The organism is Rickettsiales bacterium (assembly GCA_029252805.1).
GTDB lineage: Bacteria > Pseudomonadota > Alphaproteobacteria > Rickettsiales > JALZUV01 > JALZUV01.
Genome location: JAQXAR010000006.1, coordinates 1 through 47,124 on the forward strand (window position 1 = coordinate 1; position 47,124 = coordinate 47,124).

General features: G+C 44.6%; 51 protein-coding genes. 19 read left to right on the top strand and 32 right to left on the bottom strand.

Annotated elements, in window-relative coordinates; all coding sequences use genetic code 11:
• From P8P30_01290 to P8P30_01300, 3 genes are all read right to left on the bottom strand, one after another.
• The coding region (locus P8P30_01290; GenBank protein ID MDG1286179.1) for a ParB/RepB/Spo0J family partition protein at positions 1-206 on the bottom strand (206 nt) is incomplete at its 3' end.
• Complete coding sequence (locus P8P30_01295; protein MDG1286180.1) at positions 203-1,087, bottom strand: plasmid partitioning protein RepB C-terminal domain-containing protein; 885 nt, start codon at positions 1,085-1,087, stop codon at positions 203-205. The genes P8P30_01295 and P8P30_01290, both read right to left, overlap by 4 nt.
• On the bottom strand, positions 1,084-2,649 hold the full coding sequence (locus P8P30_01300) for a recombinase family protein (GenBank protein ID MDG1286181.1): 1,566 nt from the start codon (positions 2,647-2,649) through the stop codon (positions 1,084-1,086). Before P8P30_01300 ends, P8P30_01295 begins: the two co-directional genes overlap by 4 nt.
• Positions 2,650-2,742: 93 nt before the next feature.
• Between P8P30_01300 and P8P30_01305 the strand changes: the two genes are divergently transcribed.
• From P8P30_01305 to P8P30_01325, 5 genes are all read left to right on the top strand, one after another.
• Positions 2,743-3,333 carry a hypothetical protein gene (locus P8P30_01305; protein MDG1286182.1) on the top strand — a complete coding sequence of 197 codons (591 nt, stop codon included), beginning with the start codon at positions 2,743-2,745 and terminating at the stop codon, positions 3,331-3,333.
• Between the two features lie 361 nt (positions 3,334-3,694).
• Positions 3,695-3,865, top strand: coding sequence for an Arm DNA-binding domain-containing protein (locus P8P30_01310; GenBank protein ID MDG1286183.1), 171 nt, complete (start codon positions 3,695-3,697; stop codon positions 3,863-3,865).
• Positions 3,866-4,061: 196 nt separating this feature from the next.
• The gene (locus tag P8P30_01315; protein MDG1286184.1) at positions 4,062-4,205 is read left to right on the top strand and encodes a hypothetical protein; all 144 of its coding nucleotides are present in this window, start codon (positions 4,062-4,064) and stop codon (positions 4,203-4,205) included.
• A 182-nt stretch (positions 4,206-4,387) separates the two neighbouring features.
• On the top strand, positions 4,388-4,849 hold the full coding sequence (locus tag P8P30_01320; protein ID MDG1286185.1) for a hypothetical protein: 462 nt from the start codon (positions 4,388-4,390) through the stop codon (positions 4,847-4,849).
• Between the two features lie 14 nt (positions 4,850-4,863).
• Entirely contained in the window at positions 4,864-5,376 is a 513-nt protein-coding gene (locus tag P8P30_01325; protein ID MDG1286186.1) for a response regulator, read from the top strand.
• Between the two features lie 447 nt (positions 5,377-5,823).
• On the opposite strand, the gene P8P30_01330 is transcribed toward P8P30_01325, so the two are convergent.
• Positions 5,824-7,104 (bottom strand): glycosyltransferase, encoded by a 1,281-nt coding sequence (locus P8P30_01330; protein ID MDG1286187.1) that lies wholly within the window; start codon positions 7,102-7,104, stop codon positions 5,824-5,826.
• A 43-nt stretch (positions 7,105-7,147) separates the two neighbouring features.
• Here P8P30_01330 and P8P30_01335 point away from each other — a divergent pair, with 43 nt between their 5' ends.
• A complete protein-coding gene (locus tag P8P30_01335; protein MDG1286188.1) occupies positions 7,148-8,674 on the top strand; it encodes a SpoIIE family protein phosphatase in 1,527 nt (508 codons plus the stop codon).
• Here P8P30_01335 and P8P30_01340 read toward each other — a convergent pair.
• The 21 genes from P8P30_01340 to P8P30_01440 form a co-directional block, all read right to left on the bottom strand.
• A complete protein-coding gene (locus P8P30_01340; protein MDG1286189.1) occupies positions 8,661-9,530 on the bottom strand; it encodes an endonuclease/exonuclease/phosphatase family protein in 870 nt (289 codons plus the stop codon). The genes P8P30_01335 and P8P30_01340 overlap by 14 nt on opposite strands.
• Before the next feature lie 140 nt (positions 9,531-9,670).
• Positions 9,671-10,423, bottom strand: coding sequence for a CpsD/CapB family tyrosine-protein kinase (locus P8P30_01345; protein ID MDG1286190.1), 753 nt, complete (start codon positions 10,421-10,423; stop codon positions 9,671-9,673).
• A gap of 1 nt (position 10,424) precedes the next feature.
• On the bottom strand, positions 10,425-12,704 hold the full coding sequence (locus P8P30_01350; protein MDG1286191.1) for an SLBB domain-containing protein: 2,280 nt from the start codon (positions 12,702-12,704) through the stop codon (positions 10,425-10,427).
• Positions 12,692-13,135: a hypothetical protein gene (locus P8P30_01355; protein ID MDG1286192.1), complete on the bottom strand. Its 444-nt coding sequence runs from the start codon at positions 13,133-13,135 to the stop codon at positions 12,692-12,694. Before P8P30_01355 ends, P8P30_01350 begins: the two co-directional genes overlap by 13 nt.
• Complete coding sequence (locus P8P30_01360) at positions 13,132-13,455, bottom strand: STAS domain-containing protein (GenBank protein MDG1286193.1); 324 nt, start codon at positions 13,453-13,455, stop codon at positions 13,132-13,134. The genes P8P30_01355 and P8P30_01360 overlap by 4 nt, the downstream gene beginning before the upstream one ends.
• 70 nt (positions 13,456-13,525) lie before the next feature.
• On the bottom strand, positions 13,526-14,170 hold the full coding sequence (locus P8P30_01365; protein ID MDG1286194.1) for a sugar transferase: 645 nt from the start codon (positions 14,168-14,170) through the stop codon (positions 13,526-13,528).
• Positions 14,167-15,336 (bottom strand): glycosyltransferase family 2 protein, encoded by a 1,170-nt coding sequence (locus P8P30_01370; GenBank protein ID MDG1286195.1) that lies wholly within the window; start codon positions 15,334-15,336, stop codon positions 14,167-14,169. The genes P8P30_01365 and P8P30_01370 overlap by 4 nt, the downstream gene beginning before the upstream one ends.
• Positions 15,333-16,442 carry a glycosyltransferase gene (locus tag P8P30_01375; protein MDG1286196.1) on the bottom strand — a complete coding sequence of 370 codons (1,110 nt, stop codon included), beginning with the start codon at positions 16,440-16,442 and terminating at the stop codon, positions 15,333-15,335. Before P8P30_01375 ends, P8P30_01370 begins: the two co-directional genes overlap by 4 nt.
• On the bottom strand, positions 16,415-18,046 hold the full coding sequence (locus tag P8P30_01380; protein MDG1286197.1) for a hypothetical protein: 1,632 nt from the start codon (positions 18,044-18,046) through the stop codon (positions 16,415-16,417). Before P8P30_01380 ends, P8P30_01375 begins: the two co-directional genes overlap by 28 nt.
• Positions 18,043-18,369, bottom strand: a complete 327-nt coding sequence (locus P8P30_01385; GenBank protein MDG1286198.1) for a hypothetical protein — start codon at positions 18,367-18,369, stop codon at positions 18,043-18,045. The genes P8P30_01380 and P8P30_01385 overlap by 4 nt, the downstream gene beginning before the upstream one ends.
• A complete protein-coding gene (locus tag P8P30_01390) occupies positions 18,366-19,487 on the bottom strand; it encodes a glycosyltransferase (GenBank protein ID MDG1286199.1) in 1,122 nt (373 codons plus the stop codon). The genes P8P30_01385 and P8P30_01390 overlap by 4 nt, the downstream gene beginning before the upstream one ends.
• Positions 19,480-20,175: an acyltransferase gene (locus P8P30_01395; GenBank protein MDG1286200.1), complete on the bottom strand. Its 696-nt coding sequence runs from the start codon at positions 20,173-20,175 to the stop codon at positions 19,480-19,482. Before P8P30_01395 ends, P8P30_01390 begins: the two co-directional genes overlap by 8 nt.
• Before the next feature lie 4 nt (positions 20,176-20,179).
• Positions 20,180-21,952 (bottom strand): glutamine--fructose-6-phosphate transaminase (isomerizing), encoded by a 1,773-nt coding sequence (glmS, locus tag P8P30_01400; GenBank protein MDG1286201.1) that lies wholly within the window; start codon positions 21,950-21,952, stop codon positions 20,180-20,182.
• Positions 21,953-22,354: 402 nt separating this feature from the next.
• Complete coding sequence (locus tag P8P30_01405) at positions 22,355-23,239, bottom strand: DUF1194 domain-containing protein (GenBank protein MDG1286202.1); 885 nt, start codon at positions 23,237-23,239, stop codon at positions 22,355-22,357.
• A gap of 9 nt (positions 23,240-23,248) precedes the next feature.
• Positions 23,249-24,703, bottom strand: coding sequence for an O-antigen ligase family protein (locus tag P8P30_01410; protein MDG1286203.1), 1,455 nt, complete (start codon positions 24,701-24,703; stop codon positions 23,249-23,251).
• Positions 24,690-25,994 carry a lipopolysaccharide biosynthesis protein gene (locus P8P30_01415; GenBank protein MDG1286204.1) on the bottom strand — a complete coding sequence of 435 codons (1,305 nt, stop codon included), beginning with the start codon at positions 25,992-25,994 and terminating at the stop codon, positions 24,690-24,692. The genes P8P30_01410 and P8P30_01415 overlap by 14 nt, the downstream gene beginning before the upstream one ends.
• An 82-nt stretch (positions 25,995-26,076) precedes the next feature.
• Complete coding sequence (locus P8P30_01420) at positions 26,077-27,249, bottom strand: glycosyltransferase (protein ID MDG1286205.1); 1,173 nt, start codon at positions 27,247-27,249, stop codon at positions 26,077-26,079.
• Positions 27,224-28,261: a glycosyltransferase family 4 protein gene (locus tag P8P30_01425; GenBank protein ID MDG1286206.1), complete on the bottom strand. Its 1,038-nt coding sequence runs from the start codon at positions 28,259-28,261 to the stop codon at positions 27,224-27,226. The genes P8P30_01420 and P8P30_01425 overlap by 26 nt, the downstream gene beginning before the upstream one ends.
• Positions 28,258-28,743, bottom strand: a complete 486-nt coding sequence (locus P8P30_01430) for a hypothetical protein (protein MDG1286207.1) — start codon at positions 28,741-28,743, stop codon at positions 28,258-28,260. Before P8P30_01430 ends, P8P30_01425 begins: the two co-directional genes overlap by 4 nt.
• Positions 28,685-29,536: a hypothetical protein gene (locus P8P30_01435; protein MDG1286208.1), complete on the bottom strand. Its 852-nt coding sequence runs from the start codon at positions 29,534-29,536 to the stop codon at positions 28,685-28,687. Before P8P30_01435 ends, P8P30_01430 begins: the two co-directional genes overlap by 59 nt.
• A complete protein-coding gene (locus tag P8P30_01440) occupies positions 29,517-29,936 on the bottom strand; it encodes a response regulator (protein MDG1286209.1) in 420 nt (139 codons plus the stop codon). The genes P8P30_01435 and P8P30_01440 overlap by 20 nt, the downstream gene beginning before the upstream one ends.
• A 308-nt stretch (positions 29,937-30,244) precedes the next feature.
• Here P8P30_01440 and P8P30_01445 point away from each other — a divergent pair, with 308 nt between their 5' ends.
• A complete protein-coding gene (locus tag P8P30_01445) occupies positions 30,245-31,684 on the top strand; it encodes a UDP-glucose/GDP-mannose dehydrogenase family protein (protein ID MDG1286210.1) in 1,440 nt (479 codons plus the stop codon).
• A 14-nt stretch (positions 31,685-31,698) separates the two neighbouring features.
• Positions 31,699-32,556: a response regulator gene (locus tag P8P30_01450; protein ID MDG1286211.1), complete on the top strand. Its 858-nt coding sequence runs from the start codon at positions 31,699-31,701 to the stop codon at positions 32,554-32,556.
• 15 nt (positions 32,557-32,571) lie between these two features.
• On the opposite strand, the gene P8P30_01455 is transcribed toward P8P30_01450, so the two are convergent.
• Complete coding sequence (locus tag P8P30_01455; GenBank protein MDG1286212.1) at positions 32,572-34,011, bottom strand: sigma-54 dependent transcriptional regulator; 1,440 nt, start codon at positions 34,009-34,011, stop codon at positions 32,572-32,574.
• Between the two features lie 132 nt (positions 34,012-34,143).
• A complete protein-coding gene (locus P8P30_01460; GenBank protein ID MDG1286213.1) occupies positions 34,144-35,151 on the bottom strand; it encodes a response regulator in 1,008 nt (335 codons plus the stop codon).
• Between the two features lie 218 nt (positions 35,152-35,369).
• On the opposite strand from P8P30_01460, the gene P8P30_01465 reads away from it, so the two are divergent.
• The 3 genes from P8P30_01465 (at position 35,370) to P8P30_01475 (ending at position 37,817) form a co-directional block, all read left to right on the top strand.
• Positions 35,370-35,720, top strand: a complete 351-nt coding sequence (locus P8P30_01465) for an Hpt domain-containing protein (GenBank protein MDG1286214.1) — start codon at positions 35,370-35,372, stop codon at positions 35,718-35,720.
• 318 nt (positions 35,721-36,038) lie between these two features.
• Positions 36,039-36,902 carry a response regulator gene (locus tag P8P30_01470; protein MDG1286215.1) on the top strand — a complete coding sequence of 288 codons (864 nt, stop codon included), beginning with the start codon at positions 36,039-36,041 and terminating at the stop codon, positions 36,900-36,902.
• Between the two features lie 24 nt (positions 36,903-36,926).
• A complete protein-coding gene (locus tag P8P30_01475; GenBank protein ID MDG1286216.1) occupies positions 36,927-37,817 on the top strand; it encodes a response regulator in 891 nt (296 codons plus the stop codon).
• Positions 37,818-37,884: 67 nt separating this feature from the next.
• Here the strand turns inward: P8P30_01475 and P8P30_01480 are convergent, their stop codons facing one another.
• From P8P30_01480 to P8P30_01495, 4 genes are all read right to left on the bottom strand, one after another.
• Positions 37,885-39,630 carry an ATP-binding protein gene (locus P8P30_01480; protein ID MDG1286217.1) on the bottom strand — a complete coding sequence of 582 codons (1,746 nt, stop codon included), beginning with the start codon at positions 39,628-39,630 and terminating at the stop codon, positions 37,885-37,887.
• A 56-nt stretch (positions 39,631-39,686) separates the two neighbouring features.
• The gene (locus P8P30_01485) at positions 39,687-40,055 is read right to left on the bottom strand and encodes a group 1 truncated hemoglobin (protein MDG1286218.1); all 369 of its coding nucleotides are present in this window, start codon (positions 40,053-40,055) and stop codon (positions 39,687-39,689) included.
• A 335-nt stretch (positions 40,056-40,390) separates the two neighbouring features.
• The gene (locus tag P8P30_01490) at positions 40,391-40,804 is read right to left on the bottom strand and encodes a recombinase family protein (GenBank protein MDG1286219.1); all 414 of its coding nucleotides are present in this window, start codon (positions 40,802-40,804) and stop codon (positions 40,391-40,393) included.
• A gap of 113 nt (positions 40,805-40,917) precedes the next feature.
• Positions 40,918-41,472, bottom strand: coding sequence for a hypothetical protein (locus P8P30_01495; protein MDG1286220.1), 555 nt, complete (start codon positions 41,470-41,472; stop codon positions 40,918-40,920).
• Positions 41,473-41,700: 228 nt separating this feature from the next.
• On the opposite strand from P8P30_01495, the gene P8P30_01500 reads away from it, so the two are divergent.
• On the top strand, positions 41,701-41,979 hold the full coding sequence (locus tag P8P30_01500) for a hypothetical protein (protein MDG1286221.1): 279 nt from the start codon (positions 41,701-41,703) through the stop codon (positions 41,977-41,979).
• On the opposite strand, the gene P8P30_01505 is transcribed toward P8P30_01500, so the two are convergent.
• Positions 41,971-42,429: a transcriptional repressor gene (locus tag P8P30_01505; GenBank protein MDG1286222.1), complete on the bottom strand. Its 459-nt coding sequence runs from the start codon at positions 42,427-42,429 to the stop codon at positions 41,971-41,973. The genes P8P30_01500 and P8P30_01505 overlap by 9 nt on opposite strands.
• 77 nt (positions 42,430-42,506) lie before the next feature.
• On the opposite strand from P8P30_01505, the gene P8P30_01510 reads away from it, so the two are divergent.
• From P8P30_01510 to P8P30_01540, 7 genes are all read left to right on the top strand, one after another.
• Positions 42,507-43,151 (top strand): ATP-binding cassette domain-containing protein, encoded by a 645-nt coding sequence (locus P8P30_01510; GenBank protein MDG1286223.1) that lies wholly within the window; start codon positions 42,507-42,509, stop codon positions 43,149-43,151.
• Positions 43,148-44,404: an ABC transporter permease gene (locus P8P30_01515; GenBank protein MDG1286224.1), complete on the top strand. Its 1,257-nt coding sequence runs from the start codon at positions 43,148-43,150 to the stop codon at positions 44,402-44,404. Before P8P30_01510 ends, P8P30_01515 begins: the two co-directional genes overlap by 4 nt.
• Before the next feature lie 6 nt (positions 44,405-44,410).
• A complete protein-coding gene (locus P8P30_01520) occupies positions 44,411-44,896 on the top strand; it encodes a hypothetical protein (GenBank protein ID MDG1286225.1) in 486 nt (161 codons plus the stop codon).
• Positions 44,889-45,410, top strand: a complete 522-nt coding sequence (locus tag P8P30_01525) for a DUF3299 domain-containing protein (protein MDG1286226.1) — start codon at positions 44,889-44,891, stop codon at positions 45,408-45,410. Before P8P30_01520 ends, P8P30_01525 begins: the two co-directional genes overlap by 8 nt.
• A 104-nt stretch (positions 45,411-45,514) precedes the next feature.
• On the top strand, positions 45,515-45,781 hold the full coding sequence (locus tag P8P30_01530) for a hypothetical protein (protein ID MDG1286227.1): 267 nt from the start codon (positions 45,515-45,517) through the stop codon (positions 45,779-45,781).
• 8 nt (positions 45,782-45,789) lie between these two features.
• Positions 45,790-46,404, top strand: a complete 615-nt coding sequence (locus P8P30_01535) for a hypothetical protein (protein MDG1286228.1) — start codon at positions 45,790-45,792, stop codon at positions 46,402-46,404.
• Between the two features lie 49 nt (positions 46,405-46,453).
• Complete coding sequence (locus tag P8P30_01540) at positions 46,454-46,999, top strand: DUF924 domain-containing protein (protein MDG1286229.1); 546 nt, start codon at positions 46,454-46,456, stop codon at positions 46,997-46,999.
• Positions 47,000-47,124 lie beyond the last annotated feature (125 nt).

A 47,124-nucleotide genomic window follows, 5' to 3' on the forward strand; every position in this document is an offset into this window, starting at 1 on the left:
TTATCTTCTGTGACGACCAGCGGCTCGATCACTCCAATCTCCTTGATAGATGACACAATCTGTTTGTATTTGGAGCTGGCATAAACGGCATTGGTGATGACCTTTGTTGGAACGATTGAATCCAATGGCAACTCAACCATTGTGTTCTCAAAGCTCACAGCAATTTTGCGACCGGAGAGGTTAAGCTTCTTTTGTCGCTTACTCACACGTTTTCTCCGAGTAATTCGGCGATAGGTTTGGGGAGTGTCTCGATCCCCTCTGCTTTCAATAATGTCGCAAAATGTTCTTCGGCGTAAATACGCCGTAACGACTGGGTGATAAAAAGTAGCCGGTGGCTAACGAGAGTGGCTTTGCGCGTAAGCAGTGTTTTTCGATCCACTTCGCGTTGATAAACATCCATCACATCTTGCGATGTTACTTTGCCTGAACCTGCGCCTGACTGGTTGTTACGCTTTTCAGAGGATGAGCCCATGCCTTTGCCCAAGCGCTGACGTTTTTCAATGAGGTTCTTAGCAAGTAGGAGTTTTTTGCCGCGTAATAGTTTCTTTTCATAAGCATCTTGTAATGCTGCCTGTCCACTCCCTGATGAAGTCGCAATAGACATCGCTACCGTCAGCGGGATATGTCCTGCTTCTACCGCAATTAACAAACGCTGCTCACCGCGTTTTAGTAAGTCGAGCACTGCATAAATATAGGAATCACTCAAACCGGTTTTTATTGCAATTTCAGCCGCGCTATAACCCTTCTGCTGTAACGCCTCAATTCCCTGCAGCAAATCCAACGAGCGATGCTGTCGTCTAGCAAGGTTCTCAACCAGACTCATAATCAGTGCGTCATTCTCAGATGCTTCAATAATAATAGCTGGAATATGAGTTTGATCGTGAGATTGAAATGCCTCAATGCGTCCCTGACCGCAAACAAGGTCGTAAGATTTCTCTCCCGTCTTTGACTTAGTCACCGTGATGGGCCGCTTGAGACCAACTTTTATGATGTTCTCTGTAATCGTTTGAAAGACGCGCTGGTTTCGCACGCGCGGATTGAGGATATTGATATCATCAATCGTGATCATTTCGATCTGGTTGCTCATGCTGGCTCCTTAATCGCTTCACGCTCAGTCATGACAAAGAATGCTTCCAAATCATCGAAACGGTAAGCATCGAGTGCGAGGCCATTATGTTCGCTTAAGCGCAATTTAGGGTTCTCAATATCAATGGCTGGCAGCAGGTAGTAATCGAGAGGTTGCTGATTCTGTGCATCCATACGAATGGCAATGGTGATATCGGGCTCTAATCCAGAATCTAACCGCATCTTCCAGCGATAGGAACCGGCGTTAGTCTGCAAACAGCGGCAAATAATCATCGAAACGCTAATTTCATCGTTGAGCAGTAGGAGGTCAGAACCGACTTGCCGTTTCACGGTTGCACCTAACGCCTCGATTTTGCTAATCGTGTTCTCAAAGAGCTCTGCATGTAGTTTTCGTAAATAGCGGTTTATCTCAATATAGCGATAGTCGTGATCTGGTGTGTAGCCAATCAACTTATAGGCTCGAATCAAACTGCCAAATCGGCTTTGATAGGAACCACTTGAAGGCATATCCTCCTGCTCATCAATCACGACGCCAGATAGCCAGCCATTACGTTCCTGCAAGCGTTGGAGCTTCTCAAGCATTTCTTCATTACTGTATCGACGATTGCGCTCTCTTAGGATTCCTTGAACCGTATAGAAGTCACTTGTGTTGACGATCGCTTCAAATACTCCTTCAGCCCTCACCCACATTTCGGGATCATTCTCGACATGGCGTTTTTTGAGTTTATTGGAGGTACGGTTGAAGACATTATTACCGATATATTTCTCGTTCGTAAGAATCTGGTGCACGGTGCCACGTGTCCATTCACGCCCGAAATCTGTTTTGATAGCACGTCGGTTTAATTCAGTCGCAATCTGGCTTTCTTTCATTCCTTCATCAATAAAGGCACTATACATCCAGCGGACATTCTCAATTTCTTCATCGGGCCCTGGCACGAGAATAACACGATCCGTTTGAAAGCTTTTATGCTGGCCAGATTTTAGGATTCCTTTGGTCAATCCATCTTCATCAATTAGCATCCGCCGCAAGCCATAACCAGCAGGGCCGCCTTGGCGATAGCCTTTCTCAATCAAGCGACATTGGCCGGCAAAAACTTTACCTGATAACTCACGACTATATTCGCCAGCCATCGCCCGCTTTACGCCCTTAACAATGGTCGCAACTGGGCTTCCATCATTTTCAAATTGCTCGGCAACATATTTAACGTCGATTCCCGCACGACGGCAGATATATTCGTAATAAGCGCTTTCATCTGCATCTTGGAATCGCCCCCAACGTGTGACATCCAATACTAGAATTGCTCCATAAGCTGCGCGTTTATTTTCTACATCATCAATAAGGCACTTGAGGGCATCGCGTCCTTCAATCTTTAGACCGCTTTTCCCGTGATCAGCATAAACCTTGATAATTTCGAGATTCTTCTTATCCGCGTATTCTCGAATGGCATCTTCTTGGTTTTCGGTGGAGTATTTTTGATGATCGGTCGACATACGCACGTAAATGGAAGCCTTGGTTGGGTCAGGTTTTACCACCTCATTTTTTGCATCAAAAATCTCGCTCACGAACTCTCCTTTATTTTCATTAATCAATACTCGCTATCAATCTAAACCCAGGCATCACTGCCCCTCATTTACTGTAACAAAGAGAGGGCAATCATGTCGCTAACGAAAAATACCCAACTATTGCATGCTGAAATTACCGAGCGAAATATTGCAACTTTGATCGCCAATGCATTGCGCAGTATTCATCCTGATGAGAGTTCCGCAGTGAAACGCATTAGTCGTAAAACGGGCATAGAGATGCGCACGATTGAGAAGTGGTTTCAGGCACGCAACATACCCAATACAAAGCACTTATTGCTGCTCATGCACCATTACGCAGAAGTGCGAAATGCTATCGATAAGTTTGCAAGTCTTGGTAGCGAGGAGCAGCAAAATGTAAGTACAAAAACTGACACTCGTTTTGATGAACAATCATCTCGAAATTTTGACCCATTTGAAGTTTATAGGGTCATATATGACCCTATAAACCATGTTGTTGATTCACGAAATCTTTCAGATATTACCATTCGCCAGCTATGGTTCTTGAATGAATTACGTGTTAGTTCGAATCCTCATTCGGGATTCATACAAACTAGATGGTCGGTTAGTAAGGAGACTGCTAAACGCGATATTGCGAAGCTACGGAAGCTTAAATTGGTACGCTTCGTGGGAGCAAAAAGGAATGGTCGGTATGAACTGGCTTAAGTGCAGATTTTCCTGATAATTCCCTGTTATGAATTTTAGGGAATTTACTGAAAAAATGAGAGTAATCATACGTGTTGGAGCCTCGATATCGCCCGCAAATGCCCAATTCCCTGCAAAAATTGGAAATTACCCTGTATTTAGGCTGTTATCAGGGAATCTCATTCAGAGAACTTTGCTGCAAGAACTTGCAGCACCGCCACTCCCCCTTCCGGTAACATCCAATAAACACCAAAAAACCTTATATATTATAGGGTTTTGGCCTCCCTTGCTCCGATAGCTTCCTGTTGCATCTATTGCAATCCGATAAAAATGCGGGTAGATTTGCGGGTAGATAATGGAAAGTACCCAAGCGAGGTAATTCATGGGCAAGCTGACGGATGTGACGATACGTAACGCGAAAGCGGAAGCAAAAGCTTATAAAATGACGGATGGTGACGGCCTAATCTTAGAGGTTAGCCCCAAAGGTAGTAAATTGTGGCGCTACCGTTATCGATTTCAAGGTCGTGAACAGATGCTTGCCTTGGGGAAATAAGCACAAACACCATATCATATTGCAGCGTCTTTAGCATATATACCGTGAAGAATGGCGCGGCCAAATTCACCGCAAAATTCCAGGTGAATAGAAACCATATTAGCCTACGAAAATTCACATGTTTTAGCGGTTTATAGAGGTAAGAGAACCTAACGCCTCGCTCATAGTCCTTAGCCTCAGGTGCTGACATTTCAGGATGTGGAATAGTACGAAGCATCAAGCTGCTTATCATCGCCGCGACATACGGTTCTATGGTGAGGAGATTCATTCTATTTCTGAAGATCACTCTATTATCATGGTGAGTTTTGTGGCTGCTAGCGGCGAAAAGCATCACTTCTAAACGACTTTTTGAACGCAGAGAGTGGGTTCGTAGCCTTATCTAATATATTGTGGAAAATAGTTTGCGCCACATCACATTATTTAAAAATCAATATATGATCTCAAGGATAATGAGGATTATACTATAATTGCTAATATAGCCGTGTAGAAAATAAAGTTGGAAAATATAAGAGAGGCCTAACAATGGCTAGATTCATTCAACCTAAGAATAAGCTAAAAGAAAAATTAGGTGATGGTGGTATTAGAAAAGTAAATATTGCAAGAGCAGAAAAAGGCATTGAAGAGTTTGAAGTGGATTTTACTCCCATTGCGGCAAAGTACCTTGTGGAAATCAGAGGCTCTCTTTCCAAGAAAGATCAAATTGATCGAAGCAAAATGCTAGACTGTCTAGTTCAACTAAGAGCGCAAGGGGCTTTTTTTCAATTCAAATCCATCACTGCCATCACGGATATTCTTGTCGATTTACTTGACTCTCTCAATGATATTGACGATACAATTCTGCAAATTGTTAATTCATACGAACAGGCAACCCAAGTTCTTATAAAAATGAACATTAAAGATGATCAGAATGAGACCTGTAATGCTTTAGTGGTTGAGTTGAATACGGTGTGTCAAAAGTACAAGAGCCAGCATAATATAATATAAGAGAAAGTTTGCGAATGGCTTACGATTTTGATTACATCCAAGTGTTGGTCGTCGAATCAACTCCCGAAATGTTTGAACTGGTTAAGATGATGCTTACCATGCTAGGCGTTCGGAGTCATAAAATCCATGCGGCCTATTCATATGAGGAAGGATTCCAACGCTTCAAAGTAATAAACCATGACTTAGTTATTACCGATTGGCTGGAGAGTCCTGATCAAGGGCTCGCGCTTACCAGAAAAATCCGAACAAGCGGCGAGTCTCCCGATATCTTTGTACCTATAATCGTCACCGCTGGTTCGAGTCATCATAGCCGAGTTATTCGTTCGCGAGACGCCGGAGTAAACGAGTATTTAGTTAAGCCTTTTACAGCTCAAGACCTAGCTCTCAGGATTGAACGTATAACTGAAAGCTCTAGGCCTTTTGTAATAGACAAAACGTATGTTGGACCTGATCGTCGTTTGAAGGTTGAGCCTTTTGAAGGGGCGGAAAAGCGATGTGACACTTCTGAGGTTGAGACCCTTCAATAATCCACTAACATCCAAGCTATGTACGGGTATAAAAGCGGGTATATTTTTACTGTGAAAATAAAATATATAAATTTAGGGGCTGACACCTAACATTTAAATTGTTAGGAGTTATTGATGTATATAAAGCATTGTAAGTTATCGAGAAATAAGCAGTTAGAGTATTACATTCGTTATCCGTTAAGTTTACGGCAAAGGGCTATATTGTTGCTTTGGATGATGAAGATTTACAAAAACTTGCTGATGATGTTAAAGATTCAATTCTACAAGATTATGAATTCAGCCTTCTAAAAGAGCGTTTTCAACAATTAGTGTTCTAATTTCTCTTATTCTCAAATTTTCCATAATCAAGGTTATGAAATTGGGTCTTCCTAACTTTCTATAATGGAAGTTATGGAGATTTGGATTAAGATTGATGATCCTTTTATTTAAATGACGAGCTATTGATAGTCAGGATGTGAGTGTTTTAAGGATCGTATCTGTAAATTGTTGCGTGAGCTGTTCTCCGCTAAATGTCGTCAAGAATGAATCATTGGGTTTGCGTTGCAAGTTCCCGCTCATTTTTGCTGTATAGAGTGTTTTTAATTGCTTGATCAGTGCTTGTGTATCCTCTGCTGGGGCGACGAAGTGCTGATTGCAATAACGTTCGAGCATGTCCTTACTATCGCCTTCGGGTAATTGACTTAAGATAGGTTTTCCTGTTGCCAGATAATCATAGATTTTTGCTGCAACATGCGTGTCTCTTCCCCCTTGCTGCGGTGCCCCTTTTATCACAAATAACGCATCCGATTTGGCAATCCATGGAGGCAGGTCCTCCTTTGGAAGATTGTCGACCAACTGAACGGAATTTGCAACATTCAGCTGCTCAGCATAACGTGTAACGATCTCATTGGTGCTGCCGATTGAGATCAGTTTCCAAGGAATATTAGCCGCCTTTAGCGCTTGTAACAACCCTTCAGGTGAGCGCCCGAAGACCCCCCATGCACCGAGATAAAGTAACTGCAACTGGCTGTCTTCTTCTTTTTCCTGTAGGCTTCCTTCATCCGCAGAAAGGGCAAAAGGTGCATCATAACCATTATAGATCAATGAGACTTTGTCTTCGCCCAATACTGACCGATACGCTTTTAAATCACTCTCGGAGGTAACGATGAGATGGTTTGCTTCTTCCAATAACCGCCGTTCAATGGTTGCATCTTTGCGTGCCACCTCGTGCAAATAGGGAGAAGAAGCCACCCAACCATCTCGGAAATCCAGAATGAGCGGCAAGTTTGTGCGTCGTTTAAGTTTAACGCCGATATGCGCGGAGCTAAAAGGAGGACAACTGACGACAATCGCGTTTGGTTGCTCGGTCTCTACCAGTTTCAATGCTTTGTGATAAGCGGGCTGAATCCATCCCCATTCCATATCAATATGCCAGAAACGTGATGCCAGCGCATGTTCTTCGATCTTTATGGAAAGTAGCTTCGCGGCAGCCTTTATTAGCCGCGCCGGCCATTGCCAAAGCCAGCGCACAGGCCACTCCTTTACCCGGTGAACGGGTATGTTCTGATAGTGACCTTCTGCGGGCATTTCTCCAATAAAAGGATGGAACTTCTTATCCGGATTTCTGACAGTTAATAAGGTGCTAGCCAATCCGCATTGACTCATATGTTGCGCGAAGCGTTTGAGACGAAAACCTCCGACGCTTGTTTGTGGTGGAAAATAATAGGAAATCAGTAGAATTTTTTTCATAGACTGGTAGCTATAACACCATAGCTCCTATGATTGAAAAAAAATGCCCCCATCATCTTCTGTAATATCTATTTTTACACATCAATGTGCTCCAGACCTTTCGGCAATTCGTTCTTTGCGCGAAATATTATCTGTAGAATTAAGTGATCATTTGGCTGAAAAGCAGATTGAAGCAATTCAGCTCGTCGTTTCAGAGTGGCTGACAAATTTGGCAGAGCATGCCTCACCGATGGCCGATAAAATTAGCATTGCCGCAAAGCGAGATCTAAAAGCAAACTCTATCACTATTACCGTAGCGGATGATGGGGAGTATTTTGCTGATTTTCACGAGAGGTTACAGCAATTACCCGATATGTTGAACGTTGAAACACTAGATATGGGCGGAATGGGCTTGTATCTAATGCGACAGCATTTTCCAGCGGTGCGCTATGAGCATGAAGAGAAGCAGAATTGTTTGTCATTCACAGTCCTGCTACCCGTCTCGGAAATTTCCGCTATTGCTACTATTTTAGTGGTAGAAGATACCTCTCCCATGGCGTTGTTAATTCGTAAAATGCTTGGTGCAGAATATGAAGTGATACTGGCCTATACCGGCCAACAGGCTAAAGATATCTTGCGGGCACAAAAAATTGATTTGATGCTATGCGATATCGGATTACCTGATATTGATGGTATCACTTTGCGCAAGCAAATGGAGCAGGATGTTAATTTGCGCGGGATTCCATTTGTGTTCCTGACCGCGAATGAAAAAAATGCGATTGAACAGCAGGCCTATGATCTTGGGGTGGATGACTATCTTCCCAAACCTGTGAAGCAAGATAAATTACTCAATACGGTACGGCGTATTTTGCAACGTAATCAGCAGCTAACCCATTCCATTGGTGAGAAATTGGACGCTGAAGCCACCGATCGTATGATACCTCGTTGCCCTGTGGAGGTAGGTGCTTACAGTACTGAATTACTCTTTAAAGAGGCCAGTGCTGGCGGAGGAGACATGGTGCTGCATTTTACCCGCCCACAAGATGAGGTGATTATTATTGCCGATGTGACAGGGCACGGTAGCAAGGCAAAATATTTTGCTCACCTTTATGGCGGTTATTTATACGGATTGCTCAAGCATTTCAACTCCAATGAGTCACCAGAAATATTGATGGCACAGTTGAGCGACATGATTGATGCTGATTCCCATCTGGTTGGTAATTTCATCACGTGTCAGATCATCTCTATACAGCAAGGCAGGCTTTCGATTTGTAGTGCGGGGCATCCACCTCCCTTATTGCTTGATAAAACAGGTGCAAAACCTTTGCCTATAGAAGGAACGATGCCAGGGCTGTTGGCTGGAACAGCCTATGAACCGCATCTTCTTACCTTGCATAAAGACGAAGCTCTCCTGCTCTATAGTGATGGGTTGGTAGAAGGAAGTCGTGACTTGCAGGCGCAAGAACAGTTCGGTACATGGTTGAAAGAGCAATCGGCATCATTGTGCATGGATAGGCTGTGGGATGGCTATCTTCATCACTTTGGCGACTTGCTATATGATGATGTCACTGCTCTGATTATTCGCCCTTAACCGTCTCGTCAGAGAATTGTAAGCGTGTGATAATAGGCAAGTGGTCTGAGCCATAATCTGGACCGATCGTTTGTGCCAACACATTGATAGAGGGGGTGGTAAGCAGATGATCAATCCGTAAGCCTGCCCAGAATGAGCGCTTGGTAAGGGGCGACCAACTAGGATTTAGCAGTTGCTCGGTTCCGTTATTTTCTAACCCGGAAATTGCCAATAATTTATTAAACCAGCGTGAATAAATGGTCACATTCATATCGCCAACCAATATTTTATGTTGCATGGGTGCATTGGCTATCTTTTTTGCGGCACCTATCAATAACTGATTTCGGTTCTGCCATGCTTGCTCATTTCTAGGGGCTTCGTTATGAACTGCAAATAGGTGGAATGGCATTTGTCCCTGAGAGGTTTGACCCACGAGTTCAATAAAAGCCCCTTTTTTTGCATGTCCTGCTTTTTCCAGCGGCAAACGACTGAACAAGCTGATATCCTTGTGATGGTAAACGAACGGGTAGGCGAAACTAAGCGGTGCAAGTGCTTCCTGATGCGTACTTGTGGCTTCTTGGAATACCAATATGTCATGCTCTAGATCTTCAAGCAGCCAGTTGACTAACTGCGGCACTCTGGGATTGCTAAAGAGCAAGTTATACTGAAACAGGCTGATTTCTTCGCCGCTGCATTGGGTGCAAGCTGCCTCTATATCAAAAGGCAATAATTGCGGCAATTGTCGGTGAATATGGTAACTCTGCAAGATCACAAATATCAATGCCATTGAGGCAAGCTTGCGCTGAGCCGTCAATAGGCTGAAGAGAAAAAATCCAACAAAAAACAACAGCAAATGGAGTGCAAAATTATGCAACATGTCTGATATCCAGAATAAATCGCCAAAAATGGAGACAACATATAAGACTGCGCTGACAGCTAAACTGCCCCATAAGACCAGTTGTACGAGGTACATTCCCTGCTTAATGAGATTTGAAATATATATATTCAGCGCTGTCATTATAACATTGCCTCGATATGTTGCAGCTTGGTGATAAGTCGTGTCCATAATGCCTCCATAAATGCGGGGTTTCGAGAAGAGTTTGTGGCTTGTTCGATTTCCACCGAAAGGCCAGGGTAATATTGGCGATTGAGTACACAGCCGAGTAAAGCCGCCTGCGCGCTATTGAGATGTGCCATAGCTTGTATCAGTTGCTCCTGTGGCGTGTGTGCCGCTTGCACCACGAGCGCGCAGCCATCACAGCCAGCAGCTAATGCATCGGCTGGAATGCCTTGATAGCCAGGCACGCCCAGCGGCTCACAATCGAAGATAACGATCTCAAATTGCTCGAGTAATTGTTGAACCCATGCTTTGATGCCGTTGGGGTCGCGTAAATGCACCGGAGCAATGGGGTGATTCAAGCCATTCAAAATAGATAGGTTAATCTTTTCAAAATGGTGGATGGCATCATCGAGTGTGGATAATTCTCCATTCCACGGGGTTTCTATCACACCCAACCGCTCTCCAACACAAGGGTGACGTAGATTCGCATCTACCAGCAGAGTTCGTTTTCCGGCTGCTGCACTGCGCTTAGCCATAGAATAAGCAACAGTAGAAACTCCTTCACCGGCTGCGCTGGCGCTAATGCATAAGCTGCGTACTCCACGAGCAATACTGGCATTAAAGAGGGGATCAGTCCCTACATAATGCACCGGTACGGCGATATCATCAGATGAGTGAGCCTGCTCCAAAGTTGGGGTAAGTTCTATCATTTTATAATCCTCCCAGTAATGCGGGGATGGAGAGTAGTTGCACAATGTCACCCACTCCGCCCATAAATTGTTTCCACTCGCTTTGCGCGATATTGGGTACATAAACAGTGTCACCTGCTTTCACGAGCGGTAGCGCGCTGAAGTCGCCGCTTTTGGCAAAAGAAACTAAATCGAACATACGCGCCTGATCTTTCGAGTCGGAGAAATTTACCACGATTATTTTCTCTTGATAGGCCGCTCCGGTGGGGCCTCCTGCTTCGGCAAGTAAGTCCAAAATGGTCATGCCATCTTCAAAGCGGTAGCGCCCAGGCTTGCGGATTTCACCCATCACGCGGATGCTATCTTCTTTAGATAGGTCCAACCAATTGGGATTACGTTCCGGCACGTAGATAACATCTTCAGTATGTAAATCGGGTAGCAGGCTTTCATCGCCTTTCTCAAAATAAAGCGTTAAATTCACATGGCGAATCTTGTTTTTGCCGTCGCGTTTGCGTTGGTTCACTCTGATGTTACGCATATCTGCACCCGCAGTGGGGCCGTTAGCGGCAGAAATAATATCCAAAAAGCTGAAATCAGGGTTGAAAGCATAGCGTCCTGGAGAGTTAACCTGACCAAAGATATAAATCGATGATTCTGGTGCCTGACGAATCCACTGTGATTTATTATCAGATGGATCATTTGGAAGCTCTGGTACCATGACCACTGTCCCGCCTACAATCTGTGGCAACTGCTCGGCTTGATAACCATTCTTGATAGCACTTTCCACATCGAAACGTTGAGACTTTGATGAGCCATCATCTTGTGGAATCACAATTTCCAAATGTGCCATATCGGCCTGTAACTTAGGACCGCCAGCATGGCCGATCAAATCGAACAAGGTCATTTCATTGGACCATTCATAGCGTCCAGGCTTGTTAACAGCACCCAAAATTTGTACCGCTTTCTGCGGGGGTGTATTGAGCCAACTATTCTCATTCGAGCGAGTCTTATGGGGAATCAAAATAGCGTCGCCAGCAGTGACAGTAGGCACTGTGATACTTTTAGGGTCTTGTGTGAAAGCGAATAGGTCAAAGCTTTCTACCACGCCAGCAGGTCTGATGATTTGCAATTTCCGCGTATCGGCAAAGCGAGTAGGCCCACCCGCATTGGAAAGGATATGGAAAAACCCGATATCGCCCTGAATTTCAAATGCACCAGGTTTATGTACCTCGCCCATCACATAGACAGTGCGATTGCCTGTTTTGATGCCTTTTTCCTTTTGGGGTACAAAGATGATGTCTCCCGGTGCAATATCGGGCATAAATTTACGATCTGCCGTGTCCATGAATCGTTTCAGGTTGAAAGGATGTGGCACACCTTGATGAATGATCCGAATCTGCTCGGCGCCAGCATAGCGGGTAACACCACCGGCACGCATCAGCATATCAAACGCACTCGCGTCTTCTTTATAGGCAAAGGTGCCCGGGTTGTGGACTTCACCCATAATTTGAATGGCTTCGGTTTCTTCTGAGGCATCTCCCTGTTCCATCAGAGTGCGAGCGTCAAATTCAATCTGTACATTACCCAATAACGGAGAAACGGGCACAAAAATCACATCGCGTGAGACTAATGTTTCCAACAGACTGCTATCACCTGAATCAAGATAGGCTTTGTAATTAATTTTGATGGTTTTTCCATCGCGCTGCAGTTGCACACGATCAAGCTGTGCGCCGGGCTTAAGCCCACCTGCCTTGGCAATAGCCGTTTGCAGGTTAGCTTCGAGTGGAAGAGTGACGGTACCTGGTTTTTTCACATAACCTAATACCGTAACGATTAGGCCGCGTTTTTTCAATTGGAGGGTAAGTTGTTCTAGATCACGGAACATTTCACCTAATTTTTCGCGTAAAGATACCGTTGCATCGGCCATGGTTTGCCCTTCCAATGATATCTCGCCGATCTCCGGTAGCAGGATATGCCCAGCGCGGTTGACCTGAAATTCAGCATTGAAACCTTCTTCCCCCGGTAGTGCAATATAGAGAATATCGCCGGCCTGAATGATAAGTTCAGGAATCATCGCTTTTTCTGGTTCCGGAGGATCCTGTAATATTGCTGCTTCTATGATTTCTTTTGGTTCTACATCAACATTCTCTGGTATGATAATTGGATCGGTTTCGGCAGATTTCTGCTGCGTATGTTCGGCACTGACTGTTAAGGCATCACCATCTGTGCCTACAGCCGATGCAGAATGTGCTGGCGCTGTTGCCAATAAAAGAGAGAGAATGATGAGGCCTAAATATTGCATTGGATTTTCTCCTGATGCTGGTTAAGGTCTAGTTCAATTTTTTCTTGTTTGATGAGGCGGGCTTGCAGTTTTTCCATCATACGATAGAGCTTTTGCACTTCACGTTCGCCGTCCCAACCTAAACCCCCAGCGAATAGACGCAGCGTGCGGTTGCGTTGTTGTTCAATTAACCAAAGTTGGGCGGGATAATGCTCATTGATTCCCTGCTGACGCAACTCTGCCAAACGATGGTCAATGCAGTTGATGGATTGTAGATTATCGCGCTGCCAACGTTGTTGACGAGAGTTGCTGGAATAATGGTGAAAGCTGCTCGGATAGGCATTTGTATGCGTATAGCGTTGATGCTCCGCAAATCCGCCAGTACCGTGTGGTGGGAACTCCTGACAGGCCGCCAGCAAACTCAATAATGGAATAAAGAAAAACATTCTCATGCGGCTTCCCCTTTTGTACTTTCCATGGAGATCGCTTTATCGATACGCAGCATTTTCATCAAATCTTCTGGCTGCCCCTGTACATCACGCAGTGCCATCTGGCGGTTTTCACTGCGCAGACGCTTAAAGGCATAAACGAGCAGGCCAATGCCAGAGGAGTCGAGAAAGCTGATTTGTGCCATATCCACTGTCAAATCTTTGGATTCTGTTTCGATAAATTGATCAATGACAGATTTAAGAGTTAAGGCTTCCTCCGAGTCTAGACTTCCAGAAAGCGTTAAGATTGTTTGCTGGTCGTGTTGAATAAAGCAATGTGGCATAGTGAAGCTCCTTTTGTTAATAAATATTAATCTCATCCCTATAGGAGCAACGGCCATGCCAGTTTTGGTATTATTGGCCGCGACCATGCACCACGACGCTAATTGTCATCCATAAAATCGTGATATCGGCGCAAAATGCAGCCCATGTACTGTGTAGCATTAGAGCATAGGCGTGGTCGTATCCAACCTTGTTTCGGACATCCTCAATTGTCTCGTCATACCCTTGTAAAACCTGCGCATATCCTGTAACTCCGGGCTTTATTCCATAGGTGCGATCAGCATAAAGTGGGATGGCTTTTTCTAGCTTCTGATAGAAGCCTGGACGCTCTGGACGAGGACCAACCAAAGACATCTCGCCTTTGAGTACATTGAGCAGTTGTGGCACTTCATCAAGCCGTGTTTTACGCAGAAAATTTCCCACTTTGGTAATACGAGGATCATTTTGGGAAGCCCAGCGAGCTCCTTCTCTCTCTGCATCGACAACCATCGTGCGAAACTTAATTACCATGAATAACTTTGTATGATCATGGCAACGCTCGCCAATGCGTAATTGACGGAAAAAGACGGGGCCGGGTGAGTCCAATTTAACCATCAAAGCAATGATAGGCACTAAAGGAAGCAGCAATATACTCCCTAGCAGAGAGCAAACGATATCCATTACACGTTTCATACAAAGAGTGGAAAAAGCAAGGTAAGCGTAATGTGAATGGTTCATGTTGAAGTCTCCTGCCAGTGAAGTTGTTGCGGGGTAAAGAAATAGCGCCAGGTGCCGATCAGCCCGGCGAGGTGGCCAAGCACCAGATAGCGCAGGCTTGCCAGTTTTCCCTGTGTGGTGTTCAGCATGGTACTGAGTGCTGTCAGGGCATAAAGCAGCACCTGTGGTATAAAGAGTAGTAAGCTCCAGGAAGTGTTTAATGCAGCAATACCGCTGCCTATAAATGCGAAAATCATCAAATAAGGCATGATCGCTCGCAGAAACTTACCTGAAAAGAAAGACAGAGCCGTCATACCGTAGCGAGGGTGAAGCAGGTCTACCAGCAAACTACATTGCTGGATGTTACCGGCGCTCAGACGAATACGGCGGTGAAAATCGAAAGACTCCGGTGCTTGCTCCATTTCCACGGCGACAACCTCTTCGTCGTAGATCGCGCGATAGCCCTGCTTTACAATCTGCATCGGTAAAACGAAATCATCATTGATCGTTTGTGGGGGTAGGGGAGTATAGAGCTTGCGGCGAAATGCATAACAGGCCCCATGTGCACCGAGCACGTTTTCCAATTTGCTTTCGGCACGTTTAATGTGTTTTTGATAGCGCCAGTAAGCCTTTTCTCCGAGTGAACCAGGCTGCAAGAGACGATAGGTAGCGCAAACGACCCCAACACGCTCATCTTGGAACTGAGTGGCAATGCGCTTCAGACTATCAATAGAGAGCAAAGCGGAACAATCAGATAATACAATGATCGACTCTGTTGTGCCCTTTATAGCCTCTTCAACCACTCGCTGTTTACCTCTATTCTTCTTATGAATTTCCAGAAAGATGGGTAATCGGTCAAAGAGTGGATTTTTCAGAATATCACGTGCGATAGTCGTTGTGCCATCGCTACAACCATCACAAATCAGCTGGATACGCAGCTTCTGCGCAGGATAGTCCAGCATCGCGCAATTCCAGAGTTTTTCAGCGATAAACTCTGCTTCATTATAGATTGGAATGATGATGCATATCTCCGGTAGATTTGATATCTCCAACACAGAATTTGGGGAAGGGGTATCCGCTTTTTTGCGGGCAAGCAGCACTATCAGTATGGGCCAGATAAGGTGGTGATAGACAATCAACACAGCAGAAATCACTGCAATTACCCCACATATAATACTCATCATCATGATACGACTTCTTTTGCCTTTGGCGCACAAAGTGATTGGTAATGGGAAACCATTCGTTCCAGACTGAAATGATTCAGAATGAACGGTCGCGTTGATGTTGATGAGGTATGGTTTAAGCGCCGCTTAAAGGCATCCAGTAGTCCAGGTAAATCATTCGAAGTGAATAGTGTGCCAGCTTCGGGGGCAATAGCTTCTCGACAACTTCCCACGTTACTGGCAATCACCGGAACTCCCGTAGCCTGTGCTTCCAGCAGCGATAGCGGTAGCCCTTCCTGTAGCGAAGGAAGGCAAAACAGGTCCAATGCTTGATAGAAAGAAACCATATCACTGACATGCCCAAGGAAATGCACTTGGTCGGCAACATCTAGCACCGTGGCTTGATGCTTGAGTGATTCTTCTATACTACCACTTCCTGCGAGGGCAAGGTGGCATTCTTTAGGAAGTTGGCGCAGTGCTTGTAGCAGAAGTACGTGATTTTTGACTGGCTCTAACCGAGCGGCACAGCCAATTAACGTCGCTTTTCTAGGCAAGCGAAACATCTTGCGTGCCTTCTGTTTATCACCGGGAATAAAACGTGCCGTATCAATACCATTCATAATGATTTGGCTGTTGAGGAAGGGATAAAATACGTGCAGTTCATCCGCCACATGCTTACTATCGGCTACGACCTTCGGACGTAGCAATCGTAACAGTAGCTTCTGAAGACGGCGCGTGGGTGCATGGTGCAAGTGCCAACTATCATGCTCGGTGTGGATCAGCGTTTTAATACCCGCTAGCCGAGCAGCAAAACCGCCATAGAGCAGAGGGCCTATATGATGCGTATGCACGTTACTTACTTTCCGTCGACCTAGGAACCGGGCCAGCTTGAGAGTGGTCAGTAGGTGTATTCCTGGTGGTTTCTCCAGAAAGGTGAGCTGATCTGCATATTCGCGTAATTGTGGCCAATGCTGAAATGCTTCTTCGGCACTTCCTTCCAGACTGACCAGATGCATGAGATGTGTGCCATTCTGACTGCGTAAGAGCTCTAACGCTAGCATTTCGATGCCGCCGAGACGCAGATGTTGAACAATTTGTACGGTTAGCGGTAACGGTGAGTTCTGATCCATGAGAATGTTCCTTTCACGTAATGGTTTAGCTTGTGAGTTGGAATACGAGTTGCACTCTTTATCCAGTCTCTTACATTTCCGGACTGACTTCTTAAGGAGATGAAACATCTTTTGAAACGCCCCGGAGTGGCTGCAGTCTTTTCCAAATCAAATAGATGGATGGCTGGCTGAGGAGCCAAATTCATTAATACTGGTGCCCCTGCCAATTCTGCTAACTGATAGGGATAGCGAATCGTTGTATCGGCGGCATTTACCATGGCAGCCAGTGCACACCCCATCATTAATCCACCTAATGTGCCAATGATGGCAAATACGAATAATGGGGGCGTAATACGCTTGGGTGGCTGGAATGGTCGGTCGATAATTTTGACCCGTGTGGGTACCTCGAATTTGCTCAAATCTCCCGTGACACGAGCCATTTCGCTGCGGCGCATCATGTTCGTGTGCAATTCACGATGCACGGAGGCTTTGCGTTCCAGCCCCAATAGTTGGCGTTCTACTCCTCCAAAATTATGGACTTTCTCCTGTAATTCTTTTTCTGCCTGCTCCAGCACGATGATTTCTTCACGCAGGCTGGTAATGCGAGTGTGAGCCAGATCCATTTGCTCCATTTGCGATACGAGTAACGGTTGAGATTTATCGTTATCAACCGTGATATTCCAGACATGGTTGGTGCTAGCGACTTGTACTGCTTGATCCAATTGTGTCACATCCATTTCCAGCATACGATTACGTTCTTCCTGCAAGCGTTTTAAGGTGCGTTGCACTGCTTTTACCTTGCTATGCGCGCGGGTATAGCGTGCGCGCAATAGGGCCAGTTCACTGCTATAATGGATGATCTGTTCTTCCAGTTTTCCAATGATCGGGTTCGTCTGTACTAACCTTCCTTCCAGTGACTCTGCCGCACCTTCCGCTCCTGATAGCAAGCTGCGTTTTTCAGCTAGATCGGTTTGAATTTTTGCCAATCTTCCCACATTAGAGGCATGCAGCACGGGTAATTCCTGTGAATGTTCAGATTTAAACTCTGCAAGTGCATTTTCTGCTTCTGTTAGGGTTTTTTGACTTTTTTTCATTTCTTCCTTCAGGAATTTTTCGGAGTTGCTGAGTGATGTCCAGGCCGGAGTCAGCACTTTTTCGATAAAACGGCGAGCAACGGCATCTAATGTAATATTCATCGTTTCTGGATCCGTGTGGCGCACGCTGATTGTCACCAAATCATCTCCATCTAACGTTGCTTTCAATGTGGAGGAAACACGCTCCACTTCTCTGGCAATATCTTGTGGATCAGCATCTTCAGTAATAATACCTAAATCGGTCAGCACATTCACAAGCATATGGCGGCTATGCAGCAGAGCGTTGAGTGATTCCATTCGTTCCTTTAATCCGGTGCTGATAGAAATATCATCCATGAATGGGTTAATGCGAGAAGGCTCCTGAAATAGGATAGTTGTTTGCATTTCGTAGGTTTTGGGTAATATAAGCCCTACAATCAGAGCTAGTATTGGCATAATCAGCATGGGCCGGATAATCAGTTTCCGGCACCGCCAAGCGACTTCCAAAATGCGGTAGATAACACGTTCTACAATGATGGTATGATGTGTCATGGTGTACTTCCTTCCTGACTATCAGCGTATTTTAATGTTTGCTGCAACATGGATGAGACGGAAATTGCTCTCGATTCTTTTGGGATGTTAGATTGTGTCGGTAATGGCGGTGACCATACATTGACTGGTGCCTTCATAGCAGGTGCTGGTGCGGTGGGAATTGCAAGATCAGGCTTCAATAGGAAGCCACCTTCCGGTTTCACGTAGGACTCAACCTGCAACAGGGTTAATTGATGCTGTGGAATAAGATCATGAAGGGTTTGCGGCGAACAGCCTCCTAAAAAGAAGAGAAGTGCGACAAAGGTAATTTGTTGAGTTTTCATAACCATTTCTCCAGTTTTTCTGCACGTTGATTCCAGTCTTCCCATTGTACTGCCTGCTGTCTTTGGTGCTGACCTGCATCGCCTTCCTTCAGAGCTTCCTGCAGACAGGTAACGAAACCTTCCGGCGAGTCTGCGATATGCAGCAAGGATTGATAGGGCTCGATGGCAGGAAATTGCGTTGTCACAATCGGTTTGCCGAGTGCCAGATATTCGTAAAGTTTGAGTGGGTTGCAGTGGCGAATCTGCTCATTATCTGCAAAAGGCATCAATAATATGTCGCAATGACTGGCATAGGCCACCAATTCATCATGTGGCTTGGGTCCGGTGAAAATGATGTTATCCTGTTTTTTGAGCACCTGAACATCGGCCTTAATGTTACCAATAAGGATAAAATCCCATTCGGGTAGTTGTTGTGCGGCGAAAGCAATCCAATCTAGGCGTACCCATGAGGCGATAGAACCGTAGAAACAGGCACGTTTACGCGTTTTCTGTAACTCTAGAGGACAAGGTGAGGGACGGATAAATAACTCAATATCAACCCCATGCGGCAGATAAAGTCGTTTCTCGTGCGGCATCCGAGAATGCAGTGACTCGCTTGCTGAAATAACGAGATCAGCCTGTTGAATTAATTCTTGCTCCATGACTGCGATGGCCTGATGGTCGACCCCCTCGAGGGCAGAGAAATCATCGCCGCAATAATAGAGGGTACGTATCATTTCTGGGCAAATGGCATCGACGGCCGAAGGCAAAGAGGTCCATAAGACAGGTTGCTGTAGAGCGTAATAACCGATTAGTTTACGTAACTGACGTGTTAGCAGGAATCGATTAATGGTGCGTACTGACTGTGAATTCGGGAAAGGTAGAGCGAAAGGTTGCAGTACCGGGAATGGCGTGACATCGCCAGATGTGGATGGGGGAGAAGACTTAAGGCGCGCCGTCAGCATTGTCATGGCTTTGCGGGCTATTCTTATAATATCCGATAATTTCAGATGCGGGGCACGTAATCCGATAGAGTTCAACCAGATGATGCGATGGTTTTCGGCTAACCGGTTCATCAGATGCTGTGTCGAGCTGGGATGCACGCCGTAATCTTCGCCAAATACGATAATATCAGTCATTTTCGACCTCCTTAACGATACGAGCGGGAACACCGGCAGCAACCACGCCAGCTGGAATATCTTTTGTCACGACGCTTCCAGCACCGATAATACTGCCTTTGCCAATACGAACACCGGCCAGAACCGTTACCCCCGTTGCGAGCCAGACACCTTCTTCCAGCACGATATCGCCGATTTGTTCTTCTGTGCAGGGCAGACCAGCAGCACGATCTTCATCATCCAGTGGATGTCCGGGGTAACCGGCCAGAAATACATTGCCACTGAGGCGCACATGATCTTGCAATTCTACTTTGGTACCGACGGCAATCGTGGTTTGCCAACCAATATCGCAATTATCACCAACGACCAGAATTGGGTTCTTGCTGGCTGGCCTTCCAGAAAGTGTACTTCTGCCGGAGATGCGGCATCCGTTTCCGAGCTTAATTTGTAATGACCCCATGATAAAAGGTAAGCCGCTATAAAGGTAGAGCTGTTGACAAGGCCTTGCCAACCGTGCCTGAAACAAAGGCGTGTAGTAGAAAATGCGGACCAATTCTGTCCATAGGGTGCGTGTTCCTACATGCAGGTGATAGAGCATAATTTGCAGGGGTCTGATCGAAGGTATGCCACTGCGAGCGAGGCGATATATCAGGGCTGCGATTGGATCATTCCCTGTGCGAACCCATTGTTTTAATAAATAAATACTCATGATTCTACTCCACCGTTACCGATTTTGCGAGATTGCGTGGGGAATCCACATCCAATCCTTTTTCGATGGCCATATGCACAGCGAGTAACTGACCCAGAACGACAAACAGCAAAGCCGTGATCGACTCCGATGCATCGGGTACCGTAATCCATGTTGCTTTATCCATTTGCTGTGGGGCAGATACATTACTGACAATGACCAATTCGGCACCGCGGGCAGATACTTCCTCTGCATTTGAAAGAATTTTCTCATATTGTGCGGAGGCGTAGGGTGCACAAATCCATACGGGAGTTCCTGATTCGATCAGAGCGATCGGGCCATGCTTTAACTCGCCAGCAGCATATGCTTCGGCTTGGAGATAACTGAGTTCTTTAACTTTTAATGCTGCTTCTAGCGCGGCGGCATAGCCATTTCCTCGTCCAAGAAAAAGTATATTGTTTTTCTCATATATTCCAGATACATAGCGCTTAATAAGAGGTTCTAGCAATAAAGTTTGCTGAATCAATTCCGGTAGCTGCTTTAAAAGGCGACGTTCCTCACGAGTATCGTGTCCAACGATTTCAGCTTGAATGACTGCGGCCTTTAGCAGCGTTACCACTTGGCCCGTAAAGCTTTTCGTGGCAGCCACACCGACTTCTTTACCCACATGGGTGAACCAGACTTCATCAGCCTTACGGGCAATCTGAGAATGCGCAGTATTGGTTAGACCAATGGTTGGTATTTTTTGCGATTGCAAATAATGTAAGGCTGAAATCGTATCGGCCGTCTCTCCGGATTGAGAGACACAAATTGCTACACTCTCCGGTATAAAAGAGGGCGGGTAATAACGAAATTCAGAGGCAATATGCAAACTGACCGGTAGATGAAGCATTTGCTCAAATGCGTATTTGGCGAGTGAGGCTGCATAGTAAGATGATCCGCAAGCCACGATATGTAATTGGGAAGCTTGTGCTAGTAGTGAGGTATCCAATGGTGTTTCGAGCGTTTCTCGAATCACATCTGGCTGTTGGAAAATCTCCTTTTGCGTATAGGTAGAGTAACCACTGCGTAGAATATCTTGAACGCAGTGTCCTGCTTTACCCCACGGGATTGTTTTTTCGGTAAGATTTCGATCGTAAAGCTCGACCTCTCCGGCACGTAATACGGCAATCTCATTCTGCTCTAAGTGATAGATATCGCCGGCATAATTTGCCATGGCTGCCTGATCAGAGCTAAGATAGGCGCCCACATCGCTGCGCCCGATGACCAGTGGGCTATGATGACTGGTGGCAAACATCGTATCGGGCAATGTTTCAAAAACGATGGCCAGTGCAAAGCTGCCTCTTAGTTGCTTGACCACCCGTGCAATTGCTTCTTTTGGAGTATCACCTGCATTGCAAGCATCCGAAATCAAATGGGGAATAACTTCACTATCGGCCTCCGATTGAAATTGATGCCCCTTGGCCGATAATCTTTCCTTGAGAAACTGATAATTCTCAATAATTCCATTATGGGCGATCGCCACTCCTAGGTGATGGTGCGGTTGGGCATTGGCTTCATTAGGCTCACCATGAGTTGCCCAGCGCGTATGCCCAATACCGACATGACCCGGAAGTAGTGTATCAGCCAGCATTTCTTCCAATGCGGCGATTTTACCTTTTTGCTTTGCAACTTTTAAATCTGTGTCAACGACTGCAATACCAGAAGAATCATAACCCCGATATTCTAGCCGTTTGAGCATGGTGATGAGATGTGGTTGAACATCTGTACCATTGGCAACTCCGACGATTCCGCACATAACTAACTCCTTTTTTTGTGAATGGTTCTAATAAAGTAGGAGCAATGCTCGTGCCATAGTTAATATATTGTTATTGCTTAATAAAATATGATTATTAAGAAGGGATATAAGCAAAATGGGAAGGCCTTTTCCCAGAATGGGAGTCGGCGCAGTGTGGATTGCTGTCTGAAGTTATCTGCTCGGGTAGGAGAAAAATCTGCAGAGCTTCTGAAGTACATGATTGTGCTTGGTTAATTTGTTTTATTCGTAGAGAGGATTGTCATTGGCGAGCCATAATGAGATAGAATTATTTAGCAGGAAGTTATCAAACAATTCTCGAAACACTGTTACGTCGCCCGTGGCAACGTTCAAACAATCTTGCGAGCATGTGACTGCTGTGCAAAGAGTGAGGCAGAAGAGTCTTTAACATAATCTTCTCCAGTAGAGTGATTTTTGCTGATTCAACCAGACAAACAACAACATAATCAGTCCCGCTAATCCGCCACCCGCTATGGGCACAGGGGCAGTATCAATCGGGTTGGATGGAGTCGCTTCTATCGGAATATATCCGCCCTCAATTTCGGCGCTCAATTTAGTGACCAACGCATTCTCAAAATCTTCAAATCCATCTGCGGCAATGACAAAGGCATTTTCTCCTCCGGTAACGTTGGTGGAGTACCATTCTGTTAAAGTCTGGCCTCCAGATAGACCATAGGTTCCTTCCAACGTAATACCGTTGATGGTGGTAATGCCCCCTGCCAGCGCGACATCACGCTGTGTGGCAGTATCCAATCCACTGAAAAATGAATAATCTCCGTAAAGATAATCATATCCATAACCATCACCGGAAATATCAATCACATTGCGTGTGCCGTTAAAACCGTTTGTCGCAAACAGGTTGCTGCCGAAATCAATGCCTTCGGCAACATAGGTTGCATTGCTATAAGCGCGGTTCATATTTTCCAATGTTGATGCATAGCTGAAAATGCTGTCGACACTATCCAGCAATGTCCAGTCGGTCATTGACTTCTGTTGGTTTTGTCCAGACCACATCACCGTCTGCACGGCAATATTGCCATAAGTGTCGCCAGAATTATCCAGAATAATATCCATAACAGATTGATTGCGAAAGGCATCCGCATAACCGCCCATCATCAAGTTATATTCACTACTGCTTACGCTACCGGAAACATCGACTAATAGCTGCAACTCCACATCAACATCTTGCGCATAGGTAGTTGTGGTATGCAGTATCATTATTGTAGCAATCGATGCAGGGGTAATGAAGTTTTTGGGTATGTTCGTCATAAATTCCTCCTATTGGGTTAATGGTGTGAAAGTAGGGGTAATGGGTTGCCTTTCTGAAAGAGGGTGTGCATTTACCACAGACTGTTTCAGCGTGTGTTGATGAATTCGTACGGCAGCAACCGTCAGTGCGAGTAAAATATAAACGGGCCAGGTGAAGCCTTGCGTTAGAAAAGTGCCAGAGACGATGAAGGATAAAATACCGGCCAATAACGCTTCCGATGTGATGGAAAGGCTGAGCGCCTGAGCATCTTCTCCTTTAGCATGGAGAGTATCCATGTGCAATTTGCGTGCGGCACGCAATAATTGCCAAATCATCGCAACAAAAAGACCAAACCCTATAAATCCGGTTTCGGCCATTACGCCAAACCAAGTGGAGTGTACGGCATGGTTTTTATTGTCCCAAAAATCGGAATAGAAAAAGAAATTAGCATAAAAATTATCCAAACCAACGCCGGTTAACGGATTATAGAGTGCCATTTTGAAGGCAGCGAACCAGGCATATAGACGAATATTGGCTGACTCATCTAAGCCCGCTTCTTGGGCGCCACCGGAGATACGATCTGTAATTCCAGCCATGGTAAATAATGCTAATAAGGCGATGATTCCTCCGGTTATGAGTAGTGTTTTAGACCTGACTCGGAACCATGCTAGGACAAACATCACGGTCGCCACTCCCAGCAGTCCACCTCGACTTTGCGTATAGAGGATAGCGAGTAAAATAATGCCAGTGCCAAAGAGCCCAACAAAGCGATCGACCCAGCGTACTCCCCAGCGCATCGCCAGTGTGATAGCAAAACTGAAAGGAAATAATAAGGTAAGTGCGAGGTCATTTGGGTCGCCCAGAATGCTGCCCAATTCACGGCTGATCGTCACTCGTGTACCTTCGACCAATCCAATTCCCTGTAGCTTATTTGCGATAGTCACTAATGCCACTGCTATACCTGCCAATACAATCAACCGGCTAACCCAGCGCAATTGGCGCGGTGTTTGTGTCAGGTAGGTGATAATCAGAACCATGATGGCGATTTTTACATAGATACCGCTCCAATAGGCAAAGGCGAGCCCACGGTTTTCGGCTAAAAGGGTCCCCATTGTGCAATAGAGGAAAAATAAGGAAAAGCAGGTCAGTTCCGGAGTCCAGAACAGCTTGATGCGCTTTTGTAGCAGTAATAGTCCAAAGCTGGAAATGGCTCCCAGTGAGAGTAATTTCGGGATATGAAATGGCATCAGGAGTGGAAAAGCCTCATGCAGCCGGAAGAAAGAGAATAGCACGAATCCCATCGCAAGGAGGAAGGGCAGTTGTAGCCCCATAATCATACTTAGCGGTAAAAGGAGTAATACCATCAGATAGAGAGGTTCACCCGTGGCATAAAGCACTCCCAATGAGGCTAGGCACCAGAGCCACATTAATCCAGAGAGAATCGTCGAACTACCCCCAGAGATTACCGTATTAGGAGAGGTCATGACAGTACCTCCTGAACATTAAGGGGTTCCCACACAGTGATGCAATGCCTCGAAGATAGGGAATAGGAATGCGGCGTTGACTGAGAGAGAGAAACAATATGAAGCGTATTGCGAAAGCGAGATAGGTCGCACCCACTGCGCCTGAAACACCATAAGAAGGTATAAGTAACAGGTAGCCAGCGAGTGCTATCACGGCACTGGCGATGTTAATGGCGCTAGGCATCCACCCTGTTTTCCCGGCATAAACACCGATATTCATAAGATTGGTAATAGCATGCAGCGCCGCGATACCGCATAACAGAGGCACCCAGTCACCGGCGTCGTGATAAGATGCAGGGGTTAGCCAGATAATCAACCAAGGTGCGGTGAGTGATACGATCATTGCCGCAGCGGTAATATATCCCACCCCCAGCATGACGCTGCGTGCACTACGCAAAGCACCGTCTGTTTCTTTCAACATTTTGAATCGACGCGGGAACCACCACATATTGAAAGGTTCAGCCATCAGTGCGACCATCAGTGCAAATTTTCCGGCTAGTGCATAATGCGCGAGCGCTTCCTGACCCACGGCAGGTGCGAGTAGAAAGCGATCAAAACTTCCCAATAGGCAGCAAGCGAGAGCGCCTAATATCAAGGGTAAGTTATAGGGTAAAATTTGCTTTAATTCTGGCCAATATAGGCGGATAGACGTATCACGATATTGCAATAGACACAGGATGACGCATAGCAGCAAATCCGCCGCCAACCCTGCCATTAAAATTCCCATCACGCCGTAGCCTTTGTGTAGGGCCGCCCAGATTAATCCGGCTTGCAGAAGTGCTTTTCCTCCAAATAACAAACAATATCGAGTGATGTGATTCTGCATTCGTAGCCACGCCAGAGGCACTTGAATGGTAGCGGTAAGCGAGAGGGTAACTAGCAGAATTCGTAACTCTATTTCTATGATTGATTCTGGCAATAAAGACAGCAATAACGGTACAGTAAGCTGCCCAATAAGGAGACCGGAGATTGCCAAACACAGACATAATCCAAAAATGGAAGCCGCTTTTGCTTGTGATTCCTTCTCAGAATCAGCGCTTCCGGCAAAACGAAATAGCGCATCCACCAGACTAAATCCCAATAATATGCCTCCCATATCGGCAATAGCCACCATCAGCTCTAATCGACCATATTCCATGACGGGTAGAGCATGGGTAATCACCGGTAGCATTAAAAGCGAAATGCCCTTACCCAATGCAATGACCAGCGCATAACAGGCGGCATGGTTGATATGGCGATAGAATCTACGCATCGTGCCCCCTCCCTATAGCGGTTGTTCTTTTTTCTTATGGAGATGCGGATCTATTATCGCATTCCCTAACTTCTATTAGTAATTAACGCACAAGCTGTGCCAGAAAGCTGAAAACGATACTAAGTTCATGTATTTGCTTCTGTATATGGAATTCTTGTAAACAGCGCTCACGTCCGTTTTCTCCCATTTTGAATAATTCGGCTTCTGGTTTATCCCAAATCTGGAAGAGTGCCTGACCTAGCGCCTTTCGGTTTCCGGGCGGTACGAGGATACCATTTTCGGGCGCTACCATATTCGGAATGCCCATAAATTCGGTACTAACGATTGGCAATCCCATCGCCATGGCTTCCTTAATAATGACTGGGCCTGTGTCTTGTGCACCATCCCTACCTCGTCGGAATGCAGATACTAATGCTCGGTAATAAGGGGCATGCTGTTGTAGCCAATCAGAAGGTTTGGCGCCTAAAAATGATACAATTTCATTCAATTGCAAATCGGTACAGAGTTCTTCTAATTCGGTGCGTAATGGCCCATCGCCCACAATATCCAACGGCAACCTCTGTTTGGGTGATAGATCAGCAATGGCGTGTAGCAAGTCATCGACTCCCTTACAGTCGATGAGTCGCCCAACAAACAATAACCGCCCGTTTGATTTTTTGATTGCGGGAGGCTGAAAATACTCTGTATCCACCCCGCAAGGAATCATATGGATCGGGGTATTGGTTTGGGCAGAAAGCGTTTTTTTCATTGCATCGCATACCGCGATCACACCGTCACAATAATCCAGTTTAGCTTCCAAATCTTCTGGCGTAGCATAGATGTCGGAACCATGGCACGTCATGGTGATGGGCACGCCTAATAGCTTTGCCGCCACGATTGCATAGGCCGAATGTCCCCAGGCGAAATGGGTGTGTATCTGAGTCCATCCCTGTTTTCGTCCCTTTATAGCAAGCCGGATGCCCTGATAGAGTAATGAAAGCAGGGACAGTTTTCGTTGTTTTAAAAGAAACGCAAAGGCGGAAAGCATGTTCGGGATAAAACCCAACAGCTCTCGCCATGAGGGAACAGGAAGATGCGGTAAATAATAGGCTGTGTGCGCCAGTTCCTGATCGCGCTTAGAGAGCGTCGATGCATCCTCCGGCACCATCGCGACAATATCGGTGGGAATGCCAACCTCGCGCAGTGCGCGGGTTTCATTGCGGATAAAGCTTTCTGATAATACCGGAAAGCTACCTAATATAATGCCGATATGCATAAGCCTCCTCATAATGTTTGATAATCATGGGTAATATTATCTCCGGTGAATAGCGTTCCCGAATAGTTTTGCGCGCGCTATCACGCATCACCCTACGCGCCGCCTCACTCATCAACGACCAGTCCGTTACGGCCTCGGCCAACTGTTTCGGGTTGCCGGATTCTATCAAAAAACCATTCTGTTGCGTCTGGATAAGAGAGGGAAGTCCTCCCACTGCATAAGCCGCAACCGGAATACCATGCGCCATCGCCTCTAATGCTGCCATTGGCAACCCTTCGCGACGAGAAGGCATGATAAGCAAATCAATGTCCTTCCAATGTGGTTCCATCGAATCCACCTGACCGGCAAAACTCAAATTGTCAGGAACCTCGAGCAACTGACGCATAGGACCGTCACCATAGATGGTAAATTGTTGTTCTGGGCATGATTTGGCTAAATCAGTAAAATGATCCGGCCCCTTTTCATGCGAGAGGCGCCCGACAAAGGCGATTTTCTTGCCAGTTCTGGAGATGATCTTTGGAACAGGAACAAAATTGGGAATGACACAGGTATCATCTTGCAAACGTTCGGCGACCGTCGCACTCACTGCCAATATTGCTTGAGCTAGTGGCGCTGTTTGTTCATCCAGCCAACGATAGCATTGCACTCGAAAACTATTTGCATCACCACTGTGATAGGTGGAAATACAAGTCACTGTGTACCAACGCGCGGCAATTCGACCTAAAATTCCTGCTTTATAACCATGCGTATGAATTAAGGCCGGGCGATGTCGTAGGATTGCTTCTTTCCAGCCTCGACAAGGATGTGCGAGTGTCATGATTGAAATATCGGCCTTCTGTAATGCTTCGCGTAATGGATGTTTGCCGTAATCTCGCAAAAACACCACACGTGGCTGATAGCCGAACTGTAGCAATCCTGTTGCCAACTGATAGATATGACTTTCAATACCGCCGAAATGCTGCGAGTCCACAGCCAGCCAGATTTCAGTGCCTTCTTTTCGTAAATGCTTCATCGCCAAAACCCTTCAAATGTCACAGATGCTTCACTCACGCAATTTGATGGATCATGCAGAGCCAGTACGGTGGGGAACGGTATTTTCTCTATCCCTGCCATGCGCCATAAGGGTGCAATCCCTTCACGCCACAGATAATACCCACTGGGAAAACTACCCCCCTGATAATCTCGATAGAAAAAGACAGGTTTATGGTGATTTTTCTTTTGCACCATACTCACCGCTTCCGCACTCTTGAACAGGGGAATGATCGTCAGTGACTCTCCGCAGCGTGGATGAGTAAAGTGATATGCAGAAAATACCCCACCAGAAGTAAGAACCTGTTGCGCGGCAAGGGAGAAGTCATGCAGCTCCATTGCTGCAAGCAACCGTTTTTGCACTTGCCGTTCCATGTCGGCTGGCGGTTCGTAATAGCGTTCCGCCTTACCCCACAGCGCGATGCTGGCGAGTAGGATTACAATAATCCAATATCTCTTTTGCATACATCCTCCGAATAATAATGAACATGAGTAGAATAAGCGTCAGTTCGTACGCCGCTTTACCTGCTTCACCATGAAGCCAGTGATAGACTTCTTGTGATAAGGTTAGCATCGCCAGTCGCAGCCAATTGAGCGCTAACACCATTACCGTGAGTGTCAGCAGCACGGTAGCATCGCGCTGCTGCCAGCGATGAGACAGGCTTCGTGCCGCTACTAGCCAGCCCAACCAGATAATGGAAAGATTACTAACAGAAGAACAAGGTGCCAGGATCAAAATCGAGCGACCTGCTTGCGTGGTGATGAGGTTATCACTGCGCTCGGAAACAAACCCAGCCAAATTGGCAAGCGTTTGCGCCAACAACGCGTCCAGACTCAAGACTGAAGAGGCAAAGGTTTTTAGTAATATCATGACCACCGGTTCACGTGCAGAAACGGCAAACAGAACCAGGAAACCGGCATAAATTTGTGAATGGCGACGATAGTGCCAGCCATACCAAAGTGCAAAGGCAGCTAAAACGATCCAACTCACCATCGCACTGGGAACACAGAATGCCATAAGACAGAGAAGTATGATGGCCTTATCGGTCATTGTAAGGGAATGGTTACCTGTTGCCCCTATTATGAACCGCAATGCAACAATGATGGCGATCACCACAAATAAGTTTAGATTAAAGCCATGTAACAATGCATCAAATGCATTCTGTTCTGATAAGGACAGCAATATCGGACGGCTGAGTCCATTAAGACAGCCAATCAACGCAATCAATGCGAGCAGCCTATGACGAGATAACGGCATGATTCTCCAGCTCTTGTAATGTGATGTCTAATAGAGACTGACCGATGGGTTTTGACAAAAAAGCTGTCACGCTATTTTTGGGAAAACGATGGGCGAAATTTTGCATGACATGGGCAGAGGTGACTATGACGGGTATATTCTTTAATGCAGGCAAAGATTGCAGTTTTTCTATCACGGAAAATCCATCCATTTTCGGCAGCATAATATCCAAGAAAACAGCATGATAACGATTCTGTTGTAAGGTAGCTAATGCCTCTTCTCCGCTATTGACTACCTTTACGTGATGACCACGTTCACGCAGTAATGAAGAAAGATGTATAAAATGTGTCATATCATCTTCAACGATGAGTAACTTCAACTTTGAGCGGGATGTGCTGCGTGTTGTTTCGAACAGTTCCATAATGTGTCTTTCGTTGATTTAAATAGAGATAAGCAGTTCTTATACCAACTGTGTTTAAGTCTAGTTATGTTGAAAATATTTTACGAATATCTACATTAAAAACAGATAGTTATATGTATTTTATCTCCTTTTTTCTTTGTGAATTTATGTGAATAATGCAGTGCAAAAACTCCCAATTCTGGAAGGTTTTTATTCATATTGGGAAAGGTTTCTGAGGTGAATAGTAATAAAGATATATAATACAATGGTTTAATATATGGCATCTCATTTGCTTCTTTAGAGGTAACTGCAACTAAAGGAGTCACGTTATGAATTCAGCTTCACTCAAAATTACGGTTATCGGAACTGGCTATGTTGGCTTGGTTACCGGCTGTTGCTTGGCAGAAATTGGACATCAAGTCACCTGCATCGATACGGATAAAGAAAAAATTGCACAATTGCAGCAAGGCGTTCCCACCATTTATGAGGATGGTATGGAAGCCCTGCTAAAGCGCAATATTGAGCGTGATACCCTTCGCTTTTCTTCCCATATGAAAAATTCTATACCCAATGCAGAAGTTGTATTTTTGTGTGTAGGAACTCCACCCCGCAAAGATGGAGGAGCGGATTTATCCTATATTATCAATGCAGCAGAGGAGGTTGCTAAACATCTAAGCGGTTATACTGTGATTGTGAATAAATCTACAGTTCCACCACGTACCGCTCTTTTGCTGGAGCGTAAGATCTATGCTGCCAAAGGTGACATAGACGTAGATGTTGTTTCTAACCCGGAGTTTTTGCGAGAAGGCTCTGCCATCAAGGATTTCATGCGAGCAGAGCGCATTGTGGTGGGCAGTGATAGTCAACAAGCCATGCAAACCATGAAGTGGGTCTATGAGAGCTTGATCGGCAATCATGTTCCCTTTGTAGAAACCGATACCGTGAGCGCTGAATTAATTAAATATGCTGCCAATGGGCTACTTGCTACAAAAATTTGTTTTGCGAATGAGCTTGCAGACTTATCGGAGAAACTTGGTGGTAACATGGACGATATTAAACAAGGAATCGGTTTAGATAGCCGTATCGGTCAGCAATTCCTTAATCCTGGGCCAGGGTTTGGGGGGGCTTGCTTCCCCAAAGATGCGAAGGCACTGGTTCATATTGGTAATCATTTTTGTGCCCCGATGACGGTGATGCAGAGTGTGCTGGTCAGTAATGAAGCTCGTCACGAGCGAATCATGCGTCGTATCCGCAAACTGACTGGAGGTCTTGCGGGGCAACATATTGCAGTGCTTGGCTTGGCATTTAAGGCGGGCACCGATGATATGCGTGAAAGCCCTGCTGCAGAACTTGTAAGAGCACTTCATCAGGAAAAGGTCAATGTTATTGTGTATGACCCACAAGCCATGGACGGAGAAAAAGCCCAATTGCCTGATTCTGTCCATTGTGCGGAAAGTGCCTATAGTGCGGTGGAAGGCGCTGATATGGTGATTATTGCCACAGAATGGTCAGAGTTTATCGAGTTGGATTTAGATAAAATAGAAATAGCGATGCGCCAGCCGCTCATGTTGGATTTGCGCAATATTTATGATCTTCAGAAAATGAAAGAATCCAATATTATCTATCATTCACTGGGTCGACCATCGGTGAATGAAGACAGGCAAGCTGAGGTTATCTCTTTTGTCAATAAGGCACCCATACAGGGCGCCGCTGGGACTTTTTTGGCAATGCTGCTCGTTATTCTGGCAAGTGAATGGTTCTATATTTAATCGGGAGAGAAACAATGCATAATACCATAAAAGAGAATGACTATCGCTTTTTCAAAAATAAATTAGCAGATATATCCTATGATCGTGATGCTAAGTGGCATGTGGTTTTGGTGGGTGTGGAATCGCTAGGTGTATCCAGAGAACGGCATCGTAGCATTAGCGAAATTAGTCTGCCGCAAATGCTGGCGACGATAGAACAAAATGTGAATATTCAATCGCATTGCTTTATTGAAGAAACTCGCACTATTATTCTGTTATGTAGTGAGAATATTCAAGATGTAGAAGCGGCTATTACGGAAATTTCTGATTTCTACGAATATTCTGATGAACCCGGTCATTTTTTTTTGAAAGACAAAACGGGCATCCATTCTGGAAGCTTTCAACAAGCGTTGCCTTACTTAGAACCAATGATGGAAACAGAGGTTACTGAACCGTTGCCTGCAAAAGTTCTTTTGCCGCCGGTAGAGGGGCCCTTAAGGGAAAATTATTACACAGACAAACATTCAAAAAATTCTCAAAAACCGACGGTTCTTTCAGTGGATGATGAACCTCATATTCATAGTCTACTGCGTAAAACTCTCGGTCAAGAATACCATTTCATACGCGCTTTTAATGCAGAGTCTGCGATTCAGCAATTTTTGGATCAACAACCGGATGTGAGCATTCTTGATATGGGTCTGCCTAGTATCTCCGGCTATGATATTGCTAAATGGTTTAAAGAAGTGGATCCTGAAACAGCGATTATTATGTTAAGCAGTAGTCAGCGAAGAGAAGATAGGCATGCTTGTGAAATGCTTGGTGTTAATCACTACCTAAGCAAGCCATTCCAGACTACAGCCTTAAAGCAAGCGATTGAGACTTGTGTGCATTAGAAGAGTAGGCGCGTGCTATGCTCCAGTGCCCTCAATAGGTTCTTCTACAGGAGTATCTATCCCTTTTTCTTCATCAATACGACGATAGAGAGTTGATTTGCCAATGCCGAGTGCTTTCGAAGCTGTCACAACATTGCCCTGATATGCATTCAGCACCTCTTCCATGACTTCCCACTCCATTGCTTTTAGGCTTTTGAACTGTCCTTGCTGATTGCGTAGGCCGATATAACCGTTTGCCTCGCCGGTGATATCAAGCTCTGGATGTCCCAAATAACTGGTGTTTGATAAAAAGTGAGTAAAGGCACGTACGCTGATTGTGCCGTCAGTATCGAGTACAACAGCTCGATGAATCGCTGTCTCTAATTCGCGTACATTGCCGGGCCATTCATATTGCAGCAAATACTCCATCGCTTCATCTGTAAGTGTTGGAGCCTCACAGTTATTCTGTTTTGCATAATGCTGTATAAAATGTTCAGTCAGTTCGGGAATGTCCTCACGGCGTTGACTTAATGAAGGGATTTCTATCGGGATACCATTTAAACGAAAGTACAGATCCTCTCTAAAACGTCCTTCTTTTACCTCCCGAGGTAGATGGCGATTGGTCGCTGAAATGATACGTACATTAACTTGCACCGTATTAGTCGCGCCAACAGGTTCAATCTCTTGTTGTTGTACTGCACGCAAAATTTTTACTTGCGCATCAAGGGGCAACTCTCCTATTTCATCTAGAAATAAGGTGCCATTTTGTGCCTCCAAGAATTTCCCTGATTTCTTGCTAACAGCTCCGGTAAAGGAGCCTTTTTCATGGCCAAATAATGTGCTTTCTACCAGTTTTTCGGGAATAGCGCCGCAGTTAATCGCAATAAATGCTCCTTTATTGCGATCCGAAGCATGGTGAATAGCGTAAGCAAATAACTCCTTACCGACACCGCTTGCTCCGGAAATAAGGATGGGAATATCGGAAGGAGCGGCACGCTCAGAAATACCAATTACTTGTTTCAAGCCAGTTTCATGGCCAATCAGATCGCGAAACCCTCCTACTTCTCCTGCTTTTTTCCGTAAACGCTTAACTTCTTTTTCCAATGTTTGCGTTTCAAACATATTATTGATTGAGGTTATCAGTCGTTCTGGATGGATGGGCTTGGTGATAAAGTCATTAGCACCCAATTTCAGCGCATTAACGGCATCTCTTAAATCATCGCTACCGGTGACGATAATAACCGGCAAATCAGGGTAATTTTCACGTAAGTTTTCCAACGCCTCAAATCCACCCATTTCAGGCATCCCAAGATCAAGTAATACTAAATCGATATCGTCTTTCTGCTTAAGATAGTATAATACCTCATGTCCATTTTGTGCGATGCTGGCGGTGTATCCAGCATGAGGCTCCAGCGCTTTTTGTATCATGCGTTGCTGTAAGATATCATCATCTGCAATCAGAATGTGACGTGCCATAGACTTCCCTTAAAAACTGTTTTCTACAGCAAACTATACTGGCGAATGACTAAGAAACTATTAAGTTTACAAAGCCTTCCCGCAACGAAATATGCAATGAGTTTTTGGTCAAAGCTTGTGGATAGATACCGCTTAGGTTGTTATTATGATATTGATGCAACTTTGTTCGCCTATATTTTCAACCTCAATGTCAATGCCAACCTCCTTGAGTGAAGGTACAATAATGCCTGGCCCAAAACCATTTCGATATAAAGGCTTACTTAGAAGGTGACTGTTAATTTCGAATAAAGGGGTGAAAATTTGTAACCACAATAGCGGCTTATCCTCTGTCTCCACAAGTTGGCAATTTAGAGAAAACTCTGCTTGATGGTGTTGAAGTATCAGAAAATGAAGTAATTGGAATAATGCATTCTCTAGCTTCTTTTTATCCAATACTAATGGCTCTTTGGGGTATGAAATAGGCCGTATAAAGCTAATATTTTTCTGGGCAGCAACAGGCTCGACGATTGCCAATATACTCTGTAACCATTGTTCTATATGAACGGGATCTCGTGTTGTACGTAACTGCCCATTCAGCGTATGATAATAATCTAAAATATTATGCATTACACTCTGTAATTCCATCAGACTATAGTTCAACAATTCAGCTTCTATTGTATTAACAGCGGTTTCTGGCGTCTGAGAGAATCCCTCGATAGAGGCCAATGTTCCAACGACATCATGGTACAATGCTTCCATGATGGGCAAAGTCATTAAATGCGGAGAGGCATGGCGGTGCTTTAGAATAGAGGTGTGTAATACGTGGTGAATTAGCTTTTTGCTCGTAATGTTTTTGGGTAAATATCCCTCTATTCCTATATGGAATATATTTTTGACGACTTCCATATTCTGTTCAGTACTTCGAATGACAATAGGGATATCTGGGCATAATTCTCTAAAGTTTTTAACGGTTTGAATTCCTTCTGATTCTTGCAATCCTAGATCTAGGCACAGAACATCGATCTCTGTTGTATCAATGTATTTCTGTGCGGCGGCAAGGGAACTCACCGTGCTCATTTGCATATTGTCACAACTATTTACTATTTTGGAAAATAGTCTCTTATCCAACGGATTATCTTCTACATAAAGCACTTGAGCCATTTTCTTATCTTTCTTGTTAATGTCCTCTGAAAAGAACATCGCAAGCGCTATGCCATTAAGAAGTGCCTGTAAAAAGTAGAAATTCTCTTATTTTTCGCAATAAAGGTACCATTTTGGGAATATTATTCTCGGTGCGGGAAGAAATAAGAAAAATTGAGATAAAAAATAAGAGAATCGCTGTGTTCTCTGCATGGCATGGCAATTGCCTGTATAGTATTATGAAGAAAATTATGATGAATGACCAAACGGTTATGATTGATTTGGATGCATTTTCCGAAGTAGAGAAATTGATGGGATATGAATTTTCTGATTGGCTACAGCAATACCTTTCTCATACTCAGGAGCTTATTCATCAGCTTGGGAATGCTATTGATGGGGGTGATTTAAAGCTATCCCGTAGTACCGCTCACCAACTCAAGTCCAGCAACTCGCAAATGGGGATGAGCAACCTTCATCGACTGGCCTGCCAGTTGGAAATGAATGCTGACATAGAGCAATCATCACAACAATATGATGCGTTATGTAAAGAGTTCTCTTTAGTGTCTGAGTTTGTGCAGTCTTGGATATAAAGTATCTGCTGTAGTCTCCTAATATGCAGTAGAGGAAACATCTTTTGTATCTAATACTTACCTCAAAACTCACTCCGGAACTCGCTAAAGATGCTTATCTATGTTTGAGCTATGAAAGAGGCTGTTTGTTGTTTTTGTTCCCTCGTCATAGATTGAAGAAAAAACTCCCAAACTCAGAATAGAATTCCCTAAATGGGAGGAAAGCATTCACATAAACCAATCAAGCTATTGATAAATATATATAATGATATATGGCACGTCTTTTGCGAAGTATCACCTAGAAACGAAATACTTCTAACGGAAAGAAAGAGGAAAAAGATGATTATTATTCAGTCTCAAGTGGAAAAACGTTTTATCGAGACACTGGAAGCAGTGAAAGAAAAACCTGGCAATAAGCGTTGCCTCTGGCTGGAACTTTCGCATTTGCCTGAAATTTCCAGGTCTGCGTTGCAGGAGGTTGTTTCTGAGGCCTGTCGCCTCTTTCAGAATGATGATTACCAGCTCTTTCTATTGGAACAAAAAGGAATCATAATCGTAGGAAACGGGATCACTATAGAGCAAATGGAGCTTTTTTATCATGCGGTACAGACGGCACTAGATGTTACTTTGGTCTCAAAAAATATCACTTTATACGAATTATGGCTACAATGGGGAGAAGTAAGTGTTATGGCAGAAACACTGCTTCAAGATAAACAGGCGAATATTCAACAACGCAAACAGCGAGAGGTTGAAAACCAACGTCAACAAATTCTTGATCTGAGTTTTTCTCCTGAAGAAGTGCAAAGGATGCGTGATAAGCGCAAGCTACGTATCCATACGGAAGTAATGGTGGTCGAGGATGACTTATTCTCTCGTAAATTGGTGTGTAATGCATTGGAGAAACATCATAGTACGACTGTGGTAGAGAACGGCTATGCGGCACTTACTACCTATGTTTCTGCTGCACCAGATATCATTTTTCTTGATATTGACCTGCCGGATATTAGTGGTCACGAAATCTGTGCAAAGCTGATGGAAATCGACCCCAAGGCGCATATCATTATGCTTAGCGGAAACGGTGATAGAGAAAATGTAATGCGTGCCATTGAGCAGGGAGCAAAAGGCTTCGTGGGCAAGCCATTCAGTCGGGAAAAACTTCTGCAGCATATACAGAAGTGTCCAACACACAAAAAATCTGCGTAATCAACAAATCGAAAGGGGATATCCATGGATACCTATGAACAAAATAATGCGCTATCATTAGAAAAAATTGCAGAAGTATTAAGGAAAGACCCAGAGAGTTGGGTAAAATGGAATGCCATACATATTAGTACCGGTACGAAAGAATTACCGCCCTATTATCCAGAGGAAGAAATACGTAACACCATTCAACGGGCTACAGATAACCTGAATAGTAAAAGCTATCTTTTACAAGATGGAGATATTCTGATTATTGCCTGTGCTATGCCAGTAGCGCAATTAAGGCTTCTAGCTAAAGAGTTAGTGGACGTGTTACATATGCCCTGTGAGGAAGAGGCTACATTCCGTTTGTATCATTTAGCCGATGATCACCAAAGATTTGCATTTTGCTGCGAAGCAAAAGCGGAGGTGCTTTCGATAAAAGTAGGTGAAGCTACAGCAAACGTTACTGATGGCATTATAGAAAAAGATGAAGTCGAATTAGACACTTTAGAGATGGTAGAAGAGACAAGTAAAATACTCAGTCGTCATCCAATGTTTTCACGTTTTGAAGAAGAACGTCTTCATAAAAAAGTATTAGTAGTGGAGGATGACTCACTTACGCGACGCATGGTAGGAAAGGTCCTTCAGGGTGATGATAGTGAACTTATCACCGCAGAAGATGCATATGAAGCACTAGCTCATTATGTGGTACATACTCCAGATATTGTTTTCGTAGATATCGGATTGCCTGGAAAAGACGGAAAAGCACTGCTGCGTATGCTCCTTGAATACGATCCCAGTGCCAATATCGTGATGTTTAGTAGTAATAACTATATAGAAAATATTGTTGAGACGATAAGTTCCGGTGCATCTGGGTTCGTGGGTAAACCTTTCCACAAAGAGCAACTCCTCCATTACATCAACAAAGCTGGGTAACTCTAAAGGCTGATTCTAGGTAACTAATTCAGGAAAAAAGGGCGGGTGGACTAATCGACTCGCTTATTCAAGCGTAACGTTTACTCGCAAACTGCTCTACCTGCTGTAATTTTTCCCGAATCTCGTTTAAGAGAACTTCTTTTTCTCTTCGTTCTTTTTTATGAGAGAGTTCCGCTTGTTTACAGGAAGCAGCTAATGCGGTTGCACCGAAATTAGCTGCTGATCCTGTGAATTTATGCGCTGCTCTTTGCCATTCTTCATTATCGTTCAGACTATCGGACAGTGTCTCCATCGTGAGTACAGCTTGTTCAATAAATAGTTCAAAAAGCTCACGTTCCTCTCCTAAATCACCGTCCGTAAACATTGCTAGATGCTGTAGATCAATCACGTTACTTTCTAGGCTGACAACATCTTCCGAGGTTGTGTTACATGCTTCAGTACTTGTGGTTTTGGTTAGCCATCGCTCCAACATCATTTGCAAATTGTCTCTTTTTAAAGGTTTGCTAAGGTAATCATCCATTCCGGCATTCAGACATTTTTCGCGATCACCTAACATTGCATTTGCTGTTACGGCAATGACTGGAAGGTGAGTGTCTTTCTCTTTTCCCCGTAGGAGGCGGGTGGCTTCATATCCATCCATTTCCGCCATCTGGCAATCCATCAACACGAGGGCATATTTTTTCTTCTCGATCATTGCGAGTGCCTGTACACCGTTTTTGGAGGTATCCACGTTTTCAAATCCTATTTTTGCAAGGAGTTTGCGCGCGAATATGCGATTTACGGGGTGGTCATCTACCACCAGGATGTGCCTCTTGCGAGGGGCTGCAATTTTGCCAAAGGTATTCGTGCTAACTGTTTTATGATTGACCGCGGCCATGCTGTCCTCTGCCTTTTGCATAGGTAGAGCAAAAGAGAAAGTGGTACCTTTGTTCACTTGACTCTCCACGGTAATCTGTCCCCCCAATAATTCGATTAATTGTTTGGTAATTGCCAATCCTAGCCCAGTACCACCGTATTTTCGTGTTGTAGAGGCATCGGCTTGGGTGAATTTATTAAAAATATCTTCTAACTTTTCTTCGGGAACCCCAATACCTGTATCTTCAATGAGGAAAAAACACTGCCCAGCTTGAGCAGTGATTCGCAGTTGAATGTGCCCTTGCTCGGTAAATTTAATAGCATTACTCACTAAGTTGCGCATAATTTGCTGTAGTTTGATATAATCTCCCAGTAATATCGTTGGTACGTTGTGAGAGATGTCTTGTTTTAGCATTAGGTTCTGATTGTTTGCTTCGGCCTCATAAAGTTTGAATACCTCCTGCATCATTAGACGGATATCGAAAGGAACTGTTTCTATCACGATATCGCCGGATTCTACTCTAGAAATGTCCAAAATATCATTCAATTGTGTGAGTAATTCGTCACTGGAATGATAAATTGTATCAGTGAGTTCTCGCTGCTCTGTACTCAATGTAGTGTCTTTGAGTAGTTCGGACATCCCCAATATACCGTTCATCGGTGTCCGCAGCTCATGGCTCATATTCGCCAAAAATTCTGTTTTAGCTTGATTGGCATCCTCGGCTTTTTCTAACGCAATTTTCAATTTCTCATTTTGTCGGCGTTGATGTTTCATGCTCTCTTCAGCGTCAAGGACTAACGCTTGGCTCCGACGATCGGCCCGGCGCATTTTTATTGCTTGTGTTTCATTCTTCTGCCTTTGCTGACGGAGCAGTAAAATATTAACGATCGCTCCCAATGCAAAGGTGCCAACGCAAAGGTAGAGCCACTGCTCTTGGTTAAGGATCAAGAAAGCCACCGTTGCCAATATAGCAATTGTGTAGCTAAGAAGCATGATTGATAACAACGAACAATTCATCGGTTTAGAATATCATCTCTTGTGGTTTCCACAATCGCCAGAGCCTCCGCGATTAGCTCATCTGGCACAGATAACTCTTCCATAGCAGTTTTGAGATGTGTTGCCACTGCATCGAAATGCTTATCGGACAGCCCATCTTCTGCAAATCGAGCATGGGCGCGGCGCATCGTTTCTCCAGTATAGTTATTGGGGCCTTCAAATGCCATGGTGACAAAGGCTGACTGGCTAAGACGCAGGCGACCAATATCAATATTGTCAAAATAGGGTGCCAATAATTCGTCATTCAGTATTTTTTTATATAGTTTTGCGACAGTCGCGTTTACGGCACCTTCGCCGCCTATACGATCGAACAAACTTTCGCTCATGAATTTCCCCTATGTACGGTGTTAGGTGCAAAGGTTATCTCATTCTGAAAATTTTGGATAGGAGATTATCTACGGACTTTTCGTAAGTGGTAGTCTAATTGTTTCACAATATTTCCTGATAATTCCCTGTTATGTGTTTTAGGGAAATGGGCGTGAGAGAGGCAGAAAACTTAACTCGTGACTCAGTCAAAAGGCACGATATCCCTGATATTTTGACGAATTACCCTGTATTTCAGCCCTTATCAGGGAATCTCATTCGAAGAACTATGCTGGCAGAACTCACAGCACCGCCATTTTTCTTGTAAGTCACTGACTTATATAAATTTATATAAGTGCTAACGCTCAAAAACATGTTGGATGGTTTTGACATCTTCATCATGAATAACGAGCTTCTGCTTCACCGCCTCATAGCCCATCGGCGGCAGGCCGCCCATCCATTTACCTTTTTGTTTCGACATTGCAATTTTGTCTCGAATGCGCTCACCGGTAACTTCGCGTTCAAACTGCGCGAAACTCAATAGTACATTCAGTGTCAGCCGCCCCATCGATGTAGTGGTGTTAAATTGCTGGGTGATGGATACGAATGAGATACCTTTGGCATCCATCAGTTCCACTAGCTTAGAGAAATCTGTTAGCGAGCGTGTCAGGCGGTCAACTTTATAGACGACGATAATATCGACTTTGCCAGTTTCGATGTCTTCCATTAGCCGCTTTAGTGCCGGGCGCTGCATGTTGCCACCACTAAGCATCCGTCGCAAGCCATAACCAGCAGGGCCGCCACCATGCTTGCTCCGTATCTGGTATGTACCAGATGACTTCTCTCAGACATGATGTATTTTTAAGCGACAAACCCCGCCTGAACTTAATCAGAACGGGGTTTGTTTTTTGCCCAATAGTGCCAGAAAATACGTAATGGCGTGTTGACGATATATGCCAATTTTACCATCCAATTTTTCCAGCGAATTTGGTGACAGCTGTTGGCGGTTTGTAATACCCACTTACCTACATGAGTATGAAGGATAAACCATCTTCCACCTCTCGTAGCCGAAAAATAGGGGATGAGTATCTCCAACCACGCATGCGAGTGTGGGATTGGCAAACCTAAACCGTGGCTCAAAGCTTCCACCAAAATAATAAATGCAATAATCACATCCATCAAATAGGGAAACTTAGCAATCTGCTTTGCGAGCCAATGACGCAGAAGCATCACCAGCAGCGAAAGCGCAATTGAAACGATAATGGTCAATTGCTGAATTTGCTGAGCTTCTTTTGCACGCTCAATAATTCTTGGCCCCGGATAAATAGGGTTAGAGAAAAACCAAGCGTAGAATGCTATGGCAATCAATGTAAAAAAGATAACTGCCACAACGCCAAGGGCGATTCTTTGCTTTTTCATTGGCAAAGGTTTTGTATCCACAGCGAAAGCTGAATCATGGTAGCGGAAAGCTAAAATGGTTCCGCTGTAGATTTGTTAGAAAATCAAGAATGAAATGTTATATTATAACATTTAGTTGCACTGCGCAACGAATAACGTTAACAAGCATCATAACAAAGGTTAGGTTTCATGTTGTTACGCTATAGTTCGCTCTCGTTTATTCTTCTTGGTTGTCTAATGCATTTATTTTGCTGTGGTATTCCTACTTTGATGGCTTTGACCAGCCTTGCGGCGGTGTTGGGGGTATCGACTGGGTCGCTCGGAGAATGGGAGTGGTATGAAGCGATTGAACCTCACGTGTTGGTCGCTTCAGGAGTCTTATTACTATTGAGTATCATCTCTTCTGTGATGAGTCGTTATATGGATTGTTCAACGCAGGAAAGTTGTTCGCATCCGCCTTGCGCGCCACAAAAAGATTATTACCGCCTGATACTTATCGCGGTAACGATCCTTTATGCATTTAATCTGACTCTCTACCTTTTAGCTTGAGCAATCGACGCAAAGGCCAGTCAGTTCAATTGCGCCTTGCTGCGGTGTAAAGCGATGCTTTTGCGTTAATTGATGGATCGCAGAAGCGGTTTGGTTATCGCAGCTTTCTTCAGCCGAACCGCAGTCTGTGCATACTAGAAGCTGGCATAAATGCTGTTCTAACGGATGAGTGCAGCCAATATAGGTATTTTGGTGGTGTAGTTTATGCACTAATCGGCTTTCCTGAAGAAAGTCTAATGCTCGATAAACAGTGGGAGGAGTGGCAGAATATTCCCCTCCTTTAAGTGCCTCTAGAATATCATAAGCTTTGATTGGAGTATGTGTTCCCCAGACTAACTCCAGCACCTTACGTCTGATGTTAGTGAATCGTAAGTTCTTATCTTCGCAAAGCAACTCCGCTTTCTGTAAAGCGGTTGCAGTGCATTGATTATGAGTCGTACATTCTTGCATAGTAGCGCCTTGTTTGCAGAATTATATATGTTATAAACTAACATAATTGGTGAGTGTAATGCAATGGAGATTATTGAGTGCTTGAGATTGAAAATATTAGCTTTGTAATAGAGCAGAAACCTATCATTCAGTCTTTATCTTTTTCACTAGAGACGGGCAGAAAGATGCTAGTTTTGGGTGCCTCTGGTAGTGGTAAAACTACTTTGCTCGCGATGATTGCAGGGCTTTTAAAGCCTAGTTCTGGCGAGGTGCGCTATGATAATCAATCACTCCATGATCAAACGACAAGAGAGGTCGATCACTTTAGGGGACAAAATTTGGGTATTATCTTCCAAAATCACCATCTGATTAAACCACTCACCGTCATGCAAAATTTGCAATTAGGGTTAAATTTTACGGGTAAGGAAGTGGAGGAAGTCAGACTCCAAGAAACCCTTAAAAGATTAAACCTTGAATCGAAAGTACACCAAAAAGCTTCGACTCTAAGTATGGGAGAGGCGCAAAGGCTCGCCGTTGCACGGGCCGTCATTGGCAAACCAAAATGGATATTATGCGATGAGCCAACCTCTGCGTTAGACGACGTCAATTCACAAGCGGTGCTTAATTTACTGGAAGAAGAAGCTCAGGCGTGCGATGCCTCGCTTATTATCGTGACGCATGATAAGCGCGTGAAAGCGCATTTTTCTGATGAACAGGTGATCGAATTGGAGGCGGTGTCATGAGAGCTTATTCGATTGCCTTAGCTTACCTGAAAGATAAGCCTTTAAATTCTGTTTTACATATTAGCATGATGGCGCTGGGCATGATGTTGATGACCGCATTGATTTTACTAGGACATCAGTTAGAGCAACGCCTTTACCGAGATTCGGCAGGGGTTGATTTGGTGGTAGGCGCAAAAGGTAGTCCGCTGCAACTCATTCTTTCAAGCGTACAGCATGTCGATATTCCAACGGGTAATATTCCGCTCAAAGAAGCGCGAACCATTCAGAAGCACTCGCATATCAAACAGGCTATTCCGCTCTCACTAGGCGATAGTTACCGAGGGCATCGTATCGTAGGAACCGAACCTGCTTACCTAAAGCATTTTAATGCGAAGCTTGCCCAAGGCGAGATATGGAAAGGAGCGATGCAAGCCGTCATCGGCAGTCAAGTTGCGACAAAGACGGGTTTAAAGTTAGGCGATAGTTTCACCGGTAATCACGGATTAATGGATGGTGGCCATGCGCATGACGAATCTCGCTATCAAATCACGGGTATTTTGCAAAAAACGGGAACGGTGCTGGATAGGCTAATCGTTACTTCTTTAGAGAGTGTATGGGATCTACACAGCGAAAAGCCGCATCGTGAGGATGAAGAGGAATCACATGACGAACATGCTCATCACGAGCACAATCATCATGAAGAACATGAAGAGGAAATTGATGAAAAGCGCGAGATAACTGCGTTACTGGTGACCTATCGTAACCGTTCTGCGGTGATGAGCTTTCCGCGTTATGTTAATCAGAAAACCTCGATGCAAGCAGCAAGTCCGGCTTTTGAGATGGCACGACTACTCGATTTAATTGGTGTTGGCAGTGATACACTCCTGCTATTTGGTGGATTACTGGTAGCAGTCTCTTTGGCCAGTGTGTTTATTGCCTTGCTCAATTCCATTCGCGAGCGACAACATGATTTGGCAATCTTTCGTACATTGGGCGCCTCGCGCGCAACCTTGTTTCATTTGGTGCTGACAGAAGGTCTTTTGATTGCGTTGATTGGAAGCTTGATTGGTTGGGGTTTGGGACATCTAATCCTCGAACTCCTAGGAACCATGACCGAAAAAGGGCAGGAGATAGGATTAACGGGAATGCTGTTTTTGCCTTCTGTGTTATGGCTTTGGCTAGGGGTAATGATTGCATCAAGCATAGCTTGTATTATTCCCGCTTGGCACGCGAGCAAAACAGAAATATTCACCCTATTACAGCGCTCGCACTAAATGATAATGTGGCAGAAATTCAAATATAAAGAAGAGCTTCTTACTTTTGTCATTATACTTCCCTTTATCTTTGGCAGCGTGTTTCTTTATAAACGTTACATTGATCCGCCGTTGGAGGTGACGCACGAACACGCGCTCCCATGGGATTCTTTACAGGACGCTTTTCAGGCGCTAAGTGGCCGTGATTTTCTTTACGGAGAAACGCTTAAGAAATTACAAGGGATGGAGCAAAAAACCGTCGCCATTTATGGCTATATGTATCCGATAAGAATGGGAGAAAAACATAATCATTTTCTGCTGAGTAAGCGGTCTCATGTTTGCCAGTTTCACATACCTTCCCATTCAGGCAATATGGTCGAAGTCATAATGGAGGGTTCAGGAATCGCTTATACGCGTAGGCCTATATTGCTGACAGGGGTGTTTTCTATTCCAAATGATAAAGAGTTAGGCATTACTTTTAGATTGGAAGAGGCTGAATTTGTCGATGATTAAATATTTTCTCGGTATTCTTGTACTGCTGTCAGTTAGTATGGCTTATATCGCTTACTCACCTGCACAGAGCTTTTCTGAAGAACCGATGCCTGAATATCTAATGGAGGAAGATTGGGAGCCATTGCAAGTAACAGGCGGTGCCATTGCCTGGGAAGTATTTGCCACTACGAAAGAGCATGAATCCTGCACCATGGGTGATGATGGTTACGATATTTGTCTCATCAAACCAGAATATAGCAAAGCAGTGAAAGCTCTAGACGGCAAGCACGTAACGCTTATGGGCTATATGTTTCCATTGGAACAATCGGAGAAACATAAAAACTTCTTAATTGGCCCTTATCCTTTAAGTTGTCCCTTCCATTATCATGTAGGCCCCACACAAATGGTGGAAGTCTTCACCGAGGAGCCCATTGCTTTAAGCTATGAACCCATCAGTCTTGAAGGCACCTTACAGCTAAGGTTTAATGAAGATACGGGTGTGTTTTATTATTTAAATAGCGGAAGGGAATTATAGAACCCGTGTCGCTTAAAACTCATCTTTGCAATTTCAATTGCGCAAGCGAGAGCTGTCACCAAAACGTCATTTTTGCCATTTGTAAATTGTGTTACATTGAATTCATGCGCAAATTGTGTCTAATATTTACGTTATTCTTTATAACTGCATTGCTAAGCGTCAGCTTGCATGCGGCAGAGTTTGGTGTGGATACGCATGAACATCATGGTGAGGAATGCCAACTCGATGATGTGTTAAAACAAGATGCCAGCAGGGATACAGCAGTCAAAACGCTTGCGATGCCTGTTAGCACAAAGCTGCGTCTTTCTGACGTAGGTAAGAATTTCAAGCTTTCCACCATCATCACGATGCGACATTCGGAGGATCTCTAAAACATTGGGTGATTGGTGAGGCAATTGGTGATTTAGGAGCAGTACCGATAGCAATTGCTGTGCAACGTCATGCTCCAGGTTTTATGGAATGGGTTAATAATGGTATGGAATCCATTTTCGGTAAAACCTATCGCAAGAGTTCGCAAAAAGCGGCACTCAACTGGGCACTAAAAGAGGGACTATCTCCAGATGATCCCAAAGTTAAGAAATATGCCGATGAACTCTATCATCATGAGATTAGTCATTTTGGGCAGGCGGCAGTATGGACGGTAGCTTCTGTAGGACTCAATGTTGCCTCGCAAAAATTGATCACTGGTAACCGATTACCTGTTTCTTACATGTTGTTGTACAAGACATTCGGCGCCGCAACCAGCGCAACGCTATTGTTTGGTGGCAGAGCAATGGCTCCAGAAAAGTTTCAGTCATGGGATCGCTGGACAAGTGAAAATATTTTCACCCCAATGACAAAAACAGTGGGAAAGCTATTTGGAGTAGATGAGAAAACAGTGGAAGAAACCGTGAAGAAGAAAGAACGTATAGAAGAAGGAGATTGGGCCGTAAAAAGCAAGAAGACCAAAGATGAGTCAAAAGATTCAGAAAAGAGCTCTCTTGCGCGTAGATAAAGTTCTATGCTGAATGTATTATATTGCCAATAAAGCGGAGATTATATTCATGCCTATCACGCCTAAAAACATCCTTGATTTCTGGTTCTCAGATCGGGTGGCTCCTCTGCGCTTTAAGAAAAACGCGCAATTTGATCAGGAAATTTATGACCGCTTTTTCTCCGCTTATGAAGAAGCGGTTGGTGGTATGTTGAGTGATTGGCAACAAACAGCAGATGGCTGCCTCGCGCTCATTATCCTGTTAGATCAGTTTCCTCGCAATATGTTTCGTAGCACCCCAAAATCATTTGCGACGGATGGGCAAGCGATAGAAATTTCAAAAGAAGCGATTAACAAAGGTTCGGACATTGATCTCACTCAGGAGCAACGCGTATTTTTGTATATGCCTTTCATGCATAGTGAAGAGCTGACGGAGCAGGAGCTTGCTGTGGAGCTATATCGAAAATTAGGCATAGAAAGTAATCTAAGATTTGCGATTGCTCATCGTGATATTGTAGCACGCTTTGGCCGCTTCCCTCATCGTAATGACATCTTGAAACGTGACTCCACGCCAGAGGAAATAGAATTCTTAAACGGACCAAACTCAGGCTTCTAATTCGTATACCCGGAACAATCTTATCTTTAAGAATTTCTGCCGCTTCATCACAAATGCCCTTCAAAAGGTTACGCTTCATGATAATGCTTTTCACATCAAGATTGAGTGCAATCGCAATTTTGTCT

Coding starts and splice junctions, on each gene's coding strand:
- P8P30_01410 (MDG1286203.1), bottom strand. CDS start 24,703: ATGACCTCTCCTAATACGGTAATCTCTGGGGGTAGTTCGACGATTCTC.
- P8P30_01525 (MDG1286226.1), top strand. CDS start 44,889: ATGATTAAATATTTTCTCGGTATTCTTGTACTGCTGTCAGTTAGTATG.
- P8P30_01415 (MDG1286204.1), bottom strand. CDS start 25,994: ATGCGTAGATTCTATCGCCATATCAACCATGCCGCCTGTTATGCGCTG.
- P8P30_01380 (MDG1286197.1), bottom strand. CDS start 18,046: ATGACACATCATACCATCATTGTAGAACGTGTTATCTACCGCATTTTG.
- P8P30_01405 (MDG1286202.1), bottom strand. CDS start 23,239: ATGACGAACATACCCAAAAACTTCATTACCCCTGCATCGATTGCTACA.
- glmS (MDG1286201.1), bottom strand. CDS start 21,952: ATGTGCGGAATCGTCGGAGTTGCCAATGGTACAGATGTTCAACCACAT.
- P8P30_01500 (MDG1286221.1), top strand. CDS start 41,701: ATGGCTTTGACCAGCCTTGCGGCGGTGTTGGGGGTATCGACTGGGTCG.
- P8P30_01470 (MDG1286215.1), top strand. CDS start 36,039: ATGATTATTATTCAGTCTCAAGTGGAAAAACGTTTTATCGAGACACTG.
- P8P30_01385 (MDG1286198.1), bottom strand. CDS start 18,369: ATGAAAACTCAACAAATTACCTTTGTCGCACTTCTCTTCTTTTTAGGA.
- P8P30_01340 (MDG1286189.1), bottom strand. CDS start 9,530: ATGTTGCATAATTTTGCACTCCATTTGCTGTTGTTTTTTGTTGGATTT.
- P8P30_01355 (MDG1286192.1), bottom strand. CDS start 13,135: ATGAGAATGTTTTTCTTTATTCCATTATTGAGTTTGCTGGCGGCCTGT.
- P8P30_01425 (MDG1286206.1), bottom strand. CDS start 28,261: ATGAAGCATTTACGAAAAGAAGGCACTGAAATCTGGCTGGCTGTGGAC.
- P8P30_01465 (MDG1286214.1), top strand. CDS start 35,370: ATGAAGAAAATTATGATGAATGACCAAACGGTTATGATTGATTTGGAT.
- P8P30_01540 (MDG1286229.1), top strand. CDS start 46,454: ATGCCTATCACGCCTAAAAACATCCTTGATTTCTGGTTCTCAGATCGG.
- P8P30_01440 (MDG1286209.1), bottom strand. CDS start 29,936: ATGGAACTGTTCGAAACAACACGCAGCACATCCCGCTCAAAGTTGAAG.
- P8P30_01455 (MDG1286212.1), bottom strand. CDS start 34,011: ATGGCACGTCACATTCTGATTGCAGATGATGATATCTTACAGCAACGC.
- P8P30_01330 (MDG1286187.1), bottom strand. CDS start 7,104: ATGAAAAAAATTCTACTGATTTCCTATTATTTTCCACCACAAACAAGC.
- P8P30_01360 (MDG1286193.1), bottom strand. CDS start 13,455: ATGCCACATTGCTTTATTCAACACGACCAGCAAACAATCTTAACGCTT.
- P8P30_01475 (MDG1286216.1), top strand. CDS start 36,927: ATGGATACCTATGAACAAAATAATGCGCTATCATTAGAAAAAATTGCA.
- P8P30_01345 (MDG1286190.1), bottom strand. CDS start 10,423: ATGATAGAACTTACCCCAACTTTGGAGCAGGCTCACTCATCTGATGAT.
- P8P30_01445 (MDG1286210.1), top strand. CDS start 30,245: ATGAATTCAGCTTCACTCAAAATTACGGTTATCGGAACTGGCTATGTT.
- P8P30_01375 (MDG1286196.1), bottom strand. CDS start 16,442: ATGGATCAGAACTCACCGTTACCGCTAACCGTACAAATTGTTCAACAT.
- P8P30_01505 (MDG1286222.1), bottom strand. CDS start 42,429: ATGCAAGAATGTACGACTCATAATCAATGCACTGCAACCGCTTTACAG.
- P8P30_01315 (MDG1286184.1), top strand. CDS start 4,062: ATGTGGAATAGTACGAAGCATCAAGCTGCTTATCATCGCCGCGACATA.
- P8P30_01310 (MDG1286183.1), top strand. CDS start 3,695: ATGGGCAAGCTGACGGATGTGACGATACGTAACGCGAAAGCGGAAGCA.
- P8P30_01520 (MDG1286225.1), top strand. CDS start 44,411: ATGTGGCAGAAATTCAAATATAAAGAAGAGCTTCTTACTTTTGTCATT.
- P8P30_01485 (MDG1286218.1), bottom strand. CDS start 40,055: ATGAGCGAAAGTTTGTTCGATCGTATAGGCGGCGAAGGTGCCGTAAAC.
- P8P30_01460 (MDG1286213.1), bottom strand. CDS start 35,151: ATGGCTCAAGTGCTTTATGTAGAAGATAATCCGTTGGATAAGAGACTA.
- P8P30_01305 (MDG1286182.1), top strand. CDS start 2,743: ATGTCGCTAACGAAAAATACCCAACTATTGCATGCTGAAATTACCGAG.
- P8P30_01325 (MDG1286186.1), top strand. CDS start 4,864: ATGGCTTACGATTTTGATTACATCCAAGTGTTGGTCGTCGAATCAACT.
- P8P30_01435 (MDG1286208.1), bottom strand. CDS start 29,536: ATGCCGTTATCTCGTCATAGGCTGCTCGCATTGATTGCGTTGATTGGC.
- P8P30_01395 (MDG1286200.1), bottom strand. CDS start 20,175: ATGAGTATTTATTTATTAAAACAATGGGTTCGCACAGGGAATGATCCA.
- P8P30_01515 (MDG1286224.1), top strand. CDS start 43,148: ATGAGAGCTTATTCGATTGCCTTAGCTTACCTGAAAGATAAGCCTTTA.
- P8P30_01390 (MDG1286199.1), bottom strand. CDS start 19,487: ATGACTGATATTATCGTATTTGGCGAAGATTACGGCGTGCATCCCAGC.
- P8P30_01320 (MDG1286185.1), top strand. CDS start 4,388: ATGGCTAGATTCATTCAACCTAAGAATAAGCTAAAAGAAAAATTAGGT.
- P8P30_01530 (MDG1286227.1), top strand. CDS start 45,515: ATGCGCAAATTGTGTCTAATATTTACGTTATTCTTTATAACTGCATTG.
- P8P30_01450 (MDG1286211.1), top strand. CDS start 31,699: ATGCATAATACCATAAAAGAGAATGACTATCGCTTTTTCAAAAATAAA.
- P8P30_01295 (MDG1286180.1), bottom strand. CDS start 1,087: ATGAGCAACCAGATCGAAATGATCACGATTGATGATATCAATATCCTC.
- P8P30_01335 (MDG1286188.1), top strand. CDS start 7,148: ATGCCCCCATCATCTTCTGTAATATCTATTTTTACACATCAATGTGCT.
- P8P30_01350 (MDG1286191.1), bottom strand. CDS start 12,704: ATGCAATATTTAGGCCTCATCATTCTCTCTCTTTTATTGGCAACAGCG.
- P8P30_01420 (MDG1286205.1), bottom strand. CDS start 27,249: ATGCATATCGGCATTATATTAGGTAGCTTTCCGGTATTATCAGAAAGC.
- P8P30_01430 (MDG1286207.1), bottom strand. CDS start 28,743: ATGCAAAAGAGATATTGGATTATTGTAATCCTACTCGCCAGCATCGCG.
- P8P30_01490 (MDG1286219.1), bottom strand. CDS start 40,804: ATGCTTAGTGGTGGCAACATGCAGCGCCCGGCACTAAAGCGGCTAATG.
- P8P30_01365 (MDG1286194.1), bottom strand. CDS start 14,170: ATGAACCATTCACATTACGCTTACCTTGCTTTTTCCACTCTTTGTATG.
- P8P30_01370 (MDG1286195.1), bottom strand. CDS start 15,336: ATGATGATGAGTATTATATGTGGGGTAATTGCAGTGATTTCTGCTGTG.